Source organism: Mediterranea sp. ET5 (genome assembly GCF_023337025.1).
Classification (GTDB): Bacteria; Bacteroidota; Bacteroidia; order Bacteroidales; family Bacteroidaceae; genus Phocaeicola_A.
This window is the reverse complement of sequence record NZ_JAMBLN010000012.1, coordinates 1-57,671: the sequence shown is the minus strand read 5'-3', so window position 1 is coordinate 57,671 and position 57,671 is coordinate 1. Positions and strand designations below refer to the sequence as shown.

The 57,671-nt window shown below is 55.8% G+C and carries 49 protein-coding genes and 1 other RNA gene (1 of these 50 running past the window's edge); 34 read left to right on the top strand and 16 right to left on the bottom strand.

Annotation, left to right across the window (positions count from 1 at the left end):
- The 11 genes from M3087_RS08695 to M3087_RS08645 all read left to right on the top strand — a co-directional run.
- A protein-coding gene (locus tag M3087_RS08695; protein WP_249095025.1) for a hypothetical protein crosses the window boundary here: on the top strand, positions 1–153 show its 3' end. The gene continues 171 nt to the left of window position 1, outside the view; only the last 153 of its 324 coding nucleotides appear in the window; its start codon lies off the left edge, out of view; it ends in the stop codon at positions 151–153.
- A gap of 186 nt (positions 154–339) precedes the next feature.
- Positions 340–2,478, top strand: a complete 2,139-nt coding sequence (locus M3087_RS08690) for a TonB-dependent receptor (protein WP_249095023.1) — start codon at positions 340–342, stop codon at positions 2,476–2,478.
- An 87-nt stretch (positions 2,479–2,565) separates the two neighbouring features.
- The gene (locus M3087_RS08685) at positions 2,566–3,060 is read left to right on the top strand and encodes a DUF4625 domain-containing protein (RefSeq protein WP_022384315.1); all 495 of its coding nucleotides are present in this window, start codon (positions 2,566–2,568) and stop codon (positions 3,058–3,060) included.
- Positions 3,057–5,519 (top strand): TonB-dependent receptor, encoded by a 2,463-nt coding sequence (locus M3087_RS08680; RefSeq protein WP_249095021.1) that lies wholly within the window; start codon positions 3,057–3,059, stop codon positions 5,517–5,519. Before M3087_RS08685 ends, M3087_RS08680 begins: the two co-directional genes overlap by 4 nt.
- A gap of 56 nt (positions 5,520–5,575) precedes the next feature.
- On the top strand, positions 5,576–6,457 hold the full coding sequence (locus M3087_RS08675) for a helix-turn-helix domain-containing protein (RefSeq protein WP_249095019.1): 882 nt from the start codon (positions 5,576–5,578) through the stop codon (positions 6,455–6,457).
- A gap of 216 nt (positions 6,458–6,673) precedes the next feature.
- Positions 6,674–7,807 carry an OmpA family protein gene (locus M3087_RS08670; RefSeq protein ID WP_106625565.1) on the top strand — a complete coding sequence of 378 codons (1,134 nt, stop codon included), beginning with the start codon at positions 6,674–6,676 and terminating at the stop codon, positions 7,805–7,807.
- 367 nt (positions 7,808–8,174) lie between these two features.
- A complete protein-coding gene (locus M3087_RS08665) occupies positions 8,175–9,032 on the top strand; it encodes a copper resistance protein NlpE N-terminal domain-containing protein (protein ID WP_249095018.1) in 858 nt (285 codons plus the stop codon).
- Positions 9,033–9,231: 199 nt separating this feature from the next.
- The gene (locus M3087_RS08660) at positions 9,232–10,107 is read left to right on the top strand and encodes a helix-turn-helix domain-containing protein (RefSeq protein WP_249095015.1); all 876 of its coding nucleotides are present in this window, start codon (positions 9,232–9,234) and stop codon (positions 10,105–10,107) included.
- Between the two features lie 239 nt (positions 10,108–10,346).
- Complete coding sequence (locus M3087_RS08655; protein WP_106625562.1) at positions 10,347–11,024, top strand: response regulator transcription factor; 678 nt, start codon at positions 10,347–10,349, stop codon at positions 11,022–11,024.
- Positions 10,993–12,096, top strand: coding sequence for a sensor histidine kinase (locus M3087_RS08650; protein ID WP_249095014.1), 1,104 nt, complete (start codon positions 10,993–10,995; stop codon positions 12,094–12,096). The genes M3087_RS08655 and M3087_RS08650 overlap by 32 nt, the downstream gene beginning before the upstream one ends.
- A gap of 88 nt (positions 12,097–12,184) precedes the next feature.
- Positions 12,185–13,429, top strand: coding sequence for a phosphatase PAP2 family protein (locus M3087_RS08645; protein ID WP_249095012.1), 1,245 nt, complete (start codon positions 12,185–12,187; stop codon positions 13,427–13,429).
- 82 nt (positions 13,430–13,511) lie between these two features.
- On the opposite strand, the gene M3087_RS08640 is transcribed toward M3087_RS08645, so the two are convergent.
- From M3087_RS08640 to purL, 8 genes are all read right to left on the bottom strand, one after another.
- A complete protein-coding gene (locus M3087_RS08640; RefSeq protein WP_249095010.1) occupies positions 13,512–14,483 on the bottom strand; it encodes a hypothetical protein in 972 nt (323 codons plus the stop codon).
- 154 nt (positions 14,484–14,637) lie between these two features.
- Positions 14,638–15,249 (bottom strand): Fic family protein, encoded by a 612-nt coding sequence (locus tag M3087_RS08635; RefSeq protein ID WP_249095008.1) that lies wholly within the window; start codon positions 15,247–15,249, stop codon positions 14,638–14,640.
- A gap of 523 nt (positions 15,250–15,772) precedes the next feature.
- On the bottom strand, positions 15,773–16,543 hold the full coding sequence (locus tag M3087_RS08630; protein WP_249095005.1) for a TIGR03915 family putative DNA repair protein: 771 nt from the start codon (positions 16,541–16,543) through the stop codon (positions 15,773–15,775).
- Entirely contained in the window at positions 16,540–17,829 is a 1,290-nt protein-coding gene (locus M3087_RS08625; protein ID WP_249095002.1) for a putative DNA modification/repair radical SAM protein, read from the bottom strand. The genes M3087_RS08630 and M3087_RS08625 overlap by 4 nt, the downstream gene beginning before the upstream one ends.
- Before the next feature lie 27 nt (positions 17,830–17,856).
- Positions 17,857–19,353 (bottom strand): glycoside hydrolase family 10 protein, encoded by a 1,497-nt coding sequence (locus M3087_RS08620; RefSeq protein ID WP_249095000.1) that lies wholly within the window; start codon positions 19,351–19,353, stop codon positions 17,857–17,859.
- Between the two features lie 69 nt (positions 19,354–19,422).
- The gene (locus M3087_RS08615; RefSeq protein ID WP_249094999.1) at positions 19,423–20,001 is read right to left on the bottom strand and encodes a chromate transporter; all 579 of its coding nucleotides are present in this window, start codon (positions 19,999–20,001) and stop codon (positions 19,423–19,425) included.
- Positions 19,998–20,549: a chromate transporter gene (locus M3087_RS08610; protein WP_106625553.1), complete on the bottom strand. Its 552-nt coding sequence runs from the start codon at positions 20,547–20,549 to the stop codon at positions 19,998–20,000. The genes M3087_RS08615 and M3087_RS08610 overlap by 4 nt, the downstream gene beginning before the upstream one ends.
- 86 nt (positions 20,550–20,635) lie before the next feature.
- Entirely contained in the window at positions 20,636–24,340 is a 3,705-nt protein-coding gene (gene purL, locus M3087_RS08605; RefSeq protein ID WP_249094998.1) for a phosphoribosylformylglycinamidine synthase, read from the bottom strand.
- Positions 24,341–24,569: 229 nt separating this feature from the next.
- Here purL and M3087_RS08600 point away from each other — a divergent pair, with 229 nt between their 5' ends.
- The 10 genes from M3087_RS08600 to fmt all read left to right on the top strand — a co-directional run bounded on the left by M3087_RS08600 (position 24,570) and on the right by fmt (position 34,663).
- Positions 24,570–25,163, top strand: coding sequence for a Crp/Fnr family transcriptional regulator (locus tag M3087_RS08600; protein WP_249094997.1), 594 nt, complete (start codon positions 24,570–24,572; stop codon positions 25,161–25,163).
- A 103-nt stretch (positions 25,164–25,266) separates the two neighbouring features.
- Complete coding sequence (locus M3087_RS08595; protein WP_249094996.1) at positions 25,267–26,148, top strand: pirin family protein; 882 nt, start codon at positions 25,267–25,269, stop codon at positions 26,146–26,148.
- Positions 26,149–27,086: 938 nt separating this feature from the next.
- On the top strand, positions 27,087–27,764 hold the full coding sequence (locus tag M3087_RS08590) for a LysE family translocator (protein WP_106625549.1): 678 nt from the start codon (positions 27,087–27,089) through the stop codon (positions 27,762–27,764).
- 14 nt (positions 27,765–27,778) lie between these two features.
- Positions 27,779–28,336 (top strand): DUF4924 family protein, encoded by a 558-nt coding sequence (locus M3087_RS08585; RefSeq protein WP_022384338.1) that lies wholly within the window; start codon positions 27,779–27,781, stop codon positions 28,334–28,336.
- Positions 28,337–28,425: 89 nt separating this feature from the next.
- Complete coding sequence (locus M3087_RS08580; protein WP_249094995.1) at positions 28,426–29,991, top strand: peptide chain release factor 3; 1,566 nt, start codon at positions 28,426–28,428, stop codon at positions 29,989–29,991.
- 133 nt (positions 29,992–30,124) lie between these two features.
- Complete coding sequence (gene fldA, locus M3087_RS08575) at positions 30,125–30,622, top strand: flavodoxin FldA (RefSeq protein ID WP_106625547.1); 498 nt, start codon at positions 30,125–30,127, stop codon at positions 30,620–30,622.
- A 62-nt stretch (positions 30,623–30,684) separates the two neighbouring features.
- A complete protein-coding gene (locus M3087_RS08570; protein WP_022384341.1) occupies positions 30,685–31,032 on the top strand; it encodes a DUF2023 family protein in 348 nt (115 codons plus the stop codon).
- Between the two features lie 196 nt (positions 31,033–31,228).
- Entirely contained in the window at positions 31,229–31,798 is a 570-nt protein-coding gene (locus M3087_RS08565; protein WP_249094994.1) for an L-threonylcarbamoyladenylate synthase, read from the top strand.
- A gap of 13 nt (positions 31,799–31,811) precedes the next feature.
- On the top strand, positions 31,812–33,608 hold the full coding sequence (locus M3087_RS08560; RefSeq protein ID WP_249094993.1) for a chloride channel protein: 1,797 nt from the start codon (positions 31,812–31,814) through the stop codon (positions 33,606–33,608).
- A gap of 80 nt (positions 33,609–33,688) precedes the next feature.
- Positions 33,689–34,663 (top strand): methionyl-tRNA formyltransferase, encoded by a 975-nt coding sequence (gene fmt, locus M3087_RS08555; protein ID WP_249094991.1) that lies wholly within the window; start codon positions 33,689–33,691, stop codon positions 34,661–34,663.
- A 126-nt stretch (positions 34,664–34,789) separates the two neighbouring features.
- Here fmt and M3087_RS08550 read toward each other — a convergent pair whose 3' ends face one another.
- Positions 34,790–35,554, bottom strand: coding sequence for a NigD-like protein (locus M3087_RS08550; RefSeq protein ID WP_106625543.1), 765 nt, complete (start codon positions 35,552–35,554; stop codon positions 34,790–34,792).
- Positions 35,555–35,763: 209 nt separating this feature from the next.
- On the opposite strand from M3087_RS08550, the gene M3087_RS08545 reads away from it, so the two are divergent.
- The 11 genes from M3087_RS08545 to M3087_RS08495 all read left to right on the top strand — a co-directional run bounded on the left by M3087_RS08545 (position 35,764) and on the right by M3087_RS08495 (position 49,551).
- Entirely contained in the window at positions 35,764–36,291 is a 528-nt protein-coding gene (locus tag M3087_RS08545) for an RNA polymerase sigma factor (RefSeq protein WP_106625844.1), read from the top strand.
- The gene (locus M3087_RS08540; protein ID WP_022384347.1) at positions 36,288–37,535 is read left to right on the top strand and encodes a porin family protein; all 1,248 of its coding nucleotides are present in this window, start codon (positions 36,288–36,290) and stop codon (positions 37,533–37,535) included. The genes M3087_RS08545 and M3087_RS08540 overlap by 4 nt, the downstream gene beginning before the upstream one ends.
- Positions 37,536–37,997: 462 nt before the next feature.
- Positions 37,998–38,651 carry a ribulose-phosphate 3-epimerase gene (gene rpe / locus M3087_RS08535; protein WP_249094990.1) on the top strand — a complete coding sequence of 218 codons (654 nt, stop codon included), beginning with the start codon at positions 37,998–38,000 and terminating at the stop codon, positions 38,649–38,651.
- Position 38,652: 1 nt separating this feature from the next.
- Entirely contained in the window at positions 38,653–40,218 is a 1,566-nt protein-coding gene (locus M3087_RS08530) for a ComEC/Rec2 family competence protein (protein ID WP_289551383.1), read from the top strand.
- 81 nt (positions 40,219–40,299) lie between these two features.
- Positions 40,300–41,337 (top strand): DHH family phosphoesterase, encoded by a 1,038-nt coding sequence (locus M3087_RS08525; RefSeq protein ID WP_249095083.1) that lies wholly within the window; start codon positions 40,300–40,302, stop codon positions 41,335–41,337.
- Between the two features lie 87 nt (positions 41,338–41,424).
- On the top strand, positions 41,425–42,051 hold the full coding sequence (locus tag M3087_RS08520; protein ID WP_249094988.1) for a DUF4827 domain-containing protein: 627 nt from the start codon (positions 41,425–41,427) through the stop codon (positions 42,049–42,051).
- On the top strand, positions 42,048–43,436 hold the full coding sequence (gene glmM / locus M3087_RS08515) for a phosphoglucosamine mutase (protein ID WP_249094987.1): 1,389 nt from the start codon (positions 42,048–42,050) through the stop codon (positions 43,434–43,436). Before M3087_RS08520 ends, glmM begins: the two co-directional genes overlap by 4 nt.
- A gap of 49 nt (positions 43,437–43,485) precedes the next feature.
- The gene (locus M3087_RS08510; protein ID WP_249094986.1) at positions 43,486–43,887 is read left to right on the top strand and encodes a DUF6769 family protein; all 402 of its coding nucleotides are present in this window, start codon (positions 43,486–43,488) and stop codon (positions 43,885–43,887) included.
- A 124-nt stretch (positions 43,888–44,011) separates the two neighbouring features.
- Positions 44,012–45,250: an efflux RND transporter periplasmic adaptor subunit gene (locus tag M3087_RS08505; RefSeq protein WP_249094985.1), complete on the top strand. Its 1,239-nt coding sequence runs from the start codon at positions 44,012–44,014 to the stop codon at positions 45,248–45,250.
- A gap of 15 nt (positions 45,251–45,265) precedes the next feature.
- Positions 45,266–48,376, top strand: coding sequence for an efflux RND transporter permease subunit (locus M3087_RS08500; RefSeq protein WP_249094984.1), 3,111 nt, complete (start codon positions 45,266–45,268; stop codon positions 48,374–48,376).
- Positions 48,373–49,551, top strand: a complete 1,179-nt coding sequence (locus M3087_RS08495) for a TolC family protein (RefSeq protein WP_249094983.1) — start codon at positions 48,373–48,375, stop codon at positions 49,549–49,551. Before M3087_RS08500 ends, M3087_RS08495 begins: the two co-directional genes overlap by 4 nt.
- Before the next feature lie 100 nt (positions 49,552–49,651).
- Here M3087_RS08495 and ssrA read toward each other — a convergent pair.
- The 5 genes from ssrA to M3087_RS08470 all read right to left on the bottom strand — a co-directional run bounded on the left by ssrA (position 49,652) and on the right by M3087_RS08470 (position 53,104).
- Positions 49,652–50,050, bottom strand: a transfer-messenger RNA (tmRNA) gene (gene ssrA / locus M3087_RS08490).
- 85 nt (positions 50,051–50,135) lie between these two features.
- Complete coding sequence (rny, locus tag M3087_RS08485; protein WP_022384357.1) at positions 50,136–51,671, bottom strand: ribonuclease Y; 1,536 nt, start codon at positions 51,669–51,671, stop codon at positions 50,136–50,138.
- Positions 51,672–51,774: 103 nt separating this feature from the next.
- Positions 51,775–52,074: a cell division protein ZapA gene (locus M3087_RS08480; protein WP_157948285.1), complete on the bottom strand. Its 300-nt coding sequence runs from the start codon at positions 52,072–52,074 to the stop codon at positions 51,775–51,777.
- Positions 52,075–52,103: 29 nt separating this feature from the next.
- A complete protein-coding gene (locus M3087_RS08475; protein WP_022384359.1) occupies positions 52,104–52,397 on the bottom strand; it encodes a hypothetical protein in 294 nt (97 codons plus the stop codon).
- Positions 52,398–52,480: 83 nt separating this feature from the next.
- Positions 52,481–53,104: a hypothetical protein gene (locus M3087_RS08470; protein ID WP_022384360.1), complete on the bottom strand. Its 624-nt coding sequence runs from the start codon at positions 53,102–53,104 to the stop codon at positions 52,481–52,483.
- 214 nt (positions 53,105–53,318) lie between these two features.
- Here M3087_RS08470 and M3087_RS08465 point away from each other — a divergent pair, with 214 nt between their 5' ends.
- The gene (locus M3087_RS08465; protein WP_249094981.1) at positions 53,319–53,807 is read left to right on the top strand and encodes a DUF4890 domain-containing protein; all 489 of its coding nucleotides are present in this window, start codon (positions 53,319–53,321) and stop codon (positions 53,805–53,807) included.
- A gap of 220 nt (positions 53,808–54,027) precedes the next feature.
- Positions 54,028–55,218: a mannonate dehydratase gene (gene uxuA / locus M3087_RS08460; RefSeq protein ID WP_249094979.1), complete on the top strand. Its 1,191-nt coding sequence runs from the start codon at positions 54,028–54,030 to the stop codon at positions 55,216–55,218.
- Positions 55,219–55,327: 109 nt separating this feature from the next.
- Here uxuA and M3087_RS08455 read toward each other — a convergent pair whose 3' ends face one another.
- Together M3087_RS08455 and M3087_RS08450 are read right to left on the bottom strand one after the other, a co-directional pair.
- Positions 55,328–56,470, bottom strand: coding sequence for a uroporphyrinogen decarboxylase family protein (locus M3087_RS08455; RefSeq protein ID WP_249094976.1), 1,143 nt, complete (start codon positions 56,468–56,470; stop codon positions 55,328–55,330).
- Positions 56,470–57,537 carry a hypothetical protein gene (locus M3087_RS08450; protein WP_249094974.1) on the bottom strand — a complete coding sequence of 356 codons (1,068 nt, stop codon included), beginning with the start codon at positions 57,535–57,537 and terminating at the stop codon, positions 56,470–56,472. Before M3087_RS08450 ends, M3087_RS08455 begins: the two co-directional genes overlap by 1 nt.
- Positions 57,538–57,671: the final 134 nt, after the last annotated feature.

The following is a 57,671-nucleotide window of genomic DNA, read 5'->3' as shown; positions in this document are numbered from 1 at the left end:
TTCATGCTTTCACCTTTCACTGAAGCCGAGTCGCTGCAAGTGGAAGTCGCTGTTCCGGTATCTGAAGCTGAATATTCCCTGTATGTGGCGATGCCGGACCGTAGGTGTATCCACCTCTTTCAACTTCGCGCCCCGCCTGTTGTTCTGGTTTGATTTTCCCTCTAAGAACAACAAATTTCCTACTATCATTACATTTTTACCGTAAGTCTGTTCGGATACAGGCATCGGACGGTGTGTCCGTATGTTCCGGCTTCTTCGGATGCCGGGATTTACGTCAGGGATGCATTGTGCCTGCCCGGTCCGCTCAGAGAGAATATGTATTCATTTATGTGAAAAGCAATGAGAAACATTTTTGTGGGCATTCTACTCCTTTTTATGTTGCATTCCCGGGCGGAGACGTCCGACACCATTCCACCGCATGCTGCAAGGAGCGTGACGCTGGATGAGGTTGTCGTGGTCGGCGGACGGGAGGAAGCAGGCAGCCGTCTGCTCCCTTCGCTCAACGTCGTCCGTGTGGGGCTGGACCGGATGGACGAGCAGCGTGCGGGCAGCTTGATGCAGACGCTGGACGGAGTGCCGGGCGTGCGTGCCATGCACATCGGTTCCGGACAATCGAAACCCTTCATCCGGGGCATGGGATTCAACCGCGTGCTGGTGGTGGAAAACGGACTCCGGCATGAGGGACAGCAGTGGGGCGACGACCACGGACTGGAGATTGACCAGTTTGCGGTCGACCGTGTGGAAATCATCAAGGGACCGGCTGCGTTGTTCTATGGTTCGGATGCCATTGGCGGAGTCGTCAGTCTGCACAGTCGTGTCATGCCGATGAAGCCTTTCGAAGCAGGCGTCCGTCTGTTTGCGCAGACGGGGAATGCTTCGGCGGGGCTGTCTGCCCGTGTCGGAGGACGTCGGGGGAGACATTATTATAAGGTATGCTTTACGGTGGTCGATTATGCCGACTACAAGGTGACGACAGACAGCGTCCGTTATTACTCCTACCGGATTCCCTTGCGGAAGCGTCGGTTGCGGAACACGGCTGGCAGGGAGTATGACGGAAGCATGGCCTGGGGATATACCGGCGAGAACTTCTCCACCCGGGTCGATGCGTCGCTGGTGCATCTTGAGAGCGGTTTCTTTGCCGACGCACACGGATTGGAGGTGCGACTGTCTGACATCGATTATGACCGTTCGTCGCGTGATGTCGACCTGCCTTGCCAGCGGGTGAATCATGTGAAACTGACAAATCACTCCCTCTGGCAGACCGGGGGCGTCCGTTGGGAGAGCCGCGTGGCTTACCAGGCGAATTGGCGCAAGGAGCTGTCGGAGGCGGTGTCCCATGGCTACATGCCCCTTCCGCCCGGCAATGTGGAGAGGAGCTTCCGCAAGCAGACGCTGGCAGCCGGCATCGGTCTGGAAGTGGACGTCCAGGAAAGGCACCGCTTGCAAGCCGGACTGACGGCGGACTTCCAGCACAACCGTCGCGGTGGTTGGGGGTTCATCCTTCCGGCTTTTGAGGCGCTGTCCCTGGGAGGCTATCTGCTCGACCGCTATACCCTGTCGGATGCCCTGACGCTGAATGCCGGCATCCGTGTGGACCGTGCAAGTCTGCATGTGCACCGTTACCGTGACTGGTTCCTCACTCCGGTGGCGGATGCCGACTCGGTCTATAAGGAGCGTTCGCCTGAAGGCCGTTGGACGTTCCGCAGCCTGACCTGGTCGGTCGGAGGACGTTACGTGTCGGGGGCATGGACCTGGAAAGCCAATGTGGGCAAGAGCTTCCGTGTCCCCCAGCCTCAGGAAGTGGGGGCGGATGGTGTCAACTACCACGTCTTCCGTTATGAGAAAGGCATGCCGGACTTGCAGCCCGAAGAGTCTTACCAGCTGGATGCCGGCATGGCATGGCGTACGGAGCAGGCACATCTCCACCTCGAACCCTTTGTGAACTATTTCCCGAACTACATCTATCTCCTGCCGACAGCCGGCTATACGGAGGGCTTGCAGACGTATGTCCATACCCAGAGCCGGGTGTTCCGTTGGGGCTTTGAAGCCGGGGCAAGCTATTGGGTGCTGCCTCGGTTGGAAGTCGGCGTGCAGGGAGAGTACCTGTATGCCGTCCAGCTTTCGGGTGCCGGCAAAGGGACCGCCCTGCCTTTCTCGCCGCCCTGGAGAGCCGGACTGGAGTTGAAGTACGTGTTCCCTTCCGCGGACGGGACGGGGGACGGGTTCGTCGGATGCAGCTATACGCTCGTCGGAAGGCGGAACCGCATCGTCCCTCCCGAACTGCCTACGGCGGGTTATGGACTGGTGAATGTGTCTGTCGGGAAAGCCTTTGCCTGGAAAGGACATCGGATGAGCGTGCACGTGCAGGGACTCAACCTGCTCGGCAAGCGTTATTACGATGCCACGAGCTACTACCGTCTGATTGATGTGCCCGGACCGGGACGTCAGTTCTCCGTCCTGCTGGGGATGGAACTGTGACGGGAAAGTGAATACCCTGAACTTATAACACCCGAAGGCGGGATGCGTCGCATGGATGCTCCCTGCCTTCCCTAAAACAATAAGTCTATGAAAGAGAATGTATGTATCGCCAGGTTTAAGGCAGTAGTCTGTCTGCTGGCTGTGTGTATCTGCGGACTGTCGTCCTGCAGCAGTGAAGAGGGTGACTTGCGGAAGCCTGTCATCGAGACGCTCGACGATTCCTTCCCCACCAATTGTCAGGTGTATGTGAAGGGGGGAGTCATCCCGTTCCACTATGCGTTCACCGACGATGTGGAGCTGGGCAACTATAACATCGAGGTGCATAACAATTTCGACCATCATACCCATAGCACCGAGGCGGGCGACTGTCCGTTCGACCCGGTGAAGAAGCCGGTGAAGCCCTGGGTCTACAACCGGGACTTCTCCATTCCGCCGCACAGCCTGCGCCACGATGCACGGGTGGAGATTCCCATTCCCGACGACATCGACGCGGGCGACTATCACTTCATGATACGGGTGACCGACCGTGCCGGCTGGCAGGAGTTGAAATCGGTGAGCATCAAAATCGTGGAGGCTTCATGATGAGGGCTCTCAATGGATTGCTCCGGCAACGACCGGGAAGGGGCGTGCCGGTGTGGCTGGCAGTCATGCTTCCGCTCATCGGACGGGCGGCTGACGACCTCCGGATGCCTCCGGACTCTCTGGGCAGGAGGCTGAAGCCCGTGATGCTGGACGAGGTGGTCGTGAAGGGAGAGGCTCCCGTGGCGACCGGCAGGGATGAAATCGGAGGCGAGCAGCTGAAGTGGAGCCGGGCGGCTACGTTGGGCGAGACCCTGAGCCGGGTGCCGGGTGTGCAGAACAGCTACTTCGGACCGAACGCGGGTGCCGCCGTCATCCGTGGCTTGAGCGGCAACCGTGTCAAGGTGCTGCACCAGGGGCTTTCGCTGAACGACCTGTCGGGGATTAGTCCCGATTTCAACGTCAGCCTGAATCCGGACAACCTGCGTTCCGTGACGCTTTACAAAGGCTCTGCCACGGTGCTGTATGGTGGAAAGGCCATTGGCGGCGCCGTGGACCTGGACGACAACCGGGTCCCCCTGACGGTGCCGGTGAAGCCGTTGGCGGTTTCTGCCTGTCTGGACGGGAGCACTAACAACGGGTATCGTCAGTCGTTCGCTGCCGAAGGACGGGTCGCGCAACATTGGACCTGGACCTTGGGCGGGATGAACAGTTGGGTGTCCCGCCGCCATATCCCCGGCAACAGCAAGCCCGAGCGGGTGTATGACCCTGCCATCGTCGGTTTTGACACGAACCTGCAGCTGATGGCACAAGTGGCTGTCGATGCCGAGCATGTGCTCAACACCTCCCTCTTCCCCTACATGGACCGGTTCGTCCTCGACCACCTGAACGACCCGGAGTGGGGACTCTCGCCGGAGGATGTGTGGACCTTCAAGGCGCGCTATTACGATGCCGCCTCCTATTCCTATAAGGACAATCCGCCCAATCCGGGTTACGTTCCCGGGCAGGACCCGGAGCGCGACCGCTACAGGGACGTGGTCCGCGACATCCGCGACTACGGACCGATGCGGCGGGGTGTCATCCCCAACAGCCATGCGCGGGCGAACTCCCTGAACCTGGGGACGGCGTATGTGGACGATCGGCTGGCAGTCGGCATCGGCTACCAGTGTGACTACGCCTACTATGGGGTGCCGGCGTATGCGAAGATTCCCGAGGCGGGACATACCCATACGCATGCCGACGGGACGGTGCACCTCTTTGCCGTGCAGCAACCCTTTCTGCCCATTAACGTGCGGTCCACCTCCAACCTGCTGCTCCTGCAGGGACGCTGGACGGGGGAGATGCCGCTCTTCCGGAAGGCAAAGCTGCTCCTGGGCGGTCAGTTCGCATCTGACAAGGAGCTGCTGGGCGAGGCGACCGTCAACCGGTTGGGGACTTCGCGCGGGATGGCACGGCTGGAGCTGTCGCAGAAGGAGTGGCTTTTCCTGAACGGCACAGTCGGGATGGACTATGACTCCCGTCGGATAGACGGACGGGGCAGGGGACGCTACCTGCCCGATACCCGAAGCCGGGAACTTGCCTTCTTCGTCGACGAACGGGCGGACTTCTCCTGGTTGCAACTGATGATGGGCTATCGTCACGACTTCATCCGCCGCAGGGCGGTGGAGGGGAACGGTTACCAGCCGGGACGCGGACTGGCAGGCAGGGAACGTGCACCGCGCCGGTTCGGACTCGACCAGTTCAGTGCCGGGATGAAGCTCGACGTGCTGCGCCCTGCCTACCTGCGTCTGTCCTTCACCCACTCCCAGCGTGCCCCGGAGGTGAACGAGCTGTATGCCGGGAACAACCATTATGCCATCGTGACCGAGGAGAACGGCGACGACCGCCTGGGCAAGGAGATTGCCAACGCGGTGGAGGTGGAAGGCGGACTGGCGACGAAGCACCTCGAGGTGACGGTCAACTGGTACCGGACGCACTACGACGGCTATCTCTACCTGGCGCACACCGGTGTGTCGCGGGGAGGACTGACGGTCAAGGAGTGGCGGGCTGCCGACGCCCTCCTGTCCGGCTGGGAAGTGCGGCTCGTCGGTAAAGCGGACTTGAAGTCACTCGGCAGCTGGCAGCTCGGAGGATATTACGACCGTGTGAAGAGCAGGAACCTCTCGGACAGCGAGATGAGCCGTTGGGCGGAGGGGGACTTCCTGCCGAACATGCCCACAAGCCGGTTGGGGGCAAGCTTGTCGGGGCACGTCGGACACTTCACGGCGCATGTCGCGCTGGACCATTACCTCCGGCAGAAGTACCTGGGCAAGCACATCAGCGATGAATTTGCCTTCCCCGCCTACAGCCTGCTCAGCGCCCGGCTGTCCTGTGAGAGGTCGGTCGGCAGTGTGGGAGTGGAGTGCTATGTCTACGGGACCAACCTGCTGGACCGCGAAGCCCGTCCGCAGAACTCCCTGCTGCGCTACCTGGCGCCCTTGCCCGGCATCAGCCTGGGAGGAGGCATCTGCGTGAGACTCTGAACGGCGGGGCGGATGAACCCTCGTCAGTCGATTAAACAAGAAGAAACTATAAGCTTATGGAAACCCTGTATTTATTGAAGAATGTATGCCATGACCCTCTGGCACTGTCCCGTTTCAGCCAGTTCCGCTGTTACCGGCTGGGCAAGGGGAAGGTCGTCCCGGACTTGAATGCGAACGATGAGTTCCTGGTCTGTTTTGTGTTGAAAGGCTCTCTGTGCTATGTGTTGAATGAGAAAGACTTCTCTTCGAGGATGGTGATGGAGAACGAGCTCTTCTTCGTCAGCCGTCTGCATCACTGCAAGGTCAAGGCGATGGACGATGTCCTGCTGGCAGTCCATGCCTGCAACATGGTGGCACCCTACTTCCACCGCCGCGTCATCGCCTACCTGAAGGAAATCTCCATGGAGGAGGTAGACCCGCTGGAGACCCTGCCCATCACGCCCCTGATGCGTTCCTTCCTGGATTCACTGCTGGACTACATGGAGCACGGGAAGGTCAATGCCGACCTGCACTATGCCAAGGAGTATGAGCTGTTCTCCCTCTTCCGGATGTGCTACTCCAAGCAGGAGATAGCCTCCATCTTCCGCGATGCACTCTCCAGCGACCTGCAGTTCTTCGTGGCGGTCATGACCCACTACAAGACCTGCCGGACCGCCAAGGAGCTGGCTACGCTCTGCGGATACAGCGAGTCGGTGTTCAACCAGCTGTTCAAGAAGTGTTTTGCCGGCGAGACGCCCTACCGCTGGCTGCAGATGCGGACGTCGGACGAGATAGACTTCATGTTGCGGAACACCTCGGTGTCAATCAAGGAAATCATGCTCGACTACCACTTCAAGACCTTCTCGCACTTCACGACCTACTGCAAGCGGAACCTGGGTGCCACGCCCAATGAAATCAGGCAGAAGGGGGCAGGGCGGACGCGGAAGGGACAGATCTGACCCTTGCCCGCCCCCGGGAGGACGAAAGACGAAATGCAAACTCTTTTGGATTTTTAGACGGAGGGCGAAACGGGCTTTTCTGTTCTTTTGCAAAACCAATCGGACGGCACTCGTCCGGTTGGTGAGTTGAATCTTAATATTATTAATGAGGCTTCCGCATCTGCCCGACTGCCCGGCAGTCAGCTGAGCGACGGAAGTTGATAAACCAATTAATGTATGAAGAAAACGTTCCTATCTTTGTTGCTCGCTGCGAGCACATTCAGCGCCTACGGTCAAGAACTGCTTGAAGGGGCGAAGTTTTTTGATAACTGGTCGTTCGGTCTGAAGGGCGGTGTCGTCACTCCCCTGAAGCACAGCCCGTTCTTTAAGAGCATGCGTGCCGCGACAGGCGTGGAGCTGACGAAACAGGTGACCCCGGCGTTCGGCATCGGCGTGGAAGGCATGGGATATATCAATACCAGTGAGAGCAAGACCGCCTTTGATGCCTCGAATGTGAGCCTGCTGGGTAAGGTCAACCTGATGAACTGGTGGGGCGGCTACACCGGCACTCCCCGCGTCTTCGAAATCGAGACCGTTGCCGGAGTCGGATGGTTGCACTCGTACGTCGACGGGCCGGGCGATGACAATGCCTTCTCTACGAAGTTCGGCTTGAACTTCAACTTCAACATGGGTGAGTCCCGTGCATGGACCCTGGCACTGAAGCCTGCCATCATCTACAACATGGAGGGAGACTTCGACGCGCACAAGTCCCGTTTCAACGGCAACAATGCCGTCGTGGAAATCACCGCCGGACTGGTCTATCACTTCGGCAACAGCAACGGCGAGCACCACTTCACGAAGGCACAGGCACGCAGCCAGGCAGAGATTGACGGACTGAACCGCCGCATCAACGAGCTGATTTCAGAGAATGATGCCCGTCAGCGCGACCTGTCGGCTGCCAACGAGCGTGCTGACCAGCTGAAGCGCGAACTGGACGACTGCCGCAACAAGAAGCCTGAAGTGCAGACCGTGGTCGAGACGGCCAAGACGCTGGAGTCGGTTGTGACCTTCCGTCAGGGACGTTCCACCATCGACGCTTCCCAGCTGCCCAACGTGGAGCGCATTGCCACCTACCTGAACAAGCACAAGGATGCCCGTGTGGTTATCAAGGGATATGCTTCTCCCGAAGGCAGCCTGGAGGTGAACGAGCGCATCGCCCGGGCACGTGCACAGGCAGTCATGAACCTGCTGGTACGCAAATACCGCATCAATGCCACCCGCATCACGGCAGAAGGTCAGGGCGTGGGCAACATGTTCTCTGAACCCGACTGGAACCGCGTCAGCATCTGCACCATACAGGAAGGAAAATAACAAACTCTTACCCGCACGGAGGGCAGCAGCATTCTCTCCATACTCAGCAACGCTTCATTAAGACCCGAATCTCTGCTCCTCCGTGCTCCTTTCCGACTACAAGCCGGCCCTTAACCGCATCCGAGCGGGGGATGGACGTGCAGGAAGCGGCACTTAGATGGACCAAAGTATAATACTTAGGGGGTCTAAGTATCATACTTAGGCTGCCTAAGTATTATACTTTGGTCCGTCTAAGCCGGGTTTTAATGAGGTCTGTCCCCGGGCTGGATGACGTCAGAGGCCGCCTCCTCGTCAGCTGGTCCACCATGCCTGGCACACTGACCACGGGAGTACACCTGAAACTAACTGATTTAAAATTCAACACACGATGAATAAGATTCTACAATGGGGGCTGCTGGCGGTTCTGTCAGTATGCTCCTCCTGCGCCACGAAGCCGTCCTGCGACGGCACCTACGAAGGCGTCCTGCCGGCAGCCGACTGTGCCGGCACCTATGTCATGCTGGCTGTCGATGGCAACCGGTACGAACTGTTTGAGAAATACATCTCCCGTCCGGGTTCGTTCCTCACTTGCGGGGACGCCACCCTCGACGGGAAAGTGCTCCGCCTGGACAACGGCAAGGAGTTTACCCTGACGGACGGAGGCTTGTCGTCCGGTGAACAGCCCTTGCGCCTGGTCTCTTCCGACAAACAGCTGGCAGACCTGTACACGACGCTGCAGCTGAAGGAGACCCGTCAGGGTGAGGACGCTTCCCTCAAGCTCTATGAGAAGGGCGGGGTGCACTATGCCGACCTCTCGTTCAAGGGAGAAGAGTATGCCTTGAAGTCCGTTGCACGGACGGACTCTGCCGAGGAGTACAAGGACGGGACGGCTTCGTTGAGGCTGCCTGTGGACTTTGTGCAGAAGGCGCCGTTTGTCCAGGCTGACTTCACGGACGGGAAAAACGACTTCCGCTTCACGCTGCTGGCACCTGCCAACACGGTATATGTAGCGGACGGAGAGGGTCCAGCCTCCTTCGACGTGGTCTACTACAACGACGGCAACCGTGCTCTGGTCAAGCTCCTGTGCCCCGACCTTGCACATTGCTACACCCTTCCGCAGACGGAAGCCTCGGCAAAGACCGCCGTTTATGCCGACGACAAGGTGGAGTGGAGCATTGACAATGAGAACCGTGCGACCCTGCGCGTGGACGGGAAAGCCTACACCTACAAGGCTGTCAGTGAATAGGGTACGGGGCGTCTACCTCTCCCCTCGACTGCAATGTGCAAACAGTTGCACGCCGATAGGAAAGGGAGGAGGGGTTATGTGGCAACGTATCCCCCGGATAGGTAACGTTCGTCCAGCGCAGAATGCCGAATTTTGCGGGTGGTAAGATGATACTCATATCCTCACAGCGAAGGACATGAACTCAGTAGCTTTTTATTGAATGAACGATTTTAACACCCTATTGACTGTAAAGACGGAGCAGCCGGCTTGTCTGGGTCCTGTCGTCAATGACGACTGCAGGTTCAAGCATCTGGTCTTTGACACCACTACGGTTTTGGAATGCGAGTATAGCAGTAAAAACTTCATCCTGTTTCTGACCGGAGGCAGTGTCCTGCTCAACACCGACAGCTATTGCGGCGAGTTTGTGGAAGGCAACATCCTCTTGTTACCCCAGTCCTCGTTCATCCGTCTGGAGGCACGTCCGCAGACCCACTTTGTCTCGCTGTCGTTCGATTACCTGACGAACCTGTGCAACAGTGCCCTGCTCCAGCTCCTGCACGAGCACGCCTGTTCCGTCTCGGACGAGGCGTGTCCGCTGAAGATGCAGCCCTCGCTGGCGCTGTTCACCGAGACACTCGCCTACTGCCTGAGGCGGAAGGCCATGTGCCCCCATTGGCACAAGGTCATGTCGCAGGAGTTCATCCTCCTGCTGAAGGAGTTCTATCCGCGGAAGGACATGGTGGGCTTCTTCCGTCCCCTCCTCGGGGAGGAACCGGAGTTCAAGAGCTTTGTCCTGCAGAACTATCCCAAGGTGGACAACATCGCAGGGCTGATTGAGCTGTCCCGGTTCAGCCGCAGCGTCTTTTTCACGAAGTTCAAGAGCGCCTTCGGCATCACCGCCAAGCAGTGGCTGCTCCGTCAGCGGGCGAACCGTCTGCTGGGCAAGGCTTGCCGTCCGGGCATCTCCGTGAAGGAGCTGCTGGAGGTCTGCGACTTCGACTCACAATCACAATTGAACAGATACGTGCGGAAGACATTCAACTGCACGCCCAAAGAGCTCATCGAACAAGCGCAAAAACGCTATTGGGTTGAATGACCCGGTGGCATGATCAGCAGACTATACATCCATCACTCATGGTGCTATAGGATTAGGTTGCATAAAGTGGAAAGAGGGTACGTCGCCGACGACGTGCCCTCTTGTCTGTTCAGGGGCGGCGGACTTCAAATTTGCTACAGAATCTGCTCGTATCTTTGCATCCATCTGATAACTTTGCAGGCGGAAGCCTTAACCGCCCGACGGACGGATTGCCCGCCCGGGCCTTACTCCCTATTCAAATGAAACTGCTGATTGTAGAAGACGAACGGGAACTGTCGGACAACATCGTGTCCTACCTCAGTTCGGAAAATTACGTGTGTGAGCAGGCATTCTCCTACGAGGAAGCCGGGATGAAGACCGGCCTGTATGACTATGACTGCGTGGTGCTCGACCTGATGCTGCCCGGTGGCAACGGGCTGGACCTCCTGCGCGAACTCCGGCGCAGGCGCAATCCCGTGGGTGTCATCATCGTGTCGGCAAAAGACTCGCTGGACGACAAAATCAAGGGACTGGAGCTGGGAGCGGACGACTACCTGTCCAAGCCCTTCCACCTGGCTGAGCTGAGCATGCGCATCTATGCCCTCATCCGCCGGAAAGAGTTTGCCGCCAACAATACGCTCTGGAGCAACGGCATCGAAATCAACCTGCCCGGCAAGTCGGTACGTGTCGACGGACGTCCCGTGGTGCTGACCCGGATGGAATACGAGCTGCTGCTGTTCTTCGTCAGCAACGCCGGGAGGGTCGTGTCGAAGGCGTCCATCGCCGAGCACCTCAGTGGCGACATGGCGGACATGCTGGACAACCACGACTTCGTCTATACTCATATCAAGAACCTCAAAGCCAAGCTGGCGGACGCCGGAGTGGCGGACTGCATCAGGAACGTCTATGGAACAGGATACAAATGGCATGAAGAGTGAATCCCTGCATACGAAGGGGACAAAGAGTCTGTCGCAGAAGATGCTGGTGCCGTTCGTCGGCTGCATCATCGGGCTGCTGTTGCTTGCCACGCCGCTGTTCTACTTCCTCACCCGGTGGTTTTATGCCGAAGACCTGATACGGGTGATTGAGGTGGTGGGGCGGGACCATCCGCTTCCGTCCGTCGACCTGGAGGAAGACATCATGCAGGGCATCATGCTCCAGTTCGGTGTCATATCCCTGGTGCTGGCAGTCTCCATCGTGCTGACCCTGCGCTTCATTGCCCGCCGTCTGTGGCGACCCTTCGACGAGACCCTCCGCAGCATCGAGAACTTCCGCCTGGAGGACGGACGTCTGCCCGACCTGCCGACAAGCCGTGTCGCTGAGTTTGTCCGGCTGAACCGGGCGTTGCAGACACTCATGCGAAACAGCCTGAACAGTTACCGCCTTCAGAAGGAGTTCACCGAGAACGCTTCCCATGAGTTGCAGACCCCGCTGGCAGTCTTCCGCAGCAAGCTGGACCTGCTGCTCCAGCGTCCGGACCTGACCGGACCGCAGGCGGCGATGATTCAGGACCTCTATCAGGTCTCGTCCCGCCTGACCCGCTTGAACCGCAACCTGCTGCTTCTCGCCAGAATCGAGAACAGCCAGTACGGACAGACCGAGGAGGTGGACCTCGTCGGACTCCTGGACGAGCTTCTCCCATCGCTGGAGAGCCTGGCAGGCGACCTGACGCTGCACCGCGACTTCCGTGTACGGACCCTGACGGTGCGTGCCAACCGGACGCTGCTGGAGAGTCTGGTCAACAACCTCGTGGTGAATGCCGTGCGCCACAACCGTCCCGGTGGGGAGATAACCGTGACCGTGGCGGCAGGCAGCCTGACGGTGTCGAACACGTCCGATGGAAAAGCTCTCGACGAACGCCTGCTGTTCAACCGTTTCTATCGTCCCTCGGAGCAGGTCAAGGGCAACGGACTGGGGCTTGCCATCGTGAGGGCGATTTGCCAGTATCACGGGTGGAAGGTCTCCTACAGCTACACCGGCAGACACTGCTTTACGGTTGATTTCTCGTGAGGGCGTCCACTAGGCTCCTCATCTTCAAAGTTCCTACAAAATCCTCCCTTTACCTTTGCTCCCAACGAAATCACCAATCACTCAGATTATGGTAGCAAAGAGTCTCTTTCTTCTCGTCGGTCTCAGCCTGTCACTCATCCCCTCGGGACTGAAGGCACAGACCGACACCCTGGCAGTGAAACCGTCAGCCGTTTCCCACGATGCCTTTATCGACAGGCTGACGGACTCCCCGGCGTTCCGCATGACCTACGTCGGTGTCCCCCTCATCGCAGGCGGTCTGCTGGTCAAGGGCGAGGACGACCATTTCCGCAACCTCCGCAACGACTACCTCCCGGTCTTCCGTCGGCATGCCGACGACTACATGCAGTATCTCCCTGCCGCCGTCCTGCTGGGCATGAAGGCTGCCGGGGTGAAAGGGCGCAGTTCGTGGGGGCGCATGCTGACGTCGGATGCCTTCTCGGTCGCACTGATGGCAGGAGCCGTCAACACACTGAAGCAGACGACCCACGTGACCCGTCCCGACGGCTCCGACAACCATTCCTTTCCCTCGGGGCATACAGCCACCGCCTTCATGACCGCCACCATGCTGACCAAGGAGTATGGACACAGAAGTCCGTGGGTAGGCATCGGCGCCTATTCAGTGGCAACGGCTACGGGACTGATGCGCATGGCGAACAACAAGCACTGGCTGAGCGATGTACTGACGGGTGCGGGCATAGGCATCCTCTCGACCGAGGCAGGCTACTACCTTGCCGACCTCATCTTCCGCGGCAGGGGCATCAACGAGCTGCCCGACGAAGGACTCATCGACCGCACGGACGCTCCTTCGTTCTTCGGTCTGTACATGGGTCTGAACATCCCGCTGAGCAGTTACGACATCGACGAGGAGCATGAGTTCCGCACCTCCTCCGGCAGTTCGGCAGGTCTGGAAGGGGCATGGTTCTTCAACCCTTACGTCGGGATAGGCGGACGCTTCACGGTGTCCTCCACCTCCATCATTGTCAACGGAAGCCTGGCCGAGGACAACACCTTCGATGCCCTGTCGTTGTTCGGCGGAAGTTACTTCTCCTATCCTCTTTCCCGCCGTTGGCTCATCGGCAGCAAGCTCCTGACGGGCTTGGTGCATTACCCTCGTCTGGAGTTGACCGACCAGACCGTTCCTGCCCGCTGCGGCATCGGTTTCGGCACCGGAGCTTCCCTGACGTTCCGTGCCTCGCACCATTACGGCGTGAAGCTGTTCATGGACTACAACCTCCTGCCTTCCCACAGCAAGAGCAGCGGTGAATACATGAACCAGCTCGTGGGCGGCGTCTCCTTTCAAATAACGTTCTAACGGCGTTTGAAGGGCATAAAAAAGCCTATCCACATACGCCATGGCATGTGGATAGGCTTTACTGGATAGGTCTTAAGGGCGGTTAATTGGCGCTCGGATTAACTGGTGTATTACCTGCACCGGAAGATTCAAGCACAATGTTTTCGCCCGGTTGGAGTTCGTTCTTCTCTTCCGTGATGTTCAGTCCCTGATTGACGGAGCTGTCATTCACCTTCACCGTGATGGTGGTCTTTATATTACGTTTGAAGGTGATTTCTTGATTCATGAGAGGTTCAATGACTCCGTCTCCCTTCTGCCAGGAGATGGAGACCAGAATGGTTTCTGTGTAGGTATCGGCAGTCCAACTGCCACCATAGTTATGCGAAAATGTGAAAATATCTTCTATCTCTGTTTGCGGAAAGACCAATTGTAAAGTGGGAGCATCTTTCAGCTTGATGTACAACGTACCTTCCGTGAATCCTTCCGTGATGAATTTGGCTCCGAATACCACTTTCTTCATATTGATGGATACGGAACCGTTTGCGGTCGGGACGTAGTCGGTCACTTCACCATAGTAACGCATGATGTTGGGATGGTCGAAATAGCCGAATAGTCCTAAATTAGTAGAGCCATAATCCAACCTGTCCATTTCTTTGCCACTATCATAGTTGAACTTGTTCTCTAGTTTTGTGGAAAAACCTGATCTCGTGAATGGATGATCATATGAGCTTGCGTAAGAGCTGATTTTCTGCTTCCCATCCACCACCATGGATGACTCGAATTTATACTTGTAGCCCTCCAGCAGCTTGATGACCATGCCGTCCTTGCTGTCAAACAAGCCATAGGCGTAGGGCTTATAATTATCACTGGAAGTCGGAGAAGAATAGACTTGAATGCCATAGAGATCGTTGGTGGCAGCCCGTGAGAGAGGACTTTCCTCGATGGATGTGATTTCACCGGAGAAGCCCAGAGAGACTAGAAACTCCTTAGGGGTGGTGTTCGGTTCGTCGGGAGTTACGCCCGGAATGCTGTTCTCGTCACCACCACATGCCGCAAAGCAAATAGCTGCGAACATAAGTAAGAAAATCTTTTTCATGTTTAAAGGTTTATAGGTAATGTTCGCAAAGCTAATCAGTACAGTTGAAATAGGCAAGCATTCAGTCCTGAATATTAAATATGATGAGTGCGTTTATAGAAAGACGGGCATACCGATGGCTGAAGGAGAGCTATCATTCTTCTTCATCAAGCAGGCGCCAATAACCGCTCTTGTTGCTTCCGTGTCTAGAGATAATGTGGGCATTACGAAGTAAGGCTATGTGTTTCCTGACCATTCTGTCTGAAATCCCCATGAGGCTCCCGATTTCGACAGCAGTAACCTGTGGATTATCCATGATGCGCGCCAGGACTTCCCATGTCGTGTCAGAAAGCTCAGGGTGGAGCAGCTTCAGTTTATCAGGAACTTTATCAGGAACTTTATCAGGAACTTCAGGTATCAGCGGTTCTCCCTGATACTTTTTCAGCGCATGGAGTATTTCGTTCAACATAAAATCAATGAATGGACCGCTGTCTGCCTGTAGTGTACTGGACTCTATGGCTTCGTAATATAGTTGTTGGTTGGCATATACCAGATTTTCAATCGGGAGATGTTCGAATACCGGGTTGAGGCGTCCCAATATGAGAGATTGCCACAACCGTCCCATCCGTCCATTCCCATCACTGAACGGGTGGATGAACTCAAACTCATAATGAAAAACGCAACTACGGATAAGAAGATGGTCTGGAGCATGCCGGGGAGTCACGGTAAATGGTGGAACGTATCCGGAATACTTTTCCTTGCTCATAACTTATCCTTCTTATCTATTCACTAGTGAAACGGTAGAACAATGTGCCCAAGGCAATTGTTCATGGAGCGATAGGTTGCTATCAACGTCGCGAATATACGGATAAATATCCATATATTGCTATCATCACCGGAAATCCCTATCTTCGTACCTCCCTTCCGAACTCCCGTTTTGCCTGACTTCCTGCCAGACACAGGACGTTCCCCTTCATTCCATCGGCGTGCAAATCCCGTTTTTCGACATCCCTTTTCACCCGTCTCAAATCACCCTCTTGCGCATCTCCCGGTGTCCTCTTGCGCATCTCCCGACCTGCATTTCGCGCAACTCACTGTCACACCAACCGTAAGCCCAGTTTGTGAGATGCGCATCTCGTCACCAATGAGATGCTCGTCTCGCGACAATGAGATGCTCATCTCAGGAGAATGAGATGCTCATCTCGCGACAAGCAGATGCGCATCTCGTCGCTGTCTCTTTGAGTCGGGAGGCTCAGGGGCATGCTTTTGCGGATGGATGTCTGTTGCTCTTACTTTCCATTCTTCTCCGTCAGATATTTCCAGTAGCGGACGGGCATGTCCTGACGCTGCTTGCGCGGGTTCATGCGTTCGCGGATGCAGATGGCCTTGAAGTAGGTGCGCCACAGTTCCTGGAAGAGCTTCTCGTCCTTGTCGAGCAGGGACTCGTCGAGCTTGCCCGACTGGAAGTGAGGCAGCTGCTCGTCGAAGCGCACACAGGTCACCTCCCGACAGTCGTAATAGTAACCGTAGTGCCGGCGTCGGTCATAGAGCAGAAAGGGCTGGTCGGCAAAACGGTCGCGGAAATGGTCGATGGCAAGCGGAAGAACATTGTAGAGCGGTTCCATGAGTGCAAAATAGGTGCCGTCGGCTGCTTTCTGGAAGCGGACGAACTGGAGCATGCGCAGCCGTTCGTGTGCCACCTTGCGGCAGGTATTGGTGACGAAGAGCACGTCGGGGTCGGCAAAGTTGCGCTCGATGCTCTGCGGGGAGTCGATGGACTTGCGGATGTAACGGAAGAGGGGCATGTCCAGCTCCGGCAGTTCGGAGAGGTAGGCGGTGGCAAGGCAGGAGAGGACCTGGTGGGAGAGCTTCTTGCGGAGGGCATTCCAGACGCGGGTGGCTTTTGCCTCGTCGGTGATGACGGTGTGTTCCTCCTCGTAGAACAGGGGGAGGGGGACCTCGTCTCCTTGCAGGACATCGGGGAAGGAGCGACGTGCATAGGCATCAAAGACTGCCGTCAGGAGTCCGTCGAGGGTGCGGTCGAAGCGGAAAATCGTCATGGCAGCAGGGGAGTGGGTGAGGTGGAGTCGCCGAAGTCGAGTGTCAGCTGACGGTCATCGGTCTTCCGCTTGGGATGCGGGACGAGGAGCCGGCGTACATTCTCCGGATGCAGTTCGTGGATGGTGGGCGAAACCAGCTCGCCGCACGTGATGAAGTACTTTGCCTTCTTCATCACCACTCCCATCTTCTTCAGGTGGAAAGAGGTGACACGGCCGAAGCGTCGCGAGTTGACAATCAGCGTGGCGGACTTGACCCCGATGCCCGGCACGCGGAGAATCAGCTCGTAGTCCGCCTTGTTGATGTCGACGGGGAAGACTTCCGGGTGACGCAAGGCCCACGCCAGCTTGGGGTCGACCTCCAGGTCAAGGTCGGGATGGGCATCGTCCACGATTTCGTCCACCCGGAACTGGTAGAAACGCAGCAGCCAGTCTGCCTGATAGAGCCGGTTCTCCCTCACAAGGGGCGGTTGCTTGAGCAGAGGCAGCCGTTTGTCGTAGATGTTCACATGGATGTAGCCGGAGTAGTAGACGCGGCGCATCGTGGGACGGGCATACAGGGCGGAAGAGAGGCGCAGGATGTCGCGGTCACGGTCTGCCGTAGCACCGACAATCATCTGTGTGCTCTGTCCGGCGGGGACAAAGCGGGGCACATGGCGGCAGTGGCGCCGGTCCTCCTTGTTCTCCAGGACACCTTGCTGGATGAACGACATGGGTTCGTAGACGCTGCGGAAGTCCTTCTCCGGGGCAAGGAGCTTGAGGGAGCTCTCGTTGGGAATCTCAATGTTCACGCTCATGCGGTCGGCATAGAGTCCGGCTTCATTGACCAGCTCGCGACTGGCTCCGGGAATGCTCTTCAGGTGGATATAGCCGTTGAAGCGGTGGATGGTGCGCAGGTCTTTTGCCACACGGACGAGCCGCTCCATGGTGTAGTCGGGGTTGCGTACCACACCCGAGCTGAGGAAGAGCCCCTCGATGTAGTTCCGTCGGTAGAACTCCATGGTCAGCTCGACCAGTTCGCGGACGGACAGCGTGGCGCGGGGGATGTCGTTGCTCGTGCGGTTGATGCAGTAGGCACAATCATACATGCAGTAGTTGGTGAGCATGACCTTGAGCAGCGAGATGCATCGTCCGTCGTCGGCAAAGCTGTGGCAGATGCCTATTCCCCCGACGGTGTTGCCCACTCCCGTCCCACGGTTGGCACGTACGGTTCCGCTCGACGAACACGACACGTCGTATTTCGCCGACTCCGTCAGGATACGCAGCTTGTTGAGGGTCTCTTCAGTCATGGCTGTCGGGAGTGGACAAGGGGGGCTTTACAGTTTGACTTTCTTCTTCACCGCTTTCGACTCGTTCTGCAGGTGGTCGAGGGCGGTCACTACATAATAAAAGGTCGTCTTTCCGTCTTCGTAGGGAAGCTTGTAGAAGGTGTCGCGAGTGATGGCGACAATCTTTGACGGGTCTTCCAGGTCGCGCTTCTCGCCTTTGGCAAAGCGGTAGACCACGTACTCGATGGCACGGTCCATCTCATGCCGGGCTTTCGGGGCGGTCCAGCAGAGGATGTATCCGTCTTCCATCCAGACCGGTTTGAGCTTGCGGACCTTCTTCGGCGCTTTCTTGTCCATGAAGGGGAAGAGCGGTTGCAGGGCAGGGTAGCGGTGGTAGTAGCGGCTGAGGGCTTCGCGGTAGTTGCCCACGTTGTCCACGACGGCGGCTGCATACCACTGGCAGGAGCCTTGGATGGCAGGTTGCGAGCGTTGGAGCTGCATCTTGCGTGCCTGCTGGTGGATGTTGGGGTTCTGCAGGTCCGGTTTCTTCACGGTGCGCATCACGTCCTGTCCGATGAAGAGCGGACGGTTGTCGGCATGACGTGCCCACCAGCCGACGAGTTCGGCATAGTCAGCTGCCGGATGTCCGATTTCCCAGTACACCTGCGGGATGTTGTAGTCCACCCATCCCTTGTTGACCCAGAGGAGGATGTCGGCATAGAGGTCGTCATAGTTCTGCAGACCGTTGGTGCGGCTTCCGTTGGGGTCGCTCTTCTGGTTGCGGTAGATGCCGAAGGGAGAGATGCCGAACTTCACCCAGGGCTTGGTGGAGCGGATGGTCTCGTGCAGTTCCTGGATGAGGAGGTTGACGTTGTTGCGTCGCCAGTCGGCGCGGTTGGCATAGCCTGTCCCGTACTGGGCAAAGCTCACATCGTCGCGGATGGGGACACCGGCGACGGGATAGGGATAGAAGTAGTCGTCCATGTGGATGGCATCCACGTCATACCGCTCCACGATGTCTTTCACAATCTGGCAGATGTAGGCGCGGTTCTCCGGATAGCCCGGGTCGAAGTAGAGCTGTCCTTCGTACTCGATGAAGCGGTTGGGATAGAGCTTGGCGGCATGGTTGCCTGCCAGCGTGGCCGTGCCTTTGGTCTTGGCGCGGTAGGGATTGATCCAGGCATGTAGCTCCATGTTCCGCTTGTGGCATTCTTCCACCATGAACTGCAGCGGGTCCCACAGGGGCGAGGGAGCCTTGCCCTGCACACCGGTGAGGAAGCGGCTCCACGGTTCATACTTGGAGGCGTAGAGGGCGTCGCCCTCGGCACGCACCTGGAAGATGATGGCATTGATGCCGGCTTGCTGGAGTACGTCGAGCTGCCGGATGAGGGTCTGTTGCATGGTTTGAGGCGACATGCCCTGGAACTGTCCGTTCACGGCTTGTATCCATGCACCGCGGAACTCGCGTTTGGGTGCCGTCTGTCCGTAGACTGTCCCGCAAAAGAGGAGCAGCAACAGGAGGGGGAGGAGAGTCTTGTTTCTCATAGGGTCTGTTATTCGATAGATTGCTTGTATTGATGGTTGCAAATATAGGCGATTCGCAGCAAAGGACCGTCAGATGGAGTAGACTATTCCGCCCACGGCACCGCAGAGGATGATGAGCAGGATAGGATTTACCTTATAGATATACGAGGCGATGAACGTGCCGGCAAAGAGCAAGATGCTCACAACGACCTGCAGCATCGATTCGTCGGGGCTGCCGAAGTTGGCGGTGTTCATCAGCAGCAGGGCGGAGGCGGCAAGCAGTCCGACGACCGCCGGACGCAGCCCTTTGAAGACGGACTCCACCGTGGGGTGCTTCTGGAACTTCAGGAAGTATTTGCTGATGAGCAGCATCAGCACGAACGAGGGGAAGCACACGGCAAAGGTGGCGATGATGCTGCCCAATACGCCGATGACAGGCGAATAGCCGGCATGGACGATGGCGGAATAGCCCACGTAGGTGGCAGAGTTGATCCCGATGGGACCGGGAGTCATTTGGCTCAGTGCGACGATGTCGGTAAACTCGGAGCTGGTGAGCCATCCATAGCGGGTCACCACTTCGCCCTGAATCATGGAGAGCATGGCATAGCCTCCGCCGAAACCGAACAGACCTATCTTGAAGAAGGTGTAGAAGAGTTGCAGGAATATCATGACTTGGCTTGTTTATGGTTCTGGTAGCGTCCCCAGCAGTAACCTCCCACACCGGCAAGGACGATGACATAGATGGGAGAGAAGCCCCATGCCCAGATGAGCAGGGCTCCCAGGATGGGAATCCACACATTGAAACGGTTGATTTTACTAGACTTCGCCACGGTGAACGTGGGGGCGGCAATCAGGGCGACCACACCCGGGCGGATACCCTTGAAGATGTTCTCCACCAGGGGGTATTCCTTGAAGCTCTGGAAGAACAGGGCGATGAGCAGCATGATGAGGAACGAAGGCAGGATGGTGCCCAGCGCACAGGCATAGCTGCCCTTGGTGCCTTTCAGCTTGTAGCCGATGAAGATGGCAATGTTGACGGCGAAGATGCCCGGTGCCGACTGTGCCACCGCCATGAGGTCGACGAACTCTTCTCGGCTGATCCAGTTCCGCTTGCGAATCAGCGCGTCTTCAATCAGCGGAATCATGGCGTAGCCTCCTCCGATGGTGAAGATGCCGATCTTGAAGAATAGCAGGAAGAATTGCAGATAGGTGTTCATGTCAAAATAAGGATAGGTCAGAAAGGAAAGGGCTGTGCCACACGACACAGCCCTTCCGCATGGTTATCTAAATTGGAACGAGAAGCTTATGCTTTGTGTGCTTCCACCCACTTGCGGGCATTGACGAATGCCTCAAACCACGGCGTGATCTGGTCGCTGTCTCTGCGCTCAGCCGGGTAGCAGGCGTTCTGCCAGGGGAAGAAGGCACGCTCCAGGTGGGGCATGATGGCGATGTGACGTCCGTCTGCACTTGCCAGGGCGGCTACGGAATAGTCGGAGCCGTTCGGGTTGCCGGGATACTCGTCATAGCTGTATTTTGCCACCACATTGTACTTGTCTTCATCGTAGGGCAGGGAGAACTTGCCTTCGCCGTGAGCCACGAAGATGCCCAGCTTGCAACCGCTCAGTGAGCCGAACATCACGCTCCGGTTCATCGGGATGGTCAGACCGACGAAGGAGGACTCGAACTTGTGGGAGTCGTTGTGGAGCATCTTTCCGCGTTTCTCGAACTCCGGATTGATGAGGTTCAGCTCCATCATCAGCTGGCAGCCGTTGCAGACACCGAGTGAGAGGGTGTCCTTGCGGGCATAGAACTTGTCGAGGGCTTCCTTCGCCTTCGGGTTGAAGAGGAAGGCTCCAGCCCAACCTTTGGCAGAACCCAGGACGTCGGAGTTGGAGAAGCCGCCGCAGAACACGATCATGTTGATGTCCTCCAGGGTCTCACGTCCGCTGACCAGGTCGGTCATGGTCACGTCCTTCACATCAAATCCTGCCAGGTAGAGGGCATACGCCATTTCGCGTTCGCCGTTCGTACCTTTCTCACGGATGATGGCTGCACGGACACCGCTCGGCGTGCGGCGGTCGGGGTCGACACCATATTGTGAGAACTTGCCAGTGAAGTCCTTGTTGAACACGAACTCCACAGGTTGCTGCTTGTAGTTCTCGAAACGCTTCTTGGCACATCCGTTCATGCTCTGCTTGCAGTCGAGCAGGTAGGAGGAGTAGTACCAGACATCGCGCAGGTAATCGATGCCGAACTGGTAGGTGGCATCCTTGTGCTCTACGAGGATGTGGCGCTCGTCCGTCGGTTTGCCCAGCTTCACGTAGCCCACACCGGCATCTTCGAGAATCTTCTTCACCTCATCCTTGTGCTTGTCACTCACCTGGATGACAACACCGGGGTTCTCGGCAAAGAGAATCTTCACGAGGTCGTCCTCCTTGATTTTGTTCAGGCTGATGTTCAAGCCGCCTTCGGTGTTGGCAAAGCACATCTCCAGCAAGGTCGTGATGAGACCTCCGGCAGAGATGTCGTGGCCGGCAAGTATCAGGCCTTTCTTCACCAGCTCCTGGATGGCGAGGAAGGCATCGCGGAAGTATTCGGGGTTCTGTACGGTGGGTACATCGTCGCCTATCTTATAGAGTGACTGTGCAAAGGCGGAGCCGCCCAGGCGCAGTTTGTCGAAGCTGAAGTCCACGTGGTAGAGGGTCGTCTTGCTGTCGTTCACCAGTACGGGCGATACCACCTTCTTCACGTCGGATACTTCACCGCCGGCGGATACGATGACCGTTCCCGGGCTGATGACCTTGTCGCCGTTCGGGTATTTCTGGGTCATGGACAACGAGTCCTTGCCGGTCGGTACGTTGATTTGCAGGGCGCAGCAGAAGTCCGAGAGTGCCTTGACGGCGGTATAGAGACGGGCATCCTCTCCCTCCTGAGAGCGGCAGGGCCACATCCAGTTGGCTGAGAGCGAGATGCTGTCCATGCCGTCGGCAAACGGTGCCCAGACAATGTTCGTCAGAGCTTCGGCAACCGACAGGACAGAACCTGCAGCAGGGTCAGCCAGGGCAGCTTGGGGTGCATGACCGATGGCCGTGGCGATACCTTTCTCTCCACGGTAGTCGAGGGCTACCACGCCACAGTCGCTCAGCGGCAACTGAAGTTCGCCCTGACATTGCTGGCGTGCCACTTTTCCGGTCACCGAACGGTCAACCTTGTTGGTGAGCCAGTCCTTGCAGGCAACAGCCTCCAGCTGGAGCACGTTGCGCAGGTATTCGTTGAGTTTGGACGCATCGTAGGTCACATTCTCATAGTGACGCTCCACGGTGTTGTCCACCATATAAGTCTTCGGGGAGGAACCGAACATCTGGTCGACGGCAAGGTCGAAGGGACGTACCCCGTCAGCCTGCTGGAAGGCGAAGCGATGGTCGCCGGTCGTCTCGCCGACAACGTACATCGGGGCACGCTCGCGCTCGGCAATCTTCTGCACATGCTCGATGGCTTTCTCGTCGATGAGCAAGCCCATGCGCTCCTGGCTCTCGTTGGCAATGATTTCCTTGGCAGAGAGGGTATGGTCGCCGATGGGGAGCTTCGACATGTCAATCAGTCCGCCACACTCTTCCACCAGCTCCGAAAGGCAGTTCACGTGGCCTGCCGAGCCGTGGTCGTGGATGGAGACGATGGGGTTCACATCCTCTTCGCAGAGGGCACGCACCACGTTGTTGGCACGTTTCTGCATTTCGGCGTTGGCACGCTGTACGGCGTTCAGCTCGATACCCGACGAGTAACGTCCGGTGTCTACTGACGACACGGAGCCGCCACCCAGACCGATGCGGTAGTTGTCACCGCCGATGACCACCACCTTGTTGCCGGCTTCGGGTTTGCCCTTCAGGCAGTCGCGCTGGGTGCCGTAGCCCACACCGCCGGCAAGCATGATGACCTTGTCGTAGCCGTAGAATGTCTCCTTCTCCTGATGCTCGAAGGTCAGCACCGAACCGCAGATGAGCGGCTGACCGAACTTGTTGCCGAAGTCGGACGCACCGTTGGAAGCCTTGATGAGGATTTGTTCGGGTGTCTGATAGAGCCATTTGCGCACCGGCAGCAGCTTCTCCCAGGCACGACCCTCCTCCGTACGCGGATAGGAGGTCATGTAGACAGCCGTTCCGGCAATGGGCCAGGAACCCTTGCCGCCACCCATACGGTCGCGGATTTCACCGCCCGTACCCGTCGATGCACCGTTGAACGGTTCCACCGTGGTGGGGAAGTTGTGCGTCTCGGCCTTCAGGGAGATGACGGTCTTGATATCCTTGATGACAAAGTAGTCCGAGGTCGAGTGGTCGGCAGGTGCGAATTGCTCCACGACCGGTCCTTCGGCGAAGGCTACGTTGTCCTTGTAGGCGGAAATAATCTTGTTAGGATTCTCGGCGGTGGTCTTCTTGATCATCTGGAAGAGCGATGACTCCATCTCCTTCCCGTCGATGATGAATGTTCCGCCGAAGATTTTGTGACGGCAGTGTTCGGAGTTGATTTGTGCAAAGCCGAAGACCTCCGAGTCGGTCAGCTTGCGTCCCAGGTCTTTTTCTACTTTCAGCAGGTAATCCATCTCCTCACGCGAGAGTGCCAGTCCCTCCTTCTCGTTGTATGCTTCGAGGTCGTCGATATAGACGATGGGCTGGGGCTTGATGTTGGTGGTGAACACGTCCTGTGTCAGTCCGTGGTACATGCGCTGGAGCATGGGGTCATAGTCAGCGTGTTCGTCCTTTACAGGGAAGTACTCTTCAATGCGGAGGATTCCTGTCAGGCCCATGTTCTGGGTGATTTCCACGGCGTTGGTGCTCCATGGGGTAATCATTTCCTTGCGGGGACCGATGAAATAGCCCGTCAGGTTCTCTTCTTTCTCAACAGTGGCTTCGCCAAAGAGCCAACAGAGCTTCCGCGTGTCTTCGGCACTCAATTCACGGTTGGCTTCCGTGGCAATCACTGTGTTAGTGGATGTTCTGAAAAATAGAATCATATACTTTTGAGTTATGGATAAGTGTATTATGCTCGTTTGTATGCCGGCTTTGGAAAGCCTGCGCAAAAGTAGTCAAAATCTGTGAGTGAGCAATATGGATTTCCCTCTTTTCCGCGTGTAATCTTGGCAGATAGACAGACATTCCCTATGTTTGCATGCCGTGTGGAGCAACAGGCAGTCCCATCGTGCAGTGAACCTGAACTACGAACCACATCCAACCGTTTTGTGTATGATGGATTTACAGACCTTCGATGCCTTCCTGGCATCCAACATCGACATCGACCCCGCCATCGTTGCCCGGCTGACGCAGACCTGCCGGCGGATGGAGCTGAAGAAGGGGGAGTTTGCCTTGCGGGCAGGCGAGACGTGCAAACACAGTTTCTTTGTGGAGCACGGACTGCTGAAACAGTACACCATCGACGAGAAGGGGAAGGAACATATCCTCCTTTTCGCGCCTGAATATTGGTTTGCCGCCAACATCGAGACCGTGCACTTCGGTCGTCCGTCCGACTATTTCATGGAGGCGCTCGAACCGACCAGCATCCTGCTGCTTGACCAACCCCTCATCGACCGTCTGTCGGAAGAGTTCCCCGCCTTCCGCAACTTCAACAGTAACCTGCTGCACAGTCAGATTCAGGAACTTCAGGGACGGGTGACGCTGCTGCTCAGCTCTTCCGCCGAAGAGCGTTACCTCGACTTCACCCGTCGTTTCCCTTCACTCATGCTCCGTGTCTCCCAAGTGCAGATTGCAGCCTATCTGGGCATGACTCCCGAAGCCCTGAGCCGTGTGCGGAGAGACCTGGCGAAGAAGTGGAAGAAGTAGCCTCCGCTGCCCCTCCGTCTCCCAATCTTAACTTACATCAATGCACAGCATCCCCTGTCAGCCTACCTTTGCACTCGAAAATAAAGGAAAGGAGATTAAGACTATGACAACAACCAAACGAATCGAAGTGATTTTGTCGCCTGTGGAGACCCATTGGGTGGGCGATGGTTTCAAGGTACATAACTTTATTCCGGCAGCTCCCGGACTGGACATGCAGCACATGGACCCCTTCATCCTGCTCGACTACAACGCGCCGATGCGTGTCCCGGCTTTGCGCACTCCGGCAGGAGTCGGTGTGCATCCTCACCGCGGTTTTGAGACGGTGACCCTCGCCTATCAGGGCAAAGTGCAGCACCACGACAGTGTCGGTGGCGGAGGTATTATTGAGACCGGAGATGTGCAATGGATGACTGCAGCCCGCGGTGTGCTCCACAAGGAGTATTACGAAACGGAGTGGAGCAAGCGGGGCGGCATCTTCCACATGGTGCAGCTGTGGGTGAACCTGCCTGCCAAGGACAAGATGTCCGAGCCGCGCTATCAGGCGATCCGGAATGCCGACATGGGACGTCGGCTGTTGGCGGACGGCAAGAGCTTCGTCGAGGTGATTGCCGGCGAATATGACGGAGTGAAAGGTCCGGCGGATACCCACAGTCCGGTGATGCTGATGAATGCTCGTCTGCAGGAGGGTGCGAAGGCGGACTTCTCCTTCCCCTCCAACTACAACACCGGTCTGCTGGTGGTTCAGGGTTCCGCCTTGGTGAATGGACAGAAGGCACCGACCGACCATTTCGTGAAGTTTGCCAACGAGGGTGAGACGTTCACCATCGAGGCAGTGACCGACGACACGGTCGTGCTGGTGATGAGCGGCGAGCCTCTCCGCGAACCCATCGTGTCCTACGGACCTTTCGTGATGAATACCCGTGCCCAGATTCAAGAAGCTTTTGATGACTTCAATCAAGGCAAGTTCGGATACCTGGAAGACTGAGGACTTCCGGACACCTCTAGGTAACAGAAATGCGGAGGCGCCGCATGCAGAGTCTCGGAATGCATGGACGGCGCTTCTGTCATTTTGTCAAAACGTCAAACGAACCCCTCTGAAAATTCATTCCTCGCACCAAAATACAAGCTGGTGACCAAAACAGCCCTTCTTCGGCAATTTGCAAAATGCACCTTGCTGCCATATTTATTCATACTGTTTCATAACGGAAGAAAATACGTCCGAATGGAATCATCAAGAATCAGAACCGGGAAATGTAGGGCGCATTCTCACACTTTCAGATTTAACGTCTCCGGGAACAAACCAGGAGTGAATGACTCTAAAATTGTATTTCAAAAATGCAAAACAAGCGTTTCATCTTCCGAATAGTTGACTTCGACGGATGAAACAATATTGTTTGCCGCACGAAACACAAGTGTTTGACCTCCCAAACAATATTGTTTGACGAGTGAAACAATATTGTTTCGCAGTATAATTATTCGTTTCAGCCCCGTCTTCTACATGTTTATGCAATCTGTTTCGCATGAATATTCTTAAAATAGCCTACTTTGCCCGATTTTTCAAAAGTACGCGTTAGCCGGAAACGGTGTGTTAGCTGATTCTGTCAAGCAAAAGGAGTGTTTTGCTTGCATTGTGTTATTGCGGTTGTTTGGGCTTTGTCGTTCCTTGTTGTCGGTTGGTGCAGAAGGAGGTTGCAAATGCTATAAGGAGGCTGTGCGTAGGAGCACAAAAAGGTCGTATAAGTTCCATTCTCCGTGTGCGCTCATCTTCGGATTAGCTCTTACCGGCAGAGCCGGACAAGATGTCCGGTAAGCTTGCCCTTGTGGAACGGAAGGGAACCTTTGCGCGAACCAATGCCCGGTTGGAGTTCAAAAAAGAATGTAAATCCTGTCCCCTCTTTGGCAAAAAAGTCGCATCTTTGCAGCATGAATTTACATTACGCTTGGTTAGAACAGTTCTCGTTGCTTGAATTCCTGGTCAAAGGGTTCATCATCGGTGTGGTCGTATCCGCACCCTTGGGACCCGTAGGAGTGCTATGCATCCAGCGTACGCTGAACAAGGGACGTTGGTATGGCTTCGTCACCGGGGTGGGAGCAGCATTGAGCGACATCATGTACAGTCTGATGACAGGCTATGGCATGTCGTTCATCTATGACTTCCTGCAACGTCCGTCGAACATCTTCTACCTGCAACTCATCGGGAGCATCATGCTTTTCTTTTTCGGGCTCTACACCTTCCGCAGCAATCCCGTGCATGCCCTCCGTCCGGTGTCGACCAGCAAAGGGACGCTGGTGCACAACTTTGTGACCGCTTTCTTTGTCACCCTCTCCAATCCGCTGATTATATTCCTGTTTATAGGCTTCTTCGCCCGATTCTCGTTTGTCCTGCCCGGTATCCCGGTCTATGAACAGACGCTGGGCTATCTGGCCATCTTTGCCGGAGCCATCACGTGGTGGTTCAGCATTACCTATTTTGTCAACAAGGTGCGCACGCGCTTCAACCTGCGCGGCATCTGGATTCTGAACCGCGTCATCGGCGGCATCGTCATCGTTGCCTCCCTGGCGGGATTCTTCGGCACCCTGTTGGGTAAATCTCTTTATTAAGTGTCGTCACTACTATGTTCATTGCAAAACAACTCAAGGAATCCAACATCGCAGAATACCTGCTCTACATGTGGCAGGTGGAAGACTTGATACGTGCCAACGGGCTTGACATCGAACGCATCAAGGACAGCATCATCCGTCCGTATGAACTCGACGAGGAACGGAAACGGGAACTCACACAGTGGTATGAAGACCTCATCGACATGATGCGCCGCGAGGGAGTGGCGCAGAGCGGACACCTGCAAATCAACAAGAACATCATCATCCTGCTCACCGACCTGCACCTGCGGTTGCTGCGTTCCCCGAAGATACCAACCTACGGGGCGAACTACTACCACGTGCTGCCCTACATCGTCGAGATACGTGCACGGGGCGACCGTCGGGATGTCCCGGAAATAGAGAACTGCTTCGATGCGCTCTACGGGGTGATGCTCCTGAAGTTGCAGAAGCGGGAAGTGAGCCGTGAGACGGCGGCGGCCGTGGCGGAAATCAGCCGTTTCATCGCGCTGCTGGCTGCCTATTATAAAAAGGAGAAGAACGGAGAACTGGACGAACTGCTGGCTGACGAATGAGCGACGGGAATACGAAAACAGCAAGTCCCCGTTGCCGATGAGCCGGGAGTCAGCGAAACCTGAGTACGATAAAAAAACATTCAAGACCCATGAACGAAATAGAAAGAAGACGAACCTTTGCCATCATTGCCCACCCGGATGCCGGTAAGACCTCACTCACCGAGAAGCTGTTGCTCTTCGGTGGACAAATCCAGGTGGCAGGCGCAGTGAAATCAAACAAAATCAAGAAGACAGCCACTTCCGACTGGATGGACATCGAGAAGCAGCGCGGCATCTCGGTGACGACATCCGTGATGGAGTTTGACTACCATGACTATAAAATCAACATCCTCGACACGCCGGGTCACCAGGACTTTGCCGAGGACACCTACCGCACCCTGACGGCGGTCGACAGCGTCATCATCGTCATCGACGGCGCCAAGGGTGTGGAGACGCAGACCCGCAAGCTGATGGAGGTGTGCCGCATGCGCAACACGCCGGTCATCATCTTCGTCAACAAGATGGACCGGGAGGGTAAGGACCCCTTTGACCTGCTCGATGAACTGGAGGAGGAGCTGCACATCGCCGTGCGTCCGCTCTCGTGGCCCATCGACCAGGGACAACGCTTCAAGGGTGTGTACAACATTTATGAGCAGAACCTCAACCTCTTCCAACCATCGAAACAGGTGGTGACCGAGAAGGTGCAGGTGGACATCCATACCGAGGAGCTGGACGAGCACATCGGCGCTCCGCTGGCAGAGAAGTTGCGTGCAGACCTGGAACTGATAGAGGGTGTCTATCCCGAGTTCGAGGTGAACGACTACCTGAAGGGTGAGCTGGCACCGGTGTTCTTCGGTTCGGCATTGAACAACTTCGGTGTGCAGGAGCTGCTCGACTGCTTTGTGGAGATAGCCCCCAGTCCGCGTCCCGTCATGGCGGAAGAACGTGAGGTGCGTCCCGAGGAACCCAAGTTCACCGGTTTCGTCTTCAAGATAACCGCCAACATCGACCCCAACCACCGTTCGTGCGTGGCGTTCTGCAAGATTTGTTCCGGACGCTTCACCCGCAACACGCCCTACCTGCATGTCCGTCACGGGAAGACCATGCGCTTCTCTTCGCCGACGCAGTTCATGGCGCAACGCAAGACCACGGTCGATGAGGCCTGGGCGGGCGACATCATCGGTCTGCCTGACAACGGCACTTTCAAGATCGGCGATACGCTGACGGAAGGGGAGAACCTGCACTTCAAGGGCTTGCCCAGCTTCTCGCCCGAGATGTTCAAGTACATCGAGAACGCCGACCCGATGAAGGCGAAGCAGCTTGCCAAGGGTATCGACCAGCTGATGGACGAAGGCGTGGCACAGCTCTTCATCAACCAGTTCAACGGACGCAAGCTGATCGGTACCGTGGGGCAGCTCCAGTTTGAGGTAATCCAGTACCGTCTGGAGAACGAGTACAACGCCAAGTGCCGTTGGGAACCCGTCAGCCTCTACAAGGCATGCTGGATCGAGAGCGACGACCCCGAAGAGCTGGAGGCATTCAAGAAGCGCAAGTACCAGTTCATGGCGAAAGACCGTGAAGGACGGGACGTTTTCCTCGCGGACAGCGGCTATGTGCTCCAGATGGCACAGAACGATTTCAAACATATCAAGTTCCACTTTACCAGCGAGTTCTGATAGGGGAGTACTCACATGTGGCTAACCGGAAGTGGGTATTCTCCCGACCGTAAAACCCCTATAAATAGGTATTTCATGTCTGCGTCGGATGCGCTTACTTTGCAACATCCAAACAACGAAAGATGAAATGACTATGAAAAAGATTGGCGTATTTTACGGTTCCTCAACCGGAACGACAGAAGGAGTGGCAGAAACCATCGGACAGAAGCTCGGTGTGGCTGCCGCCGATATACACGACGTGGCAAAACTGACCGCTGACCAGGTTGCTGCCTGTGACCTGTTGGTGCTGGGAACATCAACCTGGGGCGACGGCGAGTTGCAGGACGACTGGTATGACGGCGTGAAGGTATTGAAGGGCTGCGACTTGAAAGGCAAGGAGATTGCCCTCTTCGGCTGCGGCGACTCCGAGTCCTACTGCGACACGTTCTGCGACGGCATCGGTGTGCTCTATGAAGAGTTGAAGGATACCGGTTGCACCTTTGTAGGCAACGGGGTAGACCCCTCCGACTACAACTATTCATCCTCCATTTCCGTGGTCGACGGGAAGTTCGTCGGTCTGCCTCTCGATGAAATCAACGAGCCTGACAAGACCGAAGAGCGCATCGACCGTTGGGTGAAGACACTCGTCTGAGGAAGTTTCGCTCCGCCTGACTTTTCAAGAAGGATAAAACAACCCCTAAAACTCTATTCCTGATGCCGACCGATATCCATCCTGCCGAATTGAAGGTGTTTCTCAACCATGTCTACGAGTTCAAGAAGGGAGTCCGCAACATGGTGCTCTATACGACCAACAGGAAGTATGAAGCCTTTGCAGTCAACAGGCTGAACAACCAGCACATTGCCTACTGCATACAGCCCATCGACTGTGAACGCATCAACCTCTTCTTCGGGCGTCCGGAGTGCATCAATGCCATCCGCTTCATGACCTCCCGTCCGCTGAACAAGCTGACTCCGGAGGAAGACTTCATCCTGGGAGCCATGCTGGGCTACGACATTTGCGGCCAATGCCGCCGTTATTGTGAAAAGAAAGGTAAAAAGTAATTGATAGGTATCTATAAAGAAGAAGGCGCGAGAGCGGTACAGCCGAATCCAAGGCATGTGCCGCTCTTTTTCATTTGGTTTTTGGGGCTTGGTTGTTGGCTGTGAACAAATATCTTTCTACTTTTGCAACACTTGTTTTCAATGAAGAGGTGTCTTCGAAGCAGTTTGATGCATCCTCCGGTTAAAAAACTAGCCTATGAACGTAAATGAAGATATCAAGCAAGCCTGCGAAGTGCTTGCGCGGGGTGGAGTGATACTTTATCCCACCGATACGGTGTGGGGCATCGGTTGCGATGCGACCAACCCGGAAGCCGTGAAGCGAGTGTATGACATTAAGCAACGCGCCGACAGCAAAGCCATGCTGGTACTGGTCGACTCGGAAGCCAAGGTGGAGTTTTATGTGCGCGACGTGCCTCCTGTGGCATGGGACCTGATCGAGCTGTCCACCAAACCCGTGACCATCATCTATGACGGGGCACGCAACCTGGCGCCGAACCTTCTGGCAGAAGACGGCAGCGTCGGCATACGGGTGACCAACGAACCTTTCTCCAAGCAGCTTTGCTTCCGTTTCAAGAAAGCCATCGTGTCGACTTCCGCCAACATCAGCGGACAACCCGCAGCCGCCGTGTTCAGCGACATTTCAGAAGACATCAAGCAAGCCGTGGACTATATCGTGCAGAGCCGTCGTGAGGAAACCGGCCATCCCAAGCCCTCCAGCATCATCAAGCTGGGTGTCGGCGGAGTGGTGAAAGTGATTCGCGAGTGAGAGGAGGGGCATGATGAACACAGACACAAGACAACTTTCGCTCCTCCAGCAGCTCATCCGTTGGCGCGAGGAGCACATCAGTGAAAAGCGTTTCGTCCTCCTGCTGAGTTTCCTGGTGGGCATCTTCACGGCGCTTGCCGCGTGGGTACTGAAGATGCTCATTCATCAGATTGAGGCGTTCCTGACCGAGAACTTCGATACCACACAGGCGAACGGGCTCTACCTGCTCTATCCCGTGGTGGGCATCTTCCTGACGGGACTCTTTGTCCGCAACATCGTGCGCGACGACATCGGGCATGGCGTGACGAAGATTCTGTATGCCATCTCGCGCCGACAGGGACGCATCAAGCGGCACAACGTGTGGTCGTCGGTCATAGCCAGTAGCATCACCATCGGCTTTGGCGGGTCAGTGGGTGCCGAGGCGCCTATTGTGCTGACCGGTTCGGCGATAGGCTCCAACCTGGGACGCATGTTCCGGATGGAGCACAAGACACTCATGCTATTGGTCGGATGCGGTGCTGCCGGAGCCGTGGCAGGCATCTTCAAGGCACCCATTGCCGGACTGGTCTTCACGCTCGAAGTGCTGATGATTGACCTGACGATGGCATCGCTCCTCCCGTTGCTCATCTCCTGCGTGACGGCAGCCACCTTCTCCTATATTACTACGGGCATGGAAGCCATGTTCCGTTTCAACCTCGACAATCCGTTCGTGGTGGAACGCATCCCGTACGCCATCCTGCTGGGCATTGCCTGCGGGTTGGTGTCGCTCTACTTCACCCGTGCGATGGACTCGATGGAGGACATTTTCCGCAAGTATTCCAACCCTTACATCAAGCTTGCCATAGGCGGCGTGATGCTGAGTGTGCTCATCTTCCTCTTTCCGCCGCTTTACGGTGAAGGATACACCACCATCAACCTGCTGCTCAACGGGACCACGCTGGCAGACTGGAACAGTGTGCTCGACAACTCGTTCTTCTACGGGCACGGCAACCTGCTGCTGGTCTACCTGTTGCTCATCGTCCTCTTCAAGGTGTACGCTTCGAGTGCGACCAACGGAGGCGGCGGTTGTGGCGGTATCTTTGCGCCCAGCCTGTTCCTGGGGTGCATCACGGGATTCATCTTTGCCCGCTTCTGCAACCAGTTCAACCTGGGTCCCTACATTCCGGAGAAGAACTTTGCCCTGCTGGGGATGGCAGGACTGATGTCGGGCGTGATGCATGCTCCTCTGACCGGCATCTTCCTCATTGCCGAGCTGACCGGGGGCTATGACCTGTTCCTGGCTCTGATGATTGTCTCCGTCAGTGCCTACCTGACCATCATCGTCTTCGAGCCGCACAGCATCTATTCGATGCGTCTTGCCAAGAAGGGTGACCTGCTGACCCACCACAAGGACCGGGCGGTCCTGACCTTGATGAACGTGGAGAATGTCGTGGAGACCGACTTCGAGAAAGTGACTCCCGACATGGACCTGGGACAGATGGTACAGGTCATCTCGAAGGCACACCGCAACCTCTTCCCCGTGGTCGACGGCCAGGGCGGACTGCTCGGTGTGGTGCTGCTGGACGACATACGCAACATCATGTTCCGGCAGGAGCTTTATCACCGTTTCAAGGTGGAGACGTTCATGGTATCTCCTCCCGAGCGGGTACTGCTCACCGACCCGATGGACGTGGTCATGCGCAAGTTTGACAATACACAAGCCTGGAACCTGCCCGTGGTGGATGCCGAAGGCAAATACGTCGGCTTCATCTCGAAGTCGAAGATATTCAACAGCTACCGTCAGGTGCTGGTGGAGTTCTCGGCAGACTGACGGACGTCACGTCCAGGTGCGGACAACGGCCGGCAGTGGAAGCCGGTCACATTCATTCAAGCATACACAATCATTATACGATGGAAAAGAAAGATTTAAGGATCGTCTACATGGGCACGCCCGACTTTGCCGTGGAGAGTCTGCGTTGCCTGGTGGAAGGCGGATACAATGTAGTGGGCGTGGTGACCATGCCCGACAAACCGATGGGACGTCACGGCAGTGTGCTCCAACCCAGCCCCGTGAAAGTCTATGCGCAGGAGCACGGCTTGAACATCCTGCAGCCGGAGCGGTTGAAGGACGAAGCGTTCGTGGAGGCACTGCGCGCGTTGAAGGCGGATTTGCAGATTGTCGTCGCCTTCCGCATGTTGCCGGAAGTGGTGTGGAGCATGCCTCCGATGGGCACGTTCAACCTCCATGCCTCCCTGCTGCCCCAGTACCGGGGAGCGGCTCCCATCAACTGGGCAGTCATCAACGGGGACAAGGAGACCGGCATCACCACTTTCTTCCTGAAGCATGAGATCGATACCGGCGAAATCATCCAGCAGGTCCGCGTCCCCATCGAGGAGACGGACAATGTGGGCATGGTCCACGACAAACTGATGATGCTGGGCGGCAAGCTGGTCGTGGAGACGGTCGATGCCATCCTGGCAGGGACGGTCAAGACCATTCCCCAGGAGGAACTGACGACCGGAGGTGAAGCGTTGCGTCCGGCTCCCAAAATCTTCAAGGACACGTGCCGCATCGACTGGAACCGTTCACTCAAAGCCGTTTATGACTTCGTGCGCGGACTGTCGCCCTATCCCGCAGCCTGGACCGAACTGGAACAGCCCGACGGCAAGCGGCTGGTGCTGAAAGTCTATGAGGCTGCCAAGGTTCCTGCCACCCATTCCTTGCCGGCAGGAAGTGTCCACACGGACGGAAAGACCTACTTTCAGGTAGCGGTCGAAGGCGGCTATCTGGACCTGCGGACCCTTCAGCTCGCCGGAAAGAAGCGTATGGGAGTCGCTGACTTCCTGCGTGGCTACAAGCTGACGGACGAGCACCGGATGGATTAACCGGGTGACGTTCATTCGTCCCCTTACCTATAAAGAAAAAGGCCCTGTTTCACAACAGAGCCTTTTTGCTTCCATCGTCCCTTTCGGGGCAAAAGGATAGTTTAGTAAGTGAAAGAGAGTATTAATTTATTTAGTTTTTGTGTTGGAAAAGTCTGAAATGGCATATTCTTTCGCATTCTTTTCAAGAGATGCATCTGCCTTTTCCGCATCCGTCAAGTCGTAGGAGATAATCGTTTCCGTGTCGTTTCCTTCATATACCTTAATAGACAGTTTCCTGGTCTTCCCTTCCGTGTAGCCGGGGATGCTGCTCAACGGGAAGGCTGCCCAGCCCCATTGGAGGAAACGGGGGTGGTCACCCTCGTTGTTGTGACGGAACTCCATGTGGAGCACTCCGTTGCTGTCCGGTTCCTTCTTGTCGCCGACGGTAATCAGGTTGATGAAGTGTGCGATGGTGGAGTTGTTGCCCATCACCGAGAAGTAGAAGTTCAGATGCTTGGCACTCGTGGTGATGCGGCGGATATGGATCGGGTCGTTGCCGATGCTGTCGTTTGCCTCCGCGTCGTCGGCAGGCATGCAGTAGACGTCCTTCGTCAATACCCGGTAGATGTCGTACAGTTCGATGCCCTTGTTGCTGCGGTCCTTTTCATCCACATAATTGAACGCAGCGATGACACGCTGGTTGTCCTTGTCCGCATCGTGCATCGTCAGGGCGGCGGTGTTGAGCGGAATCAGTTCGCCGCAATTGTCGCTTTCCAATACCCAGCGGCCGTCGCGGTCCGTCACGGTAGCCATGTCCGTATAGTAGACAAACTCGTCGTCATCACAAGCTATGAATGTGGTCGGGAGTGTCAGCAGACACAGCAATCCAAGAAGTAAATTCTTTGTTTTCATAAGGCTTCTAATGTTTGGTTTTTGTGTAAGGTCTCAATTTCTCGTTTTCTGTCTGGTAAATGCAGGGGGCGGCAGAATACTGCATCCGAAACTATTAAAGCTTGTTAATGAGAAAAAGTTACTCCCTTCGTGCAGTATTTTTGCACTTTCATCATTTATAGGATAAAAAAACAGGTAGACTCGTGTTGCAGAAATTAAGTGAAAAGGAGATGGTCGAACGCTGTCGGCAAGGTGACAATGCTGCCCGTAAACAATTGTACGAGCAATATGCCGGCTTGTTGATGGCTGTTTGCGTCCGTTACTCCGGAGACCGCGACACGGCACAGGATATCCTTCACGACGGCTTTCTGAAGGCGTTCCGTTCGTTCGACCGCTTTCAGTACAAGGGAGAAGGTTCGCTGCGTGCCTGGCTGACCCGCATCATGGTCAACGGAGCGCTGGAGCAGTTGCGCAAGCAGAGCCTGATGAACGAACAGCCCATCGAGGAACTTCCGGAGGACATCGAGGACGAGGAAAGCCTGGAGCTGGTTCCTGAAGCGGAGCTGATGCGCTTCATCGCAGAGCTTCCTGCCGGTTACCGCACGGTGTTCAACCTGTATGTGTTTGAAGATAAGAGTCACAAAGAAATAGCCGACCTGCTGGGCATCACGGAGCATACCTCGTCTTCGCAACTGTTCCGTGCCAAGAAGATGCTGCAGCAGAAGGTTTCGGCTTACCTAAAGCAAGAAGGCCTATGAATAAGAATGAAGATAAGTGGACGAAAAGCTGGAAGGAACGCCTGGACAATCACACCGAGCCTGTTCCCGAAGGGCTGTGGGCGGAGCTGGAGCAGGAGCTGTCCCGTCCGCGTGTCATCCCCTTTTACCGCCGTTATGCCGCCGTGGCAGCGGTTGCCGTCCTCGTCGTGCTCTCCACACTCAGCTTGTGGTGGATGCGTTCGTCGTCGGTGGAGGATGTCGACCGTATTTCCCGGGAGATTGCCTCCCTCACTCCGGTGAACGACGGGCTGCCGGCTCCGGCTTCCGTGGAACGTCCCCTCCCGATGGTGGCGCAGGCAAAGGAGGCTGCCGCCGGTGCTGCCGGACGTGCGGTGCCGATGCTGATGGCGGCGCGTGCCCTGTCAGCCGACGTTCAGCCGACTGTCGCCGACACGGACGAGAAGCCGCAGAAGTCAGCCGAACAGCCGGTTGAGGAGCGGAAAGAGGTCGCAGCCCCCCGCAAGAACAAGAATACCTATACGTATGATTTCAGCTCCTCCACTCCCCGCCGGTCGACAGGCGGACGCTCCTCCGGACGTCGCTGGGAAGTAGGCATGAACGTGGGGAACGGCTCTTTCGGCTCCGAGTCGCAAGGAGCAGGCTACAGGCTGTTGTCCCAGGAGGAACGGGAGTTGATGCCTGTCGGCAACTACTTGTCGAACAGCCCTTACAGCCAGTTGCTCTCAGCCAACTTGGACAATCAGGTCGAGTCGCATACCAAGCACAAGATGCCCGTCACGTTCGGCATCTCCGTGCGTTTCCACCTGAACGACCGTTGGGCGCTGGAGAGCGGTTTGACATACACCAAACTCGCTTCCGAGCTTTGGGCGGGTGCCGAGGACGATTACTATGAGAGCAACCAGAAGTTGCACTACGTAGGCATCCCCTTGAAAGCCAGCTACAGACTGTGGGAGAACGAGCGTTTCTCCCTCTATGCCTCGGCAGGCGGAGCGGTCGAGAAATGTGTGTCGGGAGAAGTCAGCACCACCTACACCCTCAACGGCGTGGTAGAGAATCATGAAACAAACGACCTGAAGGTCAAGGAACTCCAATGGTCGGTAGCTGCTGCCGTAGGAGCTCAGGTGAAGCTGACCCGTCACCTGGGACTGTACATCGAGCCGGGCGTGAACTACTATTTCAAGGACGGCAGTGCCGTGGAGACCATCCGGAAGGAACATCCGCTGAACTTCAACCTGCAGACCGGACTGCGCCTTTCCTATTAACTCCCTGTTTTTTGTAAAAGAGCGTCACAGCATGCTCCCGTACGCATCGGAACGTCTGTCTGAAGGTGTTCCGATGAGAATCTCATGTTGTTGATTCTCAAAGAAGAAGTGGTTCCAACCAGTTCCCTGCTTTTGGGACTCCGAGTTCCACGGCTTGGGACTTCGGGTTCCACGGCTTGGGACTTCGGGTTCCACGGCCTGGGACTTCGAGTTCCACGGCCTGGGACTTCGAGTTCCACAGCCTGGGACTGCTGGTTCCACGGCGTGGAACTGTGATTCCCACGGCGTGGAACTGTGATGGCTCTTCCTGAAGGCGGTCAGACTGCCTTCAGCTATCGGGTAGAAGAGACTCCTCAAGTGCCCGACGGGAGCCAGCCGGTGTCAGTTTGTCCGTTGAAATACCTGTTGACAAGCATTCGTATGAGAATATAATGGCTATATTTGCAGAAAAACTGTGAATCTATGGCTACTTGTATGATTGCCCCTTCGCTCTTGTCTGCCAACTTTGCCAATTTGCAGGCAGACCTGGAGATGATAAACAACAGTGAGGCAGACTGGCTCCATCTGGATGTGATGGACGGTGTGTTCGTGCCCAACATCTCTTTCGGCTTCCCGGTGCTGAAGCATGTCGCCCGGCTGTGTAAGAAGCCGCTTGACGTCCATCTGATGATCGTGAACCCCGAGAAGTTCATTCCCGAGGTGAAGGCACTCGGTGCCTACATGATGAATGTGCACTATGAGGCATGCGTGCATCTGCACCGTGTCGTCCAGCAAATCAAGGAGACGGGCATGAAAGCCGGTGTGACGCTCAATCCTGCCACCCCGGTTGCCGTCTTGGAAGATATCATCGGCGAGGTCGACATGGTGTTGCTCATGAGTGTCAATCCGGGGTTCGGCGGACAGAAGTTCATCGAGAACACGCTGAAGAAGGTGCGTGACCTGCGCGCCCTGATGGAGCGGACGGGAGCATCCCCCCTGATTGAAGTCGATGGCGGAGTGAACCTGGACACCGGCAAGCGTCTGGTGGAGGCGGGAGCGGATATGCTGGTCGCCGGAAATGCAGTCTTCGGTGCGCCCGACCCGACGGACATGATTCATCGTTTGCGCAACAGCTGAGGTGCAGGCTGTTGAGAGTTGGCTGACGAAATATCCTTTCGTACGATTCGATATTCCTTTTATTGCCGGTATTGCAGCGGTCAATGCCGGACTGGAGATACATGAGGGGACACTCCTTGCCTTGTCGGCAGGGTGTGTCCTTTCTTTATGCCTTTTGCGGTTCTTGAGAGGCAGTTATACTGCCTACCGTTTCCGGTGGCTGTTCGGTGCGGTCTTGATTTTGCTGATTTTCTGCGGAGGCGCGTGGCGCATGACCTGCCGGGTGCAGGAGGCGTCCGTGAAATGGACGGACGGGAAGGAGGTCTGGCACGGATGGGTGGCAGGCATCCCGGAGGAGAAGAAGAAAAGCAGGCTTGTCCCGATGGCGATTGGCGACAGGAACGTGCTGCTCTATGTGCCCAAGGACTCCCTTTCCGCACAGGTTGCCTGTGGGGATGAGCTGTGGTTTTACGCCCGTATCCGTCCGCCTCGGAACCGGGAAGGCAGCACGTTCGACTATGCTGCCTACCTGAAGCGTCAGGGTGTCAGCGGCACAGCCTATGCCGGCAAGGACCAGTGGAAGAGGGGCGACCGCCACCGGACGCCCGGATGGAAGCAGTGGGCGTTGCAACGCCGTGACGAGCTGGTTGATACCTACCGCTCCTGCGGATTCACGGGGGATGGACTGGCTGTCGTCTCGGCACTGACGCTGGGGGACAAGCGTTCCCTCGACCCGGAATTGCGAGCCCGCTATTCCCGTGCCGGAGCCAGCCACATCCTGGCACTCTCGGGGTTGCACCTGAACATCATCATGATGGTGGTCAGTCACCTGCTGCTCGTCCGCGACAAGCGTTATCACTGGACGCGGGGGCTGATTCTGATAGCCTTTTTGTGGGGCTTCGCCTTCCTCACCGGACTCTCCGGTTCGGTGGTCCGTTCGGCTGTGATGTTCACGGTCTTCATTTTAGGCCGATGCCTGAGACGTCGCTCGCCCACGCTCAATTCGCTGGCGTTTGCCGCCTGTGTCATGCTGCTCTACGAACCGTATTATTTGCTAGACGTCGGCTTCCAGCTGTCGTTTGCCGCGGTGGCAGGCATTGCGCTCTTCATGCCCGTCTTCTTTCCACGGATGGAGGAGCACCGACGGCTGGGGCTTCACTCGGTCGGTCAGCTGGTCGGCGTGTCGCTGGCGGCGCAGCTGGGAGTCGCTCCGCTGGTCGCTTACCATTTCGGGAACTTTTCCGTCTATTTCCTGCTGACGAACCTGCTGGTCATCCCCCTGACGATGATTATATTGTGCTTGTCCCTGCTGTGGTGGGTGCTGTATGGCTTCAGCATCCCGCTTCAGTGGGTGGACAGCCTCCTGCAGGGGATGCTGTGGGCACTGAATGCGGCCGTCTCGTGGGTCAGCCGGTTGTCCGGTGCATCCGTCGACGTGAGCTTCAACGGTTATGACCTGGCTTATTATTACGTCCTGCTGCTCGGACTCCTGGCCTGCTACCACTTCCGCTCATGGCGCACCGTGTACAGGCTGTTGGGATGCCTCTGTGCCTGCCTGGCTGCGGAACTGATTTTCGCCTGGTGGTGAAGATTCCGGGAGACAGTTCCCTGTCATGAAGAAAATTAAAGTACCTTTGCAGGCTATAATCAAAGAATGAAACATACGACTATGCTGACCAAAGTTATTCCGCAAGCCAAGATAGACCATCTGAAGAAGTGGTTGGACCGTGCAGAGAAGATTGTGATCGTGGCGCACGTCGCCCCCGACGGCGATGCCATCGGTTCTTCCCTCGGACTGTATCATTACCTGGAGGAACAGGGCAAGACGGTGAATGTCATCGTGCCCAACGCCTTCCCGGATTTCCTGCGTTGGATGCCCGGCTCCAAGGATATCTTGCGTTATGATAAATACAAGGAGTTTGCCGACGAACTGATTGCCGGCGCCGATGTGTTGTTCTGCCTGGACTTTAACGCCTTGAAGCGGCTGGACAAAATGGCGGATGCCGTGGCTGCCTCGCCGGCACGCAAAGCGATGATTGACCACCATCCCTATCCGGAGGAGTTCTGCCGCATCACGATTTCCCATCCCGAGATTGCCTCCACGTCGGAACTCATCTTCCGCCTGATTTGCCGGCTGGGTGATTTTGAAGAGATGAGCAAGGAGAGTGCCGAGTGCATCTACACGGGCATGATGACCGACACGGGAGGCTTCACCTACAACTCCAACAACCGCGAGATTTACTTCATCATCAGCGAACTGATAGCCAAGGGAATTGACAAGGACGCCATCTATCGAAAGGTGTTCAACACCTATTCGGAGAGCCGTCTGCGCCTCATGGGTTTCATCCTGTATGAGAAGATGGTGGTCTATCCCGAGTTCTGTTCGGCGCTGATTACCCTGACCAATGCCGAGCAGCAACACTTCAACTATGTGAAAGGCGATTCGGAAGGATTTGTCAACATTCCCCTGTCCGTGAAGAACATCCGCTTCTCGGCTTTCCTGCGTGAAGACCGGGATGCCGGCATGATCAAAATCTCCCTCCGTTCGGTCGGCGATTTCCCCTGTAACAAGATTGCGTCTGAATATTTCAATGGCGGTGGGCACCTGAATGCGTCGGGAGGAGAGTTCTATGGCAGCATGAGCGAAGCCGTTGATTTATTCAAGCGTGCCCTGGTGAAATACCAGGATGAGCTGATAAAAAAATAGTTATAGAAGTATAATAGTCATAGAAAAGAAAGACGGTCAATATCCTGTTTTATTACTTTTGCGACATTAATGTAGAAACGAATCTGGATGAAAAAGTTAAGTTACCTGCTGCTTGCCTTCTTCGCGTTGGGACTGGTGTTCCAGGCCTGTGATGACACGGAGACGTATGCTGAAAAGAAGGAAAAGGAACGCAGATGGATTAGTAATTACATCTCTGCCAACAATATCAAGGTCATCAGTGAGAATGAATTTTATGCCAACGACACCACGACGGACGTGTCGCGGAACGAGTATGTCTATTTCGACGACAGCGGTGTCTACATGCAGATTCTCAAGCGCGGTGACGGCGAACTGATGCGCAACGGCGAACGTGCCGAGTTCCTCCTGCGTTTTGTGGAAGTGCTGGTGGAGACAGGCGACACGCTGTCGACCTCGAACCTCATCGGTACGAACTCCTATGACGTGATGATGTGCTCCAAGAGCAGCGGCGAGTTTACTGCCTCGTTCACCGAAGGCAACATGGCATCCAACTACGGACAGTCTGTCCCGACAGGATGGCTCGTCCCGTTGAACTACATCAAGCCCGCCGTCCAATTGCCCAACGAAGACCTGGCACGTGTGAGAGTGATTGTTCCCCACAGTGCCGGACATCAGACGGCCTCGTCTTATGTGGCTCCCTACTATTATGAAATCACTTACCAGAAGAAACGATGACACTCATTAAATCCATATCAGGCATACGGGGTACGATAGGCGGACAAGCCGGTGACGGGCTGAATCCGTTGGACATCGTGAAGTTTACGGCTGCGTATGCCACCCTGGTCCGTCGGACCCATGCGACAGAAAGCAACAAGATTGTGGTAGGCAGGGATGCACGCATCTCCGGTGAAATGGTGCGGAGTGTGGTGTGCGGCACCCTGATGGGAATGGGATTTGACGTGGTCGACATCGGCCTGGCTTCAACCCCCACGACCGAACTGGCTGTGACCATGGAAGGTGCCTGTGGCGGAATCATTCTGACGGCCAGCCACAATCCCCGTCAGTGGAATGCCCTGAAGCTGCTGAACGAACACGGGGAGTTCCTCAATGCTGCCGAAGGCAATGAGGTGCTCCGCATAGCCGAGGCGGAAGATTTCACCTTCGCCGACGTCGATTCACTGGGCAGCTATCGCACGGACTTCACTTATGACCAGAAGCACATCGACCGTGTCCTCTCGCTGAAGCTGGTGGATGTGGAAGCCATACGTCGCGCCCGCTTCCGTGTGGCACTCGATACGGTCAACTCGGTGGGTGGCATCATCCTGCCCAAGCTGTTGGCTGCGTTGGGTGTAGAGACCGTGAAGACCCTCTATGGCGAACCGACCGGCGATTTCCAGCATAATCCTGAGCCGTTGGAGAAGAACTTGGGCGACATCATGTCCCTGATGCGTGAAGGCAGCTACGATGTGGCATTTGTGGTTGACCCTGACGTGGACCGTCTTGCCATGATTTGTGAGAACGGAGAGATGTTCGGCGAAGAGTACACGTTGGTCTCTGTGGCGGATTACGTGCTCAAGCACACTCCGGGCAATACGGTGTCAAATCTCAGTTCGACACGTGCCCTGCGCGATGTGACCCGTTCCTACGGACAGCACTACTATGCCGCGGCAGTAGGAGAGGTGAATGTCGTGACCAAGATGAAAGAGGTGAATGCCGTCATCGGAGGCGAAGGCAATGGCGGGGTAATTTATCCCGAATGCCACTACGGCCGGGATGCACTGGTAGGCATCGCTCTCTTCCTGAGCCACCTGGCACATGAAGGGAAAAAGATGAGCGAGCTGCGTGCCTCCTATCCTCCGTACTTCATCGCCAAGAACCGTATTGACCTGACTCCCGGCATCCCTGTGGATGCCATCCTGGAGAAAGTGAAAGAGCTGTATCACGACGAAGAAATCAACGATATCGACGGGGTGAAGATTGACTTCCCCGACAAGTGGGTACACCTGCGCAAGAGCAATACCGAGCCCATCATCCGTGTCTACTCCGAAGCTGCGACTCCGGAAGCCGCCGACGAGATAGGGCGCAAGGTGATGGATGTCGTTTATTCGTTGACCAAATAGAATAAGGAAGGAGGCAGGCAGACGAGCGTGCATCCAACGACAAGGGGCCATGAAAAAGAAAAGATACTTCGCATGGATACTGTTTTCAGTATGTCTGGTCATGCTGGTGGCGGCGGTCTTCCCGCATCATCACCACGATGACCTGACACTCTGCATGCACTATGACCTGCAGACGTGTTGTGACGCGGAGTGCCCCGACAGTCCCCACCATCACGGAGGCCGTGATTGCGGAAATGCCTGTGTCACCTCGTTCTGCTGTGACGCCCCTCATCCTTCCCATCTGATTTCCCCTCTCTTTTATTTCATCGTAGACCTGGGTATCCGGGCTGACGCGTACAGGCTTTCCTTGCCGGAACGTGTCGTCGACGGGGATACCTGTGTCTATGTCGAACGCCTCCATCCATTGGACGTGCAAGCCGTCGGCGGATGGCGTGCTCCTCCCTGCGTGTAAACTTGTTGGAAGACGACAGGCAATTCCCGTTGCCTGCGGTTTATTATTTGCAACGGAACAGGTCTATCTTTGCCGTTGTGATGCCCGGGATTATCATACAAACATTTTTACACGCACCAATCTTATGAAAAAACTATATCTGTCGCTTGCGGCTTTTGCAGGCGCATTGCTTGTTTCGCTGTCGTCCTGTGGCAGCGGAACCGCCCATGACGGGCATGAACATGAACACGAACACATACACGATGCCGAAACCGAAGCACATGCCCACGAGGCGGAAGAGGAGCATGACCATGCCCATGAGGCGGCTGAGCCTCATGCTCATGGAGAAGGTGAAGCACACGGCGATGAAATCATTCTGACACCCGAGAAGGCAAAGGCTGCCGGCATCGTGGTGCGTTCTGCTGAAGTCGGGACATTCCGTCAGGTAATCCGCACAAGTGGAGAGGTCCTGGCAGCCCAGGGCGACGAAGCGACCGTCGTGGCAACAACGGCCGGAACGGTCTCGTTCCCTGTTCCCATGGTGGAGGGCAAGAGTGTGGGCAAGGGAGCCTCTCTGCTGGTGGTCTCCGCCCGTCACTTTGCGGAAGGCGAACCTGCCGAACGTGCCCGCATCGCTTATGAGGCCGCCAAAGATGAATACGACCGTGCTTCCAAACTGGTGGAGAGCGGCATCGTGTCACGCAAGGAGTTTGCTGCCATCAAGGAGACTTACGAGAATGCCCGGTTGGGATATGAAGCCCTTTTGTCGGGTGCCGGCAAGGCGGGACAGCGTGTCCAGGCTCCCATCAGCGGTTATGTGAAGTCCTGCCTGGTCAAGGAGGGGGACTACGTGACCGTGGGACAGCCTCTGATGACCCTCACGCAGAACCGCCGTCTGTTCCTCCGTGCCGAGGTGTCGGAACGGTATTACAAGTATCTTCCCGGCGTGGTGTCTGCCAACTTCAAGACACCGTACGACGACCGCGTCTATGCCCTCGACGAGCTGCGCGGACGGGTCCTGTCGTTCGGCAAGTCGACGGACACCACCCAGTTCTACCTGCCGGTCACATTTGAATTTGACAACCGGGGCGACGTCATTCCCGGTTCGTTTGTCGAGATTTACCTCCTGTCCGGAGAGATGGAGAATGTCATCGCGCTGCCCAAGACTGCCATCACCGAGGAGCAGGGCATCCATTTCGTCTACCTGCAGGTGGATGCCGAAGGCTATAAGAAGCAGGAGGTGAAGTTGGGAGCTGACAACGGACGCGAGGTACAGATTCTCTCCGGTGTGAAGCCCGGCGATAAGGTTGTCGTCGAGGGCGCTTATCATGTGAAGCTCGCTTCGGCAAGCAATGCCATTCCTGCCCATACGCACGAACATTAATCGGAGGAACTGCGTATGCTGAACAAGATTATACATTTCTCACTCAACAACCGCATCCTTATCCTGGTTGCTTCCGTGTTGTTGATGGTGGGCGGTGCCTATACATCGTTCCACACCGAAGTGGATGTGTTCCCCGACCTCAATGCGCCCACGGTGGTGGTCATGACCGAAGCCAACGGTATGGCAGCCGAGGAAGTGGAGCAACTCGTGACTTTCCCCGTAGAGACCGCAGTCAACGGGGCGACCAATGTACGTCGCGTGCGTTCGTCGTCCACCAACGGCTTTTCTGTCGTCTGGGTGGAGTTTGACTGGGGAACGGACATCTACCTGGCTCGCCAGATTGTGTCGGAGAAGTTGGCCATCGTCAGCGAGGAGCTGCCCGACAATGTGGGCAACCCGACACTCGGACCGCAGTCGTCCATCCTGGGCGAGCTGATGATTATCGGACTGACAGCCGACAGCACCTCGATGCTCGACCTGCGTACGCTTGCCGACTGGACCATCCGTCCACGCCTGCTCTCCATGGGCGGTGTGGCACAGGTTGCCGTGTTGGGCGGCGACATCAAGGAGTACCAGATCCGGCTGGACCCGGCACGCATGAAACACTACGGCGTTACCCTGCCTGAGGTGATGGCTGCTACGCGCGACATGAATCAGAATGCCAATGGAGGAGTCATCTATGAATACGGGAACGAATACATCGTGCGCGGTGCCTTGTCGTCTACGGATGTGGACGAGCTGTCGCGTGCCGTCGTCAAGCGGGTAGGCGATATGCCTGTCACCCTGGGCGATGTAGCCCATGTCGGTGTCGGGGCACAACAGCCCAAGCTGGGCTGCGCCTCTGTCGAGGGCAAACCTGCCGTGCTCATTACCGTCACCAAGCAGCCTAACACCGGTACGCTCGACCTGACCGAAAAGATTGATGCCTCGCTTGCGGACCTGCAGAAGAACCTGCCTGCCGACGTGAAGGTGTCGACCGACATCTTCCGCCAGTCACACTTCATCGAGAGTTCCATTGGCAATGTGCGCCGCTCGCTCTACGAAGGTGCCATCTTCGTGGTGGTGATTCTGTTCCTCTTCCTTGCCAATGTGCGTACGACCCTGATTTCACTGGTTACTCTGCCGCTCTCGTTGGTAGTCTCTGTGCTGGTGCTTCACTGGATGGGCATGACCATCAACACCATGTCGCTCGGCGGTATGGCGATTGCCATCGGTTCGCTGGTCGATGATGCCATTGTCGACGTGGAGAATGTCTGGAAACGTCTGCGCGAGAATAAGATGAAACCTCTGGCGGAACGTCAGTCGGTAATGGACGTCGTGTTCCACGCCTCGAAGGAGGTACGTATGCCGATTCTCAACTCTACCCTGATTATCATCGTCAGCTTCGTTCCCCTGTTCTTCCTCTCCGGTATGGAAGGGCGCATGCTGGTTCCGCTGGGCATCGCCTTTATTGTGGCGTTGGTCGCTTCGACCGTGGTGGCACTGACGCTGACCCCGGTGCTGTGCAGCTATTTGCTTGGACGCGAGAAGGGGGAGGAATTGCCTAAGGAAAGTTTCGTTTCCGTGTGGTTGCGCAAGTATTATGCCGTCGCACTTGAGTGGGCATTGCGCCACAGCAAGGCGGTTCTGGGTACGACCATTGCCGTGTTCCTCGTAGCCTTGGGCTTCTTCTTTACCTTGGGGCACAGCTTCCTGCCATCCTTCAACGAAGGCTCGTTCACTATCAATGTCAGCTCGCTGCCGGGCATATCGCTCGAAGAAAGCGATAAGATCGGACGGCAGGCAGAGGAGTTGCTGCTCTCTATCCCCGAGATAAAGACCGTCGGACGTAAAACCGGTCGTGCCGAACTGGACGAACATGCCCTCGGTGTGAATGTGTCCGAAATCGAAGCTCCCTTCGAACTGGGTGACCGCTCGCGTGAAGAGGTGCTGGAAGAAGTACGTCAGAAGTTGAGCACCATCACCGGGGCGAACATTGAAATCGGACAGCCTATCAGTCACCGCATCGACGCCATGTTGAGCGGTACGCAGGCCAGCATTGCCATCAAGCTCTTCGGTACCGACCTCAACAAGATGTTCATGCTCGGTAACCAGATCAAGAACGCTATTGCCGATGTAGACGGAGTGGCCGACCTGAACGTGGAGCAACAGATCGAACGTCCGGAACTGAATATCGAGCCCAAGCGGGAGATGTTGGCGAAGTATGGCATCACGTTGCCCGACTTCCGCGAGTTCGTCTCCGTGAACATGGCAGGAGAGGTCGTTTCGCAGGTTTACGAGTCGGGCAAGTCGTTCAACCTTGTCGTCCGTACGGAGGAAGACTACCGGAACGAGATGGAGAAGGTGCGTAACCTCATGATTGATACCCCCGACGGACAGAAAGTCCCCCTGACGTATGTAGCCGACGTACGTTCCGCATCCGGACCGAACACCATCAGCCGTGAGAACGTAAAGCGGAAGATTGTCATCTCCGCCAATACCTCCGGACGCGACGTGCGCAGTGTGGTCAATGACATCCAGCGCTGCATTGATGAAGAAATCAAGTTGCCCGAGGATTACCACATCGAGTATGGCGGACAGTTCGAGAGCGAACAGGCGGCATCGCGTACGCTGCTGTTGACCTCGCTCATGAGCATTGTCGTCATCTTCCTCATCCTCTATACACAGTTCAAGAGTGCCGCACACAGTGCCATCATCCTCATCAACCTGCCTTTGGCATTGATTGGAGGAGTGTTCGCACTGGTCGTTACCACCGGGGAAATCAGTATCCCTGCCATCATCGGACTCATCTCTCTGTTCGGTATTGCCACGCGTAACGGTATGTTGCTCATATCCAATTACCACCATTGGCAGGATGAAGGCATGTCGCTTCATGACAGTATCCTTCACGGTTCGCTCGACCGTTTGAATCCCATCCTGATGACGGCGCTCTGCTCGGCATTGGCAATGATTCCGCTGGCCATCCATGGCGACCTGCCCGGCAATGAGATTCAAAGTCCCATGGCAAAGGTCATCCTTGGCGGACTGCTGACGTCTACTTTCCTCAACGGCTTCATCATCCCCATCGTCTATCTGATGATGAATCGCCGACGTACGTTGAACCCTCAACAGCAAAGTGAACAATGAAAAAGATATTCCTGACTGTTGCGCTCTGTTTGGGTGTTGCCGGGCTGTATGCACAGACCGGCAGCATCGAGCGCGTGCTGAAAAGCATCGAACAAAACAATCGTGAACTCCGGGCCGGCGAAGAAGCCGTCCGTGCCGAGAAGCTGGAAGTGAGAAACGAAAACAACCTGGAAGACCCGTCAGTAAGCTATTCCCGCAAGTTCGGCGAGAAAGACGGAATCGGCCCTGAAATGGAGTTGGAGGTGTCGCAAGGCATTGACTTCCCCACGCTCTATGCCCAACGTCGTGCCTACGGCAAGTTGCAGGGGCGTGCACTGGATTTGCAACACGCCGTGCTTCGTCGTGATATCCTGTTACGTGCCAAGGAGCTGTGTCTCGACCTGATCCGTCTCAACCGCTTGCAGGACCTTTATGAACTTCGTCTGAAGAATGCCGAAGAGCTGAATGTGCTCTTTGAAAAGCGGTTGAAGGAAGGAGACGCCAATATCCTGGAAGTAAATAAGGTGAAGATGGAGTTGATGAACGTGCGTGCTGCCATGGCAGAGAACGGAGCCGATCATCGTACAGCCCTCCAGAACCTGTTGGCGATGAACGGCAATATGCCTTTGGAATTCAATGAGACAGTCTATCCGCTTGCCCCAGAACTGAAAAGCCTTGATGCGGTGAGGGATGAAGTGTTCGGTTCCGATTACGGACTACGCCAGGCGGAGGCTGGTTCGGAGGCTGCCCGTAAGCTCGTCACGGTAAACAAGCATGGCTGGTTGCCGAAGTTGGAAGTGGGCTATGGCCGCGAAGGAGGCAAGGGCGAGATGCTCAATGGCTTCATCGTCGGTGTGTCCGTTCCTCTCTTCAATAACCGTGGAAAGGTGAAGGCTGCTCGCGCCCGTCAGCTCAGTGCGGAACTGGAGCAGGAGCAGGCTGCCCAACAGCTGGAGGCAGATGTGCAATCGCTTTTCAATGAGGCTGTCAGCCTGCGCCAGTCCATCCAGGCATATGATACAGACCTGATGACCCGTACCCTTGATGCGCTGAAACAGGCTGTAGAATCGGGCCAACTCTCCGTCATCGACTATTTCACCGAGGCTGAGACCGTCTATGCCAACCAAGAACGCCTGGCAGACCTAGAGAACCGCTTCCAGAAAGCCGTTGCGCGGTTATACAAGAACAGTCTATAAGGAAACTTATGTACTTCCCGATTGGTTAGCCTCTGAAGAGGCTTGAGTATCCACAAAAAACGCGAGAGACAGACTGATTTTCAGTCTGTCTCTCGCGTTTTTGTGGACCTGGAGGGAGTCGAACCCTCGTCCAAACGAGGAAACCATACGCTTTCTACATGCTTATCTCTGCCTTCGGTTTTCGTGCGTAAGCAAGACCAGAGCCACCCACTTGCGCCTTAGCCTTTAAAGTTTCATCGTAGTCCCAAGGCCGGACTGCGACTATCCCCGATTTGACTGCACCACTGGGCCGGAATGCTTCGGAGCAACAGCTTCCGAGTGATGTCTCGTTTCCACACCTTGTGCGGAAATAAAGTTAATCTACTGTACTTCGATTAAGCAGCGAGAGCGTAGTTGTTTTCGCCAGATAATTGTTCGGTAACTGTGATTTAAGTGCTAATCACCGACGCACTGCATGCTTACATACCATTTCTGCCCGCTGTCAAATCCAAACAAGCCCAGAAAAAATATAGCCCTCTTCCACCGAAGAGGGCTACAAATGTAGTGGCTAATTCTTATACTACCAAATTTCTTGCATATTATTTTTATTTGGCGAAGCTGACGGCACGTGTCTCGCGGATGACCGTAATCTTCACCTGACCCGGATAAGTCATCTCATCCTGAATCTTCTTGGCGATTTCAGTAGAGAGCTGTTCCGTCTGCTTGTCATCAATCTTGTCTGCTCCGACAATCACGCGCAGCTCACGGCCAGCCTGAATGGCGTATGTCTTGGTGACACCCGGATAGGAGAGAGCCAGCTGTTCCAAATCGTTGAGGCGCTTGATGTAGGCTTCCACGATTTCGCGGCGTGCGCCGGGACGTGCGCCGGAAATGGCATCACACACCTGTACGATGGGAGCGATGAGGGTCTCCATCTCGGCCTCGTCGTGGTGGGCACCGATGGCGTTGCAGATATCCGGTTTCTCCTTGTATTTCTCTGCGAGCTTCTGTCCCAGGAGAGCGTGTGGCAATTCGGGTTCCTCGTCAGGCACCTTACCGATGTCATGCAGCAGACCGGCACGTTTGGCCTTTTTCGGGTTCAGTCCCAGTTCGGAAGCCATGATAGCACAAAGATTGGCTGTCTCACGGGCGTGTTGCAACAGGTTCTGTCCATAGCTGGAGCGGTATTTCATCTTACCGATGAGGCGGATCAGTTCCGGGTGAAGACCGTGGATACCCAGGTCGATGGTGGTACGTTTTCCGGTTTCGATGATTTCATCTTCCACCTGTTTGCGTACTTTGGCTACGACCTCTTCGATGCGTGCCGGGTGGATGCGTCCGTCGGTCACCAGCTGATGGAGAGCCAGGCGGGCAATCTCACGGCGCACGGGGTCAAAGGCAGAGAGAACGATAGCTTCGGGCGTGTCGTCTACCACGATTTCCACACCGGTGGCGGCTTCCAGGGCACGGATGTTACGTCCTTCACGGCCGATGATGCGTCCCTTCACTTCATCCGAGTCAATGTGGAATACGGTGACGGAATTCTCGATGGCAGTTTCCGTGGCAACCCGTTGGATGGTTTGAATCACGATGCGTTTTGCCTCCTTGTTGGCGGTCATCTTGGCATCGTCCATGATGTCATTGATATAGGATTGTGCCTGGGTCTTTGCCTCTTCCTTGAGAGATTCGACCAGTCTTTCTTTTGCCTCCTCGGCAGACAGTCCGCTGATGGCCTCCAGTTTCTCACGTTCTTGAGCCTGCAGACTTTCCAGTTCTTCCTTTTTCTTGTCGATCACCACCAGTTGGTTCTCCAAGTTGGCTTTGATGGCATCCGCTTCGTTGCGTTTACGCTGTACCTCCTCCTGGCGTTGGCTCAATACCAGTTCGCGTTGTTTCAGCTTGTTTTCCGCCTGTTGGATGCGTTGGTTGCGTTGTGCCACCTCTTTCTCCAGGTCAGCTTTCTTATTCAAGAACTTTTCCTTTACTTCCAGAAGCTTGTTCTTTTTGATGACTTCAGCTTCAGTCTGTGCCTCTTTCAGGATGCTGTTATACTTTGATTTCATGACGTATCTGAAAATCGTATAACCAATCACCAACCCGATGACGAGCGCCACAAGTGATGTTACTATCGTTAAAACCATTTTACTAAGAATTTATAATAAAAAAGCGCATCACTCCTTTCAGGAGGACACTTCCCTCCTGAACATGAAGTCATGCGCGAATATCTTTATTCAAAAAAAATGTCTACCCGGCGTTTGTCTCCGTCTGTTCTTCGCGGAAGCGTCCTTCGAGCTCCCGTGTCAGTTCGGCCAGTTTCTGCCGGTAGGGTTCCGTATCGTTGAGGCTTTCCATGGTCGTCAGTTGGAAGGCGAGGTCAAAAGTCACCATCGCAATGTAGTCTTCCCGCATGCCGCCGGGGACCCGCTCCCGATACTTATTTACTCGTTCATTTATCATTGTGGCCGCCTTCCGGTAGAGTTCCTCATCCTTCCGGTTGATGGACACTCCGTACTTGCGGTCGGCAATGTCTAAATGAATTATCATTTTTTCCTTATCGTTCATCATACATCCTTTTATCCGTTCAATAAAGCGATGCATTTATCGATTTCACGCACTAGTTTGGCCAGCCTCTGTTTGGTGTCATGCGACTCGTCGTCGTTGATACTGATGATTCGGGCGGCCTTTAAATTGGCATAGTCGGTTTCCGATTGCTGACAACGTGTTTGCAAAGCCTTGATTTCTTCTTCTTTCTGAAGAAGTGTCCGGCGGAGGGATTCGTTTTGCTGCTTCAAAAGGTCATACTGATAGAGCAACTGACGAAAACGAGCCTCAAAGATGTTGAGTTGTCTTTTATCTTCTTCCGTCATGATGAAACCAATTTGTCACACAAATATAGGCTTTCTTCGCGAACTACAAAAGAATTTTGCCGGATTTGTGAGATTTGCCTATGCTAATCGTCATTTTTCGGCTTGGGCTCTTTCTTGGCGAGCATGACGATGTTGAAGGCATATTCGCTCATCCATTGGGCGGAATATCCCAGGGTGTGCTGGTATTTGCGGATGTTGCCACAAGTTTTCCGTACGGCATCGTCCTTCCACTCATAGCGGGTCAGGATGTCGTTGACGGTTTTGGCAGTGAGCTGGTAAAGGGTTTTCTTGAAGATGCTGGGCATGCGGAACTTCCACTTCATCAGGGTGCCGACACACATCATCAGGTCTTGGCTGAATCCCTGGAACATGAAGAGGTAGTTGCGGATGTCGTTTACCGAGCGGCAGTTCTTTTTGATGGAGGCATCGATTTCCTTGAAAAAGTCGTCGCTCAGCCCGTAAATCTCCTTGAGCATCTTCTTGCTGCGGCTCTTTTCGGCAATTCCCAGCTTGTTGTTCTGCGTGGGAACTTTCAGTGTACGCTTGAACACGGCGACATCGGGCAGGAACGCGAGGTTGGTGATACCCAGGTTGCACGCCATGACCGACTGGTAATACACCCGGATGAGGGTCATGAAGTCCTCCATGCCGCCTACCTTCTCTTCTGTATCGTTGGTTTTCTTTTTAAATATGTCGAGTAATCCCATATAAGTTACGATGTAAAACAAATGATTTGCTGTGCAAAATTAACAGATTCTGTTTAAAACGGCAATTCTTCGGCTTTTTCTTTTCATTTGACTGAACTTTTCAAAAGGTGGCCGGGTCTTCTGAATAAAGGACGTACGGGTGACTGTATGTTGGGGACGGGACTTTGTGGACGTCGTCACGGGAATTGTCGTATCATTAAAAACAACAGATAGTATGAAAAAATTGATTCTATTCCTGACTGCCCTCCTGTGTCTGGGCATTCAGGCGGAAGCGCAGCGTCCGGAACGCGGCAAACGTCTGTCACCGGAAGAGATGGCGGAACAGCGTACAGCTTACATGGTGCAGAAGTATGGGTTGAATCAGGAGCAGACCAACCGTCTCTTTGAACTGAACAAGCAGCAAATGGAGCAGATGATGCAGCAGCGTCCACCACGCATCTCCCGAGACTCACTCCGGAAGATGGACAAGGAGGCACGCAAGGCGTATCAGAAGACAATGAAGGAACAGGGGAAGAACCTGTTCGAGAAGATGAAAGAGAGGGAAGAGGCTTACCGGAAAGCATTGCAGGAGATTCTGACAGCCGAGCAGTTTGCGGCATTTGAGAAAGACGAACAGGCGCGTCGCGAGCGTCGGGAGGCTCCCCGCCAGCGGCGTCCGGAACGTCCGCGTGATTTCCCCGGTGAGGGAGAGGACGACTTCTGACAGTAGAAAAATCCGGCAGCGAACAGGAAGAGCACGGTCATTGGGACGGTTGTAAGAAAGGGGCTCTTCCTTTCGCTGCTGTTTTTTTGCCGGTTTCAGGGACGGGGACACATTTCGTCTGCCGTCCCTGTGCGTTTGTGGGGAAATAGCTGTATTTTTGTGCATACTACGACGAGATGTTTCTCAAGAGGATTTAATTACTACATACAGATAGAACATTATGATGGAAAAGACATGGCGTTGGTTTGGGAAGAAAGATCCCATCACGCTTTCGATGTTGCGCCAGATTGGCGTGGAGGGCATCGTGACGGCACTGCACGATGTGCCCAACGGTGAAGTTTGGACCGAAGAGGCTATCCGCGATTTGCAGTCGTACATTGAAGCGCACGGTTTGCGCTGGTCGGTCGTGGAGAGTCTGCCGGTGTGTGAAGCCATCAAGTATGCAGGACCGGAGCGCGAACAACTGATCGAGAACTACAAGGTGAGTCTTGCCAACCTGGGGCGTTGCGGGGTGAAAACCGTCTGCTACAACTTTATGCCGGTGATTGACTGGGTGCGCACGGACTTGCAGCATCCATGGCCCGACGGGACCAGTTCGCTCTATTATGACCGTATCCGTTTCGCTTATTTTGATACGAAGATATTGGCACGGCCGGGGGCAGAGGCAGACTATACGGAGGAGGAGCTGCGCCGGGTGGCGGAGCTTGACCGGACCATCACGGAAGCGGAAAAGGACGAGCTGGTCGATACCATCATCGTGAAGACGCAAGGCTTTGTCAACGGGAACATCCGTGAGGGGGACAAGAATCCTGTTGCCATCTTCCGTCGGTTGCTGGCACAATATGAGAGCATCGACCGTGCTGCGTTGCGCGAGAACATGCGCTATTTCCTGGCAGCCATCATGCCCGTGTGCGAGGAGTATGGGGTGAACATGTGCGTGCATCCCGATGACCCTCCGTTCCAGATACTCGGTCTTCCGCGTATCGTGACCAACGAAGAGGACATCCGCTGGTTCCTGGAGGCGGTGGACAATCCGCATAACGGGCTGACGTTCTGTGCCGGTTCGTTGAGTGCAGGGACACACAATGACACCCGTGAGCTGGCGCGTCAGTTTGCACGGCGGACGCATTTCGTGCATCTGCGCAGCACGGAAGCCATGCCCGGCGGCAATTTCATAGAGAGTACTCACCTGAGCGGACGTGGGCATCTGATTGACCTCATCCGCATCTTTGAACGCGAGAATCCCGGTCTGCCCATGCGAGTGGACCACGGACGCATGATGCTGGGCGACGAGGACAAGGGATACAATGCCGGCTATTCGTTCCACGGGCGTATGCTGGCTCTTGCCCAGGTTGAAGGCATGATGGCAGTGATTGCCGACGAGATGGCACGGGGCATTCGGGTGGATTGACCCGGGGCAGGTGACTGTCTGAAAAACGAACGACGCGGACTTTCCGTCGGACCCCGGTTGCGGGGCGGCGGAAAATCCGCGTCGTTTGTGTAGGGGTGCGGTTGTCGGTCTACTGGCAGACGGCATGGATACGCCGGTAGGCTTCTGCCTGTTCCTCGGGGGTGGGGCAGTAGGTGACGACGATGAGTTTCATGCCCGGCTTCCAGAGTTCCCTGACTTTTGCCTCTATCAGGTCCGGTGTGCCGACGATGCGGGCATTCAGTATGACGCCGGTACCGGCGAAGGTGTCGGCAAAGCCATCGGTCGGATTGGCGCCGGGGTCCGTTGCTTTGGAGAAGGCTCCGTCCGCCATGCGGATGCCGGGGATGGACACGATGTCGGCCTTCTTGTCGCTCCAGTTACCGCAGGAGTGGAACACCGTACCGCCGAATGCATTGCCGGCTTTGACCATGGCGGGGACGGCCATACCGGTGTACAGGTCGGGCGAAAGCATGGTGACGGTGTCATCGCTCATGCCCAGTCCGTCGAACATGCGGCTGGAGGCAAACCCGTGCCCCGGTTTCACGAGGGCATCGCCGATGAGGCGTTGCTGGGTGCGGGTGAAATCGATGAGCAGGTCTGCCGTACGCTCCATGGCCTGCCGCATAGAGTCGGGGTCGAGGTAGAAGTCCAGGTAGAACTGGTTGGAGTCGATGATGTTGCTCAGGGTGTTGAGGGGTGACTGGACGTCGCAGTAGGACAGGGGCAGGCGTCCTTGGGTCTCCTCCAGGAAATACTGTATCATGCGGAGCGTGTGCCTGCCTGTTTCCGTCTCTTCCACCGGACGGAAGGGGGCAGCCAGCAGCTCGGCGGTGGACGGGAATTTGCCGTCTACTGCCGGAGCCAGGTCTTTCTCCCAGACGTAGCCGAATCCGTAAGCGGCCGCTACGGTCCCCAGTCCATACCACGGCTCGAGGAAGTTGGGGACGTCGGCATCGAAAGCCATGCTTTGTTTCAGGGCACCGAGTTGCCAGTGGAGGGAATGTTCCATGTTCCGGCAGTCGCCGGCAAAGACTTCCTGCACACGCATGCGTCGGTAGACCAGTACACCGGACGGGGCTTCCCAAAAAGCCTTACAACGTTCTTCGAGCCGGGCGGCATAGTCGGCATAGGCCCCAAAGTCAAACGCTGCCGGACTGAGTGGGGTGACGGCGGTCGCCTGTGAGTCGGCGAGTGAAGCGTCGAATGTATCTTCCATTGTCCTCCGTTCCATCAGTCTTTGAACAAGGTTTGCCGGCACTCCTCGGCAATGTCGAAGATGGCACGTACCTGTTCGTCGCGTACTTTGTCGTCCATATTGATGCAGCAGATACCGGTCAGGTAGGGATCTTTCGACTGCATCACACGTTCCTTGATGATGCCTTCCAGTTCGCTGCGGGTGTAGCTGTTCAGTTCCACGGGGTTCAGACGGATGTTGAAGAAGGTGTTGGGCAGCGCCTCGCGCAGGAGGTGTACATCACCTCCCCAGCCCAGGTCGAGGAAGTCCAGATGAGGCACCTTGGCGAAGTTCTCGGCGTGCCGGTGCGGGTCTTTGCCGCAGTAGTGGATGCCATAGGGACGGTACTTCATGCTCCATTCCACATCGATGGGCAGCAGGTAGTCGTGGTAGTCCTCGGTGGATATCATCGTGTGCGAGCATTCCGAGTGGAGATAGAGCGGTGCGTCGAGCAGGCGTGCGAGCCGGTTGACCGAGATGGAGGTTGTTTTTGTCTCACTATATATATAGGTGAAGAAGCGCTCCACGACTCGTGCGATGGCAGCAAAGTAGGCTTTGGTCTTTTCCGGTTCCATAATCATGTCCATCAGGATGCTCTCGCCCTTGAGATCGATGGCAAGGTTGAGGACGCCTCCCCAGTTGATGTCGCCGCAGACATAGCCGTACTTGGCCTTCAGCTCTTCAATGAGATGTTGGAGCTTCTTGAAGGCAGGGCTTTGGAAGGCAGCCTCTTCGTCCACTTCGAAGCCTTCCCGATGGGCGCAGATGACTTGCGGTGCCGAGTTGGCTGTGTATTCGATGCTGCACCCCAGCATCTCCGAGAGCAGGTAGCCGGCAGCCAGATGGACGGCACCTATCTGAGGCAGGTCCTTGTCATAGTCTGCTCCCAGACCGTATTCGCCGAAGCGGTCGTGCAGTTCCTGTTCCATGCGGCGTTCATCTTCCACACGGCGGAGGGGATTGTAAAAGAAATCTTCATCGAAAACGATGCCTGTATGTTTGTTCCACCAGGACGGGTGAAACACGATGTCGACGGGCAGTTTATGCGTGCACAGTTGTTCCATAGTCAATTCGTGTGAATTATAAGGTTAGTAATCAGAAATAGCAAGGTAGCTTCTGCAAATGTAGGAAATCTTTTGATTGACTTTCCGTTGGACGGTGATAAAAATAGGAGCGATTGATAAAAGTCTTGACATCT

Excerpts from the sequence above, each read along its gene's own strand:
- M3087_RS08675 (WP_249095019.1), top strand. The coding sequence starts at position 5,576 with ATGGAAACCCTGTATTTATTGAAGAATGTATGCCATGACCCTCTGGCA.
- M3087_RS08450 (WP_249094974.1), bottom strand. The coding sequence starts at position 57,537 with ATGGAACAACTGTGCACGCATAAACTGCCCGTCGACATCGTGTTTCAC.
- M3087_RS08595 (WP_249094996.1), top strand. The coding sequence starts at position 25,267 with ATGACAACAACCAAACGAATCGAAGTGATTTTGTCGCCTGTGGAGACC.
- M3087_RS08685 (WP_022384315.1), top strand. The coding sequence starts at position 2,566 with ATGAAAGAGAATGTATGTATCGCCAGGTTTAAGGCAGTAGTCTGTCTG.
- M3087_RS08640 (WP_249095010.1), bottom strand. The coding sequence starts at position 14,483 with ATGTTCGCAGCTATTTGCTTTGCGGCATGTGGTGGTGACGAGAACAGC.
- M3087_RS08625 (WP_249095002.1), bottom strand. The coding sequence starts at position 17,829 with ATGACTGAAGAGACCCTCAACAAGCTGCGTATCCTGACGGAGTCGGCG.
- M3087_RS08670 (WP_106625565.1), top strand. The coding sequence starts at position 6,674 with ATGAAGAAAACGTTCCTATCTTTGTTGCTCGCTGCGAGCACATTCAGC.
- M3087_RS08495 (WP_249094983.1), top strand. The coding sequence starts at position 48,373 with ATGAAAAAGATATTCCTGACTGTTGCGCTCTGTTTGGGTGTTGCCGGG.
- M3087_RS08540 (WP_022384347.1), top strand. The coding sequence starts at position 36,288 with ATGAATAAGAATGAAGATAAGTGGACGAAAAGCTGGAAGGAACGCCTG.
- M3087_RS08585 (WP_022384338.1), top strand. The coding sequence starts at position 27,779 with ATGTTCATTGCAAAACAACTCAAGGAATCCAACATCGCAGAATACCTG.
- purL (WP_249094998.1), bottom strand. The coding sequence starts at position 24,340 with ATGATTCTATTTTTCAGAACATCCACTAACACAGTGATTGCCACGGAA.
- M3087_RS08610 (WP_106625553.1), bottom strand. The coding sequence starts at position 20,549 with ATGAACACCTATCTGCAATTCTTCCTGCTATTCTTCAAGATCGGCATC.
- M3087_RS08665 (WP_249095018.1), top strand. The coding sequence starts at position 8,175 with ATGAATAAGATTCTACAATGGGGGCTGCTGGCGGTTCTGTCAGTATGC.
- M3087_RS08630 (WP_249095005.1), bottom strand. The coding sequence starts at position 16,543 with ATGACGATTTTCCGCTTCGACCGCACCCTCGACGGACTCCTGACGGCA.
- M3087_RS08645 (WP_249095012.1), top strand. The coding sequence starts at position 12,185 with ATGGTAGCAAAGAGTCTCTTTCTTCTCGTCGGTCTCAGCCTGTCACTC.
- glmM (WP_249094987.1), top strand. The coding sequence starts at position 42,048 with ATGACACTCATTAAATCCATATCAGGCATACGGGGTACGATAGGCGGA.
- M3087_RS08505 (WP_249094985.1), top strand. The coding sequence starts at position 44,012 with ATGAAAAAACTATATCTGTCGCTTGCGGCTTTTGCAGGCGCATTGCTT.
- M3087_RS08570 (WP_022384341.1), top strand. The coding sequence starts at position 30,685 with ATGCCGACCGATATCCATCCTGCCGAATTGAAGGTGTTTCTCAACCAT.
- M3087_RS08525 (WP_249095083.1), top strand. The coding sequence starts at position 40,300 with ATGCTGACCAAAGTTATTCCGCAAGCCAAGATAGACCATCTGAAGAAG.
- M3087_RS08475 (WP_022384359.1), bottom strand. The coding sequence starts at position 52,397 with ATGACGGAAGAAGATAAAAGACAACTCAACATCTTTGAGGCTCGTTTT.
- M3087_RS08500 (WP_249094984.1), top strand. The coding sequence starts at position 45,266 with ATGCTGAACAAGATTATACATTTCTCACTCAACAACCGCATCCTTATC.
- M3087_RS08550 (WP_106625543.1), bottom strand. The coding sequence starts at position 35,554 with ATGAAAACAAAGAATTTACTTCTTGGATTGCTGTGTCTGCTGACACTC.
- M3087_RS08690 (WP_249095023.1), top strand. The coding sequence starts at position 340 with ATGAGAAACATTTTTGTGGGCATTCTACTCCTTTTTATGTTGCATTCC.
- M3087_RS08580 (WP_249094995.1), top strand. The coding sequence starts at position 28,426 with ATGAACGAAATAGAAAGAAGACGAACCTTTGCCATCATTGCCCACCCG.
- rpe (WP_249094990.1), top strand. The coding sequence starts at position 37,998 with ATGGCTACTTGTATGATTGCCCCTTCGCTCTTGTCTGCCAACTTTGCC.
- M3087_RS08635 (WP_249095008.1), bottom strand. The coding sequence starts at position 15,249 with ATGAGCAAGGAAAAGTATTCCGGATACGTTCCACCATTTACCGTGACT.
- M3087_RS08655 (WP_106625562.1), top strand. The coding sequence starts at position 10,347 with ATGAAACTGCTGATTGTAGAAGACGAACGGGAACTGTCGGACAACATC.
- M3087_RS08615 (WP_249094999.1), bottom strand. The coding sequence starts at position 20,001 with ATGATATTCCTGCAACTCTTCTACACCTTCTTCAAGATAGGTCTGTTC.
- M3087_RS08560 (WP_249094993.1), top strand. The coding sequence starts at position 31,812 with ATGAACACAGACACAAGACAACTTTCGCTCCTCCAGCAGCTCATCCGT.
- M3087_RS08470 (WP_022384360.1), bottom strand. The coding sequence starts at position 53,104 with ATGGGATTACTCGACATATTTAAAAAGAAAACCAACGATACAGAAGAG.
- M3087_RS08565 (WP_249094994.1), top strand. The coding sequence starts at position 31,229 with ATGAACGTAAATGAAGATATCAAGCAAGCCTGCGAAGTGCTTGCGCGG.
- rny (WP_022384357.1), bottom strand. The coding sequence starts at position 51,671 with ATGGTTTTAACGATAGTAACATCACTTGTGGCGCTCGTCATCGGGTTG.
- M3087_RS08590 (WP_106625549.1), top strand. The coding sequence starts at position 27,087 with ATGAATTTACATTACGCTTGGTTAGAACAGTTCTCGTTGCTTGAATTC.
- M3087_RS08520 (WP_249094988.1), top strand. The coding sequence starts at position 41,425 with ATGAAAAAGTTAAGTTACCTGCTGCTTGCCTTCTTCGCGTTGGGACTG.
- M3087_RS08620 (WP_249095000.1), bottom strand. The coding sequence starts at position 19,353 with ATGAGAAACAAGACTCTCCTCCCCCTCCTGTTGCTGCTCCTCTTTTGC.
- M3087_RS08465 (WP_249094981.1), top strand. The coding sequence starts at position 53,319 with ATGAAAAAATTGATTCTATTCCTGACTGCCCTCCTGTGTCTGGGCATT.
- uxuA (WP_249094979.1), top strand. The coding sequence starts at position 54,028 with ATGATGGAAAAGACATGGCGTTGGTTTGGGAAGAAAGATCCCATCACG.
- M3087_RS08680 (WP_249095021.1), top strand. The coding sequence starts at position 3,057 with ATGATGAGGGCTCTCAATGGATTGCTCCGGCAACGACCGGGAAGGGGC.
- fmt (WP_249094991.1), top strand. The coding sequence starts at position 33,689 with ATGGAAAAGAAAGATTTAAGGATCGTCTACATGGGCACGCCCGACTTT.
- M3087_RS08455 (WP_249094976.1), bottom strand. The coding sequence starts at position 56,470 with ATGGAACGGAGGACAATGGAAGATACATTCGACGCTTCACTCGCCGAC.
- M3087_RS08545 (WP_106625844.1), top strand. The coding sequence starts at position 35,764 with ATGGTCGAACGCTGTCGGCAAGGTGACAATGCTGCCCGTAAACAATTG.
- M3087_RS08480 (WP_157948285.1), bottom strand. The coding sequence starts at position 52,074 with ATGATAATTCATTTAGACATTGCCGACCGCAAGTACGGAGTGTCCATC.
- M3087_RS08650 (WP_249095014.1), top strand. The coding sequence starts at position 10,993 with ATGGAACAGGATACAAATGGCATGAAGAGTGAATCCCTGCATACGAAG.
- M3087_RS08600 (WP_249094997.1), top strand. The coding sequence starts at position 24,570 with ATGATGGATTTACAGACCTTCGATGCCTTCCTGGCATCCAACATCGAC.
- fldA (WP_106625547.1), top strand. The coding sequence starts at position 30,125 with ATGAAAAAGATTGGCGTATTTTACGGTTCCTCAACCGGAACGACAGAA.
- M3087_RS08510 (WP_249094986.1), top strand. The coding sequence starts at position 43,486 with ATGAAAAAGAAAAGATACTTCGCATGGATACTGTTTTCAGTATGTCTG.
- M3087_RS08660 (WP_249095015.1), top strand. The coding sequence starts at position 9,232 with ATGAACGATTTTAACACCCTATTGACTGTAAAGACGGAGCAGCCGGCT.